Source organism: Janthinobacterium sp. GW460-12-1-14-LB5, from assembly GCF_059423585.1.
The window spans coordinates 1-56338 of record NZ_JBWKYD010000030.1 but is presented as its reverse complement, the minus strand read 5'-3'; the positions used below and the strand labels follow the sequence as shown (position 1 = coordinate 56338).

General features: G+C 63.7%; 52 protein-coding genes and 1 pseudogene (1 of these 53 cut by a window edge). 31 read left to right on the top strand and 22 right to left on the bottom strand.

Features of this window, described 5'->3' with window-relative positions:
• Both AC07X6_RS24890 and AC07X6_RS24885 read left to right on the top strand, forming a co-directional pair.
• Window positions 1–1237: the 3' portion of a cyclic di-GMP phosphodiesterase gene (locus AC07X6_RS24890; RefSeq protein WP_494792721.1), read on the top strand. It extends 47 nt beyond the left edge of the window; 1237 of the gene's 1284 nt are visible here — the last part of the coding sequence; its start codon lies beyond the left edge, outside the window; it ends in the stop codon at window positions 1235–1237.
• Window positions 1238–1382: 145 nt separating this feature from the next.
• Entirely contained in the window at window positions 1383–3023 is a 1641-nt protein-coding gene (locus AC07X6_RS24885; RefSeq protein ID WP_494792720.1) for a methyl-accepting chemotaxis protein, read from the top strand.
• On the opposite strand, the gene AC07X6_RS24880 is transcribed toward AC07X6_RS24885, so the two are convergent.
• The 4 genes and pseudogenes from AC07X6_RS24880 to AC07X6_RS24865 all read right to left on the bottom strand — a co-directional run.
• Entirely contained in the window at window positions 2995–3843 is an 849-nt protein-coding gene (locus tag AC07X6_RS24880; protein ID WP_494792719.1) for a DUF2071 domain-containing protein, read from the bottom strand. The genes AC07X6_RS24885 and AC07X6_RS24880 overlap by 29 nt on opposite strands.
• Before the next feature lie 171 nt (window positions 3844–4014).
• A complete protein-coding gene (locus AC07X6_RS24875; RefSeq protein ID WP_494792718.1) occupies window positions 4015–4797 on the bottom strand; it encodes a 3-hydroxybutyrate dehydrogenase in 783 nt (260 codons plus the stop codon).
• Window positions 4798–4868: 71 nt separating this feature from the next.
• Window positions 4869–5687 carry an AraC family transcriptional regulator gene (locus tag AC07X6_RS24870; protein ID WP_494792717.1) on the bottom strand — a complete coding sequence of 273 codons (819 nt, stop codon included), beginning with the start codon at window positions 5685–5687 and terminating at the stop codon, window positions 4869–4871.
• Window positions 5660–5839 (bottom strand): annotated as a pseudogene (locus AC07X6_RS24865) (AraC family transcriptional regulator ligand-binding domain-containing protein); the annotation flags it as partial. The pseudogene AC07X6_RS24865 and the gene AC07X6_RS24870, both read right to left, overlap by 28 nt.
• On the opposite strand from AC07X6_RS24865, the gene AC07X6_RS24860 reads away from it, so the two are divergent.
• The 5 genes from AC07X6_RS24860 (at window position 5756) to AC07X6_RS24840 (ending at window position 11210) form a co-directional block, all read left to right on the top strand.
• Window positions 5756–5983: a hypothetical protein gene (locus tag AC07X6_RS24860; protein WP_494792716.1), complete on the top strand. Its 228-nt coding sequence runs from the start codon at window positions 5756–5758 to the stop codon at window positions 5981–5983. The pseudogene AC07X6_RS24865 and the gene AC07X6_RS24860 sit on opposite strands and share 84 nt — an antisense overlap.
• 116 nt (window positions 5984–6099) lie before the next feature.
• The gene (locus AC07X6_RS24855) at window positions 6100–7710 is read left to right on the top strand and encodes an FAD-binding oxidoreductase (protein WP_494792715.1); all 1611 of its coding nucleotides are present in this window, start codon (window positions 6100–6102) and stop codon (window positions 7708–7710) included.
• Window positions 7707–9275: a glycerol-3-phosphate dehydrogenase/oxidase gene (locus AC07X6_RS24850; protein WP_494792714.1), complete on the top strand. Its 1569-nt coding sequence runs from the start codon at window positions 7707–7709 to the stop codon at window positions 9273–9275. The genes AC07X6_RS24855 and AC07X6_RS24850 overlap by 4 nt, the downstream gene beginning before the upstream one ends.
• Before the next feature lie 123 nt (window positions 9276–9398).
• Complete coding sequence (locus AC07X6_RS24845) at window positions 9399–9626, top strand: hypothetical protein (RefSeq protein WP_494792713.1); 228 nt, start codon at window positions 9399–9401, stop codon at window positions 9624–9626.
• A gap of 3 nt (window positions 9627–9629) precedes the next feature.
• A complete protein-coding gene (locus AC07X6_RS24840) occupies window positions 9630–11210 on the top strand; it encodes an FGGY-family carbohydrate kinase (protein WP_494792712.1) in 1581 nt (526 codons plus the stop codon).
• Between the two features lie 4 nt (window positions 11211–11214).
• Here the strand turns inward: AC07X6_RS24840 and AC07X6_RS24835 are convergent, their stop codons facing one another.
• The 3 genes from AC07X6_RS24835 to AC07X6_RS24825 form a co-directional block, all read right to left on the bottom strand.
• Window positions 11215–12573 carry a diguanylate cyclase domain-containing protein gene (locus AC07X6_RS24835; protein ID WP_474290453.1) on the bottom strand — a complete coding sequence of 453 codons (1359 nt, stop codon included), beginning with the start codon at window positions 12571–12573 and terminating at the stop codon, window positions 11215–11217.
• Between the two features lie 288 nt (window positions 12574–12861).
• Window positions 12862–14055: an aminotransferase-like domain-containing protein gene (locus AC07X6_RS24830; protein ID WP_494792711.1), complete on the bottom strand. Its 1194-nt coding sequence runs from the start codon at window positions 14053–14055 to the stop codon at window positions 12862–12864.
• Between the two features lie 176 nt (window positions 14056–14231).
• The gene (locus tag AC07X6_RS24825; RefSeq protein ID WP_494792710.1) at window positions 14232–15143 is read right to left on the bottom strand and encodes a DMT family transporter; all 912 of its coding nucleotides are present in this window, start codon (window positions 15141–15143) and stop codon (window positions 14232–14234) included.
• 134 nt (window positions 15144–15277) lie between these two features.
• Here AC07X6_RS24825 and AC07X6_RS24820 point away from each other — a divergent pair, with 134 nt between their 5' ends.
• The 4 genes from AC07X6_RS24820 (at window position 15278) to AC07X6_RS24805 (ending at window position 19619) form a co-directional block, all read left to right on the top strand.
• Window positions 15278–16711, top strand: a complete 1434-nt coding sequence (locus tag AC07X6_RS24820; RefSeq protein ID WP_494792709.1) for an aminotransferase-like domain-containing protein — start codon at window positions 15278–15280, stop codon at window positions 16709–16711.
• A gap of 89 nt (window positions 16712–16800) precedes the next feature.
• The gene (gene htpG, locus AC07X6_RS24815) at window positions 16801–18720 is read left to right on the top strand and encodes a molecular chaperone HtpG (protein WP_494792708.1); all 1920 of its coding nucleotides are present in this window, start codon (window positions 16801–16803) and stop codon (window positions 18718–18720) included.
• Between the two features lie 99 nt (window positions 18721–18819).
• Entirely contained in the window at window positions 18820–19257 is a 438-nt protein-coding gene (locus AC07X6_RS24810) for a hypothetical protein (RefSeq protein ID WP_494792707.1), read from the top strand.
• Window positions 19254–19619: a hypothetical protein gene (locus AC07X6_RS24805; RefSeq protein WP_494792706.1), complete on the top strand. Its 366-nt coding sequence runs from the start codon at window positions 19254–19256 to the stop codon at window positions 19617–19619. The genes AC07X6_RS24810 and AC07X6_RS24805 overlap by 4 nt, the downstream gene beginning before the upstream one ends.
• Here AC07X6_RS24805 and AC07X6_RS24800 read toward each other — a convergent pair.
• Window positions 19596–20327, bottom strand: a complete 732-nt coding sequence (locus AC07X6_RS24800; protein ID WP_494792705.1) for an alpha/beta fold hydrolase — start codon at window positions 20325–20327, stop codon at window positions 19596–19598. The genes AC07X6_RS24805 and AC07X6_RS24800 overlap by 24 nt on opposite strands.
• 142 nt (window positions 20328–20469) lie before the next feature.
• Here AC07X6_RS24800 and AC07X6_RS24795 point away from each other — a divergent pair, with 142 nt between their 5' ends.
• A complete protein-coding gene (locus AC07X6_RS24795; protein ID WP_494792704.1) occupies window positions 20470–21507 on the top strand; it encodes a hypothetical protein in 1038 nt (345 codons plus the stop codon).
• Window positions 21508–21533: 26 nt separating this feature from the next.
• On the opposite strand, the gene AC07X6_RS24790 is transcribed toward AC07X6_RS24795, so the two are convergent.
• The 6 genes from AC07X6_RS24790 to kynU form a co-directional block, all read right to left on the bottom strand.
• A complete protein-coding gene (locus AC07X6_RS24790) occupies window positions 21534–22559 on the bottom strand; it encodes a hypothetical protein (protein WP_494792703.1) in 1026 nt (341 codons plus the stop codon).
• 32 nt (window positions 22560–22591) lie between these two features.
• On the bottom strand, window positions 22592–23611 hold the full coding sequence (locus AC07X6_RS24785; RefSeq protein WP_494792702.1) for a leucine-rich repeat domain-containing protein: 1020 nt from the start codon (window positions 23609–23611) through the stop codon (window positions 22592–22594).
• 2 nt (window positions 23612–23613) lie between these two features.
• Window positions 23614–25719, bottom strand: coding sequence for a toxin-antitoxin system YwqK family antitoxin (locus AC07X6_RS24780; protein WP_494792701.1), 2106 nt, complete (start codon window positions 25717–25719; stop codon window positions 23614–23616).
• Window positions 25720–25783: 64 nt separating this feature from the next.
• On the bottom strand, window positions 25784–26329 hold the full coding sequence (locus tag AC07X6_RS24775) for an RBBP9/YdeN family alpha/beta hydrolase (RefSeq protein WP_494792700.1): 546 nt from the start codon (window positions 26327–26329) through the stop codon (window positions 25784–25786).
• A 15-nt stretch (window positions 26330–26344) separates the two neighbouring features.
• On the bottom strand, window positions 26345–27232 hold the full coding sequence (gene kynA / locus AC07X6_RS24770) for a tryptophan 2,3-dioxygenase (protein ID WP_494792699.1): 888 nt from the start codon (window positions 27230–27232) through the stop codon (window positions 26345–26347).
• Window positions 27233–27240: 8 nt separating this feature from the next.
• Entirely contained in the window at window positions 27241–28491 is a 1251-nt protein-coding gene (gene kynU, locus AC07X6_RS24765; protein WP_494792698.1) for a kynureninase, read from the bottom strand.
• Between the two features lie 605 nt (window positions 28492–29096).
• Between kynU and flhD the strand changes: the two genes are divergently transcribed.
• From flhD to cheY, 14 genes are all read left to right on the top strand, one after another.
• A complete protein-coding gene (gene flhD / locus AC07X6_RS24760; RefSeq protein WP_010396649.1) occupies window positions 29097–29414 on the top strand; it encodes a flagellar transcriptional regulator FlhD in 318 nt (105 codons plus the stop codon).
• A gap of 113 nt (window positions 29415–29527) precedes the next feature.
• Window positions 29528–30091: a flagellar transcriptional regulator FlhC gene (gene flhC, locus AC07X6_RS24755; protein WP_230542228.1), complete on the top strand. Its 564-nt coding sequence runs from the start codon at window positions 29528–29530 to the stop codon at window positions 30089–30091.
• A 109-nt stretch (window positions 30092–30200) separates the two neighbouring features.
• Window positions 30201–30962 carry a class I SAM-dependent methyltransferase gene (locus AC07X6_RS24750; RefSeq protein ID WP_494792697.1) on the top strand — a complete coding sequence of 254 codons (762 nt, stop codon included), beginning with the start codon at window positions 30201–30203 and terminating at the stop codon, window positions 30960–30962.
• Window positions 30963–31181: 219 nt separating this feature from the next.
• Complete coding sequence (motA, locus tag AC07X6_RS24745) at window positions 31182–32042, top strand: flagellar motor stator protein MotA (protein ID WP_034758373.1); 861 nt, start codon at window positions 31182–31184, stop codon at window positions 32040–32042.
• A 58-nt stretch (window positions 32043–32100) separates the two neighbouring features.
• Entirely contained in the window at window positions 32101–33078 is a 978-nt protein-coding gene (motB, locus tag AC07X6_RS24740) for a flagellar motor protein MotB (protein WP_230542226.1), read from the top strand.
• A 46-nt stretch (window positions 33079–33124) separates the two neighbouring features.
• The gene (locus tag AC07X6_RS24735) at window positions 33125–33673 is read left to right on the top strand and encodes a chemotaxis protein (protein WP_077401991.1); all 549 of its coding nucleotides are present in this window, start codon (window positions 33125–33127) and stop codon (window positions 33671–33673) included.
• An 83-nt stretch (window positions 33674–33756) separates the two neighbouring features.
• On the top strand, window positions 33757–34122 hold the full coding sequence (locus AC07X6_RS24730; RefSeq protein ID WP_034758362.1) for a response regulator: 366 nt from the start codon (window positions 33757–33759) through the stop codon (window positions 34120–34122).
• A gap of 43 nt (window positions 34123–34165) precedes the next feature.
• Window positions 34166–36364: a chemotaxis protein CheA gene (cheA, locus tag AC07X6_RS24725; protein WP_494792696.1), complete on the top strand. Its 2199-nt coding sequence runs from the start codon at window positions 34166–34168 to the stop codon at window positions 36362–36364.
• 31 nt (window positions 36365–36395) lie between these two features.
• Window positions 36396–36902 (top strand): chemotaxis protein CheW, encoded by a 507-nt coding sequence (locus AC07X6_RS24720; protein ID WP_034758356.1) that lies wholly within the window; start codon window positions 36396–36398, stop codon window positions 36900–36902.
• A gap of 343 nt (window positions 36903–37245) precedes the next feature.
• Window positions 37246–38964: a methyl-accepting chemotaxis protein gene (locus tag AC07X6_RS24715; protein ID WP_494792695.1), complete on the top strand. Its 1719-nt coding sequence runs from the start codon at window positions 37246–37248 to the stop codon at window positions 38962–38964.
• A 71-nt stretch (window positions 38965–39035) separates the two neighbouring features.
• A complete protein-coding gene (locus AC07X6_RS24710) occupies window positions 39036–39908 on the top strand; it encodes a CheR family methyltransferase (RefSeq protein ID WP_034778025.1) in 873 nt (290 codons plus the stop codon).
• A 9-nt stretch (window positions 39909–39917) separates the two neighbouring features.
• Complete coding sequence (gene cheD, locus AC07X6_RS24705) at window positions 39918–40526, top strand: chemoreceptor glutamine deamidase CheD (protein WP_034758343.1); 609 nt, start codon at window positions 39918–39920, stop codon at window positions 40524–40526.
• A 108-nt stretch (window positions 40527–40634) separates the two neighbouring features.
• Window positions 40635–41705 (top strand): protein-glutamate methylesterase/protein-glutamine glutaminase, encoded by a 1071-nt coding sequence (locus AC07X6_RS24700; RefSeq protein WP_152257160.1) that lies wholly within the window; start codon window positions 40635–40637, stop codon window positions 41703–41705.
• Window positions 41706–41852: 147 nt separating this feature from the next.
• Entirely contained in the window at window positions 41853–42251 is a 399-nt protein-coding gene (gene cheY, locus AC07X6_RS24695; protein ID WP_010396677.1) for a chemotaxis response regulator CheY, read from the top strand.
• 75 nt (window positions 42252–42326) lie between these two features.
• On the opposite strand, the gene AC07X6_RS24690 is transcribed toward cheY, so the two are convergent.
• Window positions 42327–43079: an SDR family oxidoreductase gene (locus AC07X6_RS24690; RefSeq protein WP_494792694.1), complete on the bottom strand. Its 753-nt coding sequence runs from the start codon at window positions 43077–43079 to the stop codon at window positions 42327–42329.
• Between the two features lie 279 nt (window positions 43080–43358).
• Between AC07X6_RS24690 and AC07X6_RS24685 the strand changes: the two genes are divergently transcribed.
• Window positions 43359–43817 (top strand): hypothetical protein, encoded by a 459-nt coding sequence (locus AC07X6_RS24685; protein ID WP_494792693.1) that lies wholly within the window; start codon window positions 43359–43361, stop codon window positions 43815–43817.
• Between the two features lie 39 nt (window positions 43818–43856).
• Here AC07X6_RS24685 and panC read toward each other — a convergent pair whose 3' ends face one another.
• The 5 genes from panC to metG all read right to left on the bottom strand — a co-directional run bounded on the left by panC (window position 43857) and on the right by metG (window position 48682).
• Window positions 43857–44696 (bottom strand): pantoate--beta-alanine ligase, encoded by an 840-nt coding sequence (gene panC, locus AC07X6_RS24680; RefSeq protein WP_230542221.1) that lies wholly within the window; start codon window positions 44694–44696, stop codon window positions 43857–43859.
• A gap of 54 nt (window positions 44697–44750) precedes the next feature.
• Window positions 44751–45683 (bottom strand): segregation and condensation protein A, encoded by a 933-nt coding sequence (locus tag AC07X6_RS24675; protein ID WP_077402012.1) that lies wholly within the window; start codon window positions 45681–45683, stop codon window positions 44751–44753.
• Between the two features lie 17 nt (window positions 45684–45700).
• The gene (locus AC07X6_RS24670; RefSeq protein WP_034778041.1) at window positions 45701–45910 is read right to left on the bottom strand and encodes a DUF3460 family protein; all 210 of its coding nucleotides are present in this window, start codon (window positions 45908–45910) and stop codon (window positions 45701–45703) included.
• A 119-nt stretch (window positions 45911–46029) separates the two neighbouring features.
• Window positions 46030–46509: a GNAT family N-acetyltransferase gene (locus AC07X6_RS24665; protein ID WP_230542264.1), complete on the bottom strand. Its 480-nt coding sequence runs from the start codon at window positions 46507–46509 to the stop codon at window positions 46030–46032.
• A 19-nt stretch (window positions 46510–46528) separates the two neighbouring features.
• On the bottom strand, window positions 46529–48682 hold the full coding sequence (gene metG / locus AC07X6_RS24660) for a methionine--tRNA ligase (RefSeq protein WP_230542218.1): 2154 nt from the start codon (window positions 48680–48682) through the stop codon (window positions 46529–46531).
• 160 nt (window positions 48683–48842) lie between these two features.
• On the opposite strand from metG, the gene apbC reads away from it, so the two are divergent.
• From apbC to AC07X6_RS24645, 3 genes are all read left to right on the top strand, one after another.
• Window positions 48843–49931 (top strand): iron-sulfur cluster carrier protein ApbC, encoded by a 1089-nt coding sequence (gene apbC / locus AC07X6_RS24655; protein WP_070219730.1) that lies wholly within the window; start codon window positions 48843–48845, stop codon window positions 49929–49931.
• A gap of 87 nt (window positions 49932–50018) precedes the next feature.
• On the top strand, window positions 50019–50426 hold the full coding sequence (locus AC07X6_RS24650; protein ID WP_494792692.1) for a DUF4399 domain-containing protein: 408 nt from the start codon (window positions 50019–50021) through the stop codon (window positions 50424–50426).
• 138 nt (window positions 50427–50564) lie between these two features.
• Complete coding sequence (locus AC07X6_RS24645) at window positions 50565–52241, top strand: alkaline phosphatase family protein (RefSeq protein WP_494792691.1); 1677 nt, start codon at window positions 50565–50567, stop codon at window positions 52239–52241.
• Between the two features lie 33 nt (window positions 52242–52274).
• On the opposite strand, the gene AC07X6_RS24640 is transcribed toward AC07X6_RS24645, so the two are convergent.
• Together AC07X6_RS24640 and lysA are read right to left on the bottom strand one after the other, a co-directional pair.
• A complete protein-coding gene (locus AC07X6_RS24640; RefSeq protein ID WP_494792690.1) occupies window positions 52275–53852 on the bottom strand; it encodes a phospholipase D family protein in 1578 nt (525 codons plus the stop codon).
• A 63-nt stretch (window positions 53853–53915) separates the two neighbouring features.
• The gene (lysA, locus tag AC07X6_RS24635) at window positions 53916–55154 is read right to left on the bottom strand and encodes a diaminopimelate decarboxylase (protein ID WP_494792689.1); all 1239 of its coding nucleotides are present in this window, start codon (window positions 55152–55154) and stop codon (window positions 53916–53918) included.
• Window positions 55155–55308: 154 nt separating this feature from the next.
• Here lysA and AC07X6_RS24630 point away from each other — a divergent pair, with 154 nt between their 5' ends.
• Window positions 55309–56220 (top strand): LysR family transcriptional regulator, encoded by a 912-nt coding sequence (locus tag AC07X6_RS24630; RefSeq protein ID WP_494792688.1) that lies wholly within the window; start codon window positions 55309–55311, stop codon window positions 56218–56220.
• Window positions 56221–56338 lie beyond the last annotated feature (118 nt).

Sequence of the window (56338 nt, the reverse complement as noted above, 5' to 3'; positions counted from 1 at the left end):
CGAACGCCTGGGCCGTTCCTGGCTCGATACCCCTTTCTGGACGCGTTCCTTCCTGCTGGAGTCGGCGGCCGACCTTGAGCGTATCCGCAAGGCACGCCCCTGCGAGGTGTGGATCGACACGACGCGCGGGCTGGCGCTGGCGGAACCCGCACCGGCATTCGCATCCTCCTCTGCCGTGGAGCCGCCAGCCGCCGATGCCGTGCCCGCAGCAGTGCCCGCAGCCGCGCCCGCAGCCGCATTCACCAGCCCTACCGGCGCACGCGCCGAAGCCGGGCCGCCCCGCTCGCGCGACGAGGAGATGGCGCACGCCCGGCGCCTGATCGAACGCTCGCGCCAGGCCGTGCAGACGATGTTCGACGAAGTGCGCATGGGCAAGGCCTTGTCTGCGGCGCAGGCTTACGAACTGGTCGATGATATCGCCGCCTCGGTACTGCGCGGCGGCAACGTGCTGCTCGGCCTGGCGCGCCTGAAAACCGCCGACAACTACACGTATATGCATTCGGTGGCCGTGTGCGCGCTGATGACGGCGCTGGCCAAAGAGCTGGGCCTGGCGCCGGAGCAGGTGCGCTCGGCCGGTCTGGCGGGTTTGCTGCACGATATCGGCAAGATGGCCGTGCCGTCGGCCATCCTGAACAAGCCGGGCAGCCTGAGCGACGCGGAATTTTCCTCCGTGCGCGCCCATCCGGCCGCCGGCCACCGCATGTTGCAGGAGGTGGGCGAGATCGATCCGGTGGCGCTCGACGTGTGCCTGCACCACCATGAAAAACTCGACGGCAGCGGCTATCCCGAGGGCTTGCGTGGCGAGCAAATCAGCCTGTTTGCGCGCATGGGCGCCATCTGCGACGTGTACGACGCGATCACCTCGACCCGGCCGTACAAGCAGGGCTGGTGCCCGGCCGATTCGCTGCGCCGCATGGCCTCCTGGCGCGGCGCGCATCTCGACGCACAACTGTTTGCCGCCTTCGTCAAATGCCTGGGCATCTATCCGCTGGGCACCCTGGTGCGGCTGCAGTCGGAACGCCTGGCCGTGGTGGTGGGCCAGACACCGGGCAAGCCGCTGACGCAGCCCAGCGTGCGCGTGTTTTTTTCCATCCGCGCCGGCACCTGCATCGCCCCGACGGTCATCGACCTGGCGGCGCCGGGTTGCCAGGAGCGCATTGTTTCCACGGAAAGCGCAGCCCAATGGCGCTTGCAGGACATCGACCGTTACTGGGCCGGCGAACCTGCCGTGGCGTGACGGCTGGCACGGCCGTAATAAAGTGCATTTTGTTAATAATAAAATATTAAAATAATGGTGCCAGTGCCGTGTCCGCTTTCCTGGCTGGCGACCGTTCCTTGTCCGCATACCCGTCACCGTACGGGCTACCACTAAGGATGTGACCATGCGACTCAATCTTCCCGTCAGCGATACCGAAATCACACTGAGCGATACCGAGACCATCGTCTCGACTACCGACTTGCAAGGCAATATCACCTATGCCAATCCGTATTTCATCGCCGTCAGCGGGTACAGCGCGGAAGAATTGATCGGCGCGCCGCAGAACATCCTCCGCCATCCGGACATGCCGGCCGAAGCGTTTGCCGATTTCTGGGCCACCATCCGCTCGGGGCGCTCGTGGAGCGGCATGGTGAAAAACCGCTGCAAGAGCGGCGATTATTACTGGGTGCTGGCGAATGTGACGCCCGTGGTGGAAGACGGCGTGGCCGTCGGCTACATGTCCGTGCGCACCAAGCCCACGCGCCAGCAAGTGGCGCAGGCGTCCGCCCTGTACGCGCGCATCAAGGCGGGCCAGGCCGACGGCATCGCCCTGAGCCAGGGCGCCGCCGTGCGCACGGGCTGGCTGGCCAGGCTGCTCAGCGTGCGCGACATGGCCATCGGCCGGCGCATTGCCTGGAACCTGGGGGCGCTGGTCGTGCTCTTGCTGCTGCAGCTGGCCTGGGATGCGGGCTTGTTGCCGGATGCGCTACACGGCTGGCTGACGGGCCTGTCCGTGGCGGCCCTGTGCCTGACCCTGTATTTCTGGCATGCCCTGCACAAGGTGGTGCTGCAGCCGCTGCAGCGGGCGCGCCAGGCGTGCGACGTGATGGCGGGCGGCGACCTGACTGGCGAGCTCGACACGACGCGGCGCGACGAAATGGGGCAGCTGCTGCGCTCCTTGCGCCAGCTGCGCGTGAACCTGCATTCCATCGTCGGCGACGTGCGCGGCAATTTCCTGCGCATCAGCATGGCCAGCCAGGAAATTGCCGCCGGCAATATGGACTTGTCGGGCCGCACGGAAGCGCAGGCCTCGGCCCTGGAGCAGACGGCGTCGAGCATGGAGCAGCTGGCCGCCACGGTGCAGCAAAACAGCGGCAATGCCGTGCAAGCGAGCGACATGGCGGGCAAAGTCCACGGCCTTGCCGGGCGCGGCGGCGAGATCGTCGGCCAGATGGTGATGATGATGGCGGACATTAACGCTTCATCGAAGAAGATCGGCGACATTACGGGCATTATCGAGGGCATCGCCTTTCAGACGAATATCTTGGCCCTGAACGCGGCCGTGGAAGCGGCGCGCGCCGGCGACCAGGGGCGCGGTTTTGCCGTGGTGGCGGGCGAAGTGCGCAGCCTGGCGCACCGCAGTGCGGCGGCGGCCACGGAAATCAAGCAATTGATCACGGCCTCGCTGGAACAGGTACAGGCGGGCGCGAAGCTGGCGCAGCAGGCGGGCGCCAGCAGCGCCGAAATGCTGGGCGCCGTGCAGGGCGTGCACGGCATCATGGAAGAGATCGCCTCGGCGTCGCGCGAGCAAAGCCACGGCATCGGGCAAGTCAACATGGCCGTCACGCAGATGGATGAAGTGACGCAGCAGAACGCGGCATTGGTGGAAGAGTCGGCGGCCGCATCCGCGTCGCTGCAAGACCAGGCCTTGCAGCTGGAGCAGGCGATGGCCCTGTTCAAGCTGGAACGGCGGCGCGGCGGCCCGGCCGTGCCCTTGCGCGCGCCAGAGCGCCGCGCTACAGCAGGCGCTCTGACAGCGCCTTGAACGGCACCTTGGGCACGAGGAAGGCGAACGGAGCGGACAAGGGCGGCAACTGTGCCAGCAAGCCGCAGTCGGCGCGCAAGGCCGTCAGCGCTTGTACTTGATCCAGATCAACGGGCAAGTCGATTTCGCCGAAGACCAGCTTGTCATTGCGCGGCACGTGCGCGATGGCCGCATCCTGGCAAGCGAGGAAGGCGACGGCGTCGCGCCAGTTGCCGAACAGTTGCTGCCAATCCGTATCGAGGCCATGCTCCGCCGTGATATCCGCTTGCACGTCCAGTGCCGGGGCGCTGCCGGCGCCGCTGGCGATGCTGCAGCGGGCCTGCGTGGCCGTGACGTCCAGCGTCATGCCGGCCGCCAGGTGCGTCGGCAGGATATCGCTGAACAGCCGCGTGCCCAGCGCATGCGGCAGGCTGTCCATGATGTTTTTCAGAAAGTACACGCAGGGTACGTCCGGCGCGCCCGCTGGCGTGTGGTCCAGGTACAGCCGCCAGTTGCTTTGCAGGGGAGAGGGCAGCAGGCGGCGCAAGGGTCCCAGCAGGGCGGGACCGAAATGGCCGTGGCGGTAGGTCAGCACGGTAAATGGCGTCTTGCCGTCGCGCTGCCACAGGGCAACGCCCGGCGGCAATAATGTCTGCGCGGCAGCGGCATCGACCAGCCAGCTCACGTACACGACGTCGCGCACGTCGCTGTGCAGTTTCAGGAAGGGCAGGCGCGCCATGACGGCCTGGCGCAGATGGGCGAAACGCGCGCAATTGGCGAGCGCGGCAAACAGGCGCCCCGGCCGGCCCGCGCGCGGGTGGCGGTAAGTGTTGTCTTGCAATTGGGAACTTTCGGGAAAGGCGCGGAGGGTTGATACGCTAACGCTGCAACGCCCGTCCACATCATCGCGAGCGGCAGCGATGTGTGGCCGAGACGCGCAGCTGTGCTGGAGCACAGCGAGCATCGCAGGCCGCACAGGGCGCCGCGCAGCCGATGTGGGCGGGCGTCACTATTATTGCATGTGCCAGCCGTGGCTCACGACGATGGATTGTCCGCTCAGGGCGTTCGACGGGAACGCGGCCAGGAACACGGCCGTTTGCGCCACGTCCTGCGTGGTGGTGAATTCGCCGTCAATCGTGTCTTTCAGCATGACTTTCTTGATCACGTCTTCTTCGCTGATGTGCAGCTGGGCCGCCTGCTCGGGGATTTGCTTGTCGACCAGCGGCGTGCGCACGAAGCCGGGGCAGATGACGTTGGCGCGGATGCCATCCTTGGCGCCTTCCTTGGCCACCACCTTGGCCAGGCCCAGCAGACCATGCTTGGCGGCAACGTAGGCGCTCTTGAATGGCGAGCCTTCGTGCGAGTGCACGGAACCCATGTAGATGATGGCGCCGCCGCGGCCCGCCTTGATCATTTCGCGCATGCAGGCGCGCGTGGTGAGGAAGGCGCCGTCCATGTGAATGGCCAGCATCTTTTTCCACTGCTCGAACGGGTAGTCGACGACGGGGCTGATGATCTGGATGCCCGCGTTGCTGATCAGAATGTCGATGCCGCCGAAGTGGGCCGCCGCGTCCGCCACGCCCTTGTCGACCTGCTCTTCGCTGGAGACATCCATGGCGACGGCAAACGCCTGGCCGCCCGATTGCTTGATTTCCTCGGCCGTCTTGCTGGCCGCTTCCAGGGCCAGGTCGGCGATGACGACCTTGGCGCCCTGTTTTGCGTATTCGATGGCCATTTCCTTGCCGATGCCACTGGCGGCGCCGGTAATCAGTGCGACTTTGTCTTTGAGTTGCATATTAATCCTTTGCATTGCGGGTTGGAGTGATCGTGGGAAGTCAGACTTTGCCAGTATAGCCAGAAAACGCGTCAGGCATGGCCCGCGCACGCCTGTAAGCCGGCTTGCTTTTCCTGTAATTGCTGCAGGCGCCAGGCGCCGGGATTGGTGCCGGCCCAGACGCGGAACGCGTGGTTGAAGGCGCTTTGCTCCTGGTAGCCGAGCAGGAAGGCGATGTCGACCAGCGACAGGTCCGGCTCGCGCAGATAGTCGCGCGCCAGGCCATAGCGGGCCTGGTCCAGCACGGCCTGGAAGCTGGTGCCCGCGTCGGCCAGCTTGCGCTGCAGGGTGCGCGGCGTGACGGCCAGTGCGGCGGCAACGGTGGCCAGCCGCGCCGAACCCTGGCGCAAGCCCGCCACGATGGCCGCGTGCACTTGCGCGTCGATGCCGCCGCCCGCGTCCGCTTCGGCCTGGCGCTGTGCCAGCAACTGTTCCGCATGCTGGCACAGCACGGGGTACAGGCTGACGTCGGCGTTCGGCACGGGCCAGTCCAGTAATTGCGCGTCGAAGGTGGCCGTGTTGGAGGGGGCGTTGAAGGCGGGCAGGCTGCCCAGCACGCGCACGTATTCGTCGCGGTGCGCCGCGTGGCGCAGCAAGTCGCCGCCGCCATCGTGGGTGAAGGCCAGGCTGGCCGGCGGCAGCGGCATGCCCGCCAGCCAGTCGCCGCAGACGCGGATGCCGGCAAAGACGCTGTCGACCAGGTGCCGGCTGGCGCCCGGGTAGTTGCTGGCCCAGCGGTAATGCGCGACGGCGCCCCGCCCCCCCCCCGCTGCAGGGTCGAGCGGCCCAGGTCGTGCGCCAGCCGCTCGTAGCGGGCCGTCTGTTCCAGCGCCTGGCCCACGTTCTGGCAACTGAGCAAAATCAAGCCATACGCGCTGTACGTGCCCATGCGCACGCGCTGGCCCACGTGCAAACCGAAATGCGCATCGCCCGCCAGGCTGGCGCCCGCATCGAGCAGGCGCACGTAGTCGCGCGCGGCCAGGCCGGGCGCTGTCGCTTCCAGGCTGTGCGGCGCCACGCCGGCCGCTTGCGCCAGGGCGGCGGCTGCGATGCCGTGCGCGCCGGCCGCTTCCAGCAGCGGCTGCAGATAGGCGCCAGCGACCCGGCCGTCAGTATTTGTCATGATGGAACAAGGCGATTGTCATGAAAAACCAATACCCTTCGTTTGTGGCGGCATATGCTATTGATCTGGCAAGAAAATCAGACAAGGACAGTATAGCAAGCCGCCGTGGCGTGCAACTGGCCACAACACAGGGGATGTCGATGCAACGTTGGAATGGCTGGGGAGACGAGAGCATCACGTATGCGCTGAGTGACGAGGCGCTGGCTTTCCTGGGCGAGCGCCTGGGGCCCGGCAGCGCCATTCCGGATGCCGCCTTCGAGGATGCCTGCGCGCAGGTGCCTGCTTCGCGCCTGGCGCCGCATCCGCTGATCGATACTACGCCAGCTGTGCGCGTGCGCCATGCGCTGGGTCAAAGCCTGCCCGACTGGTTCAAGCTGCGCCATGGCCGCATCGGCGCCGTGCCCGATGGCGTGGCCTTTCCCGACAGCGCGCTGCAGGTGCGCCAGCTGCTCGACTACGCGCGCCAGGCGTGCGTGGCCGTGATACCGCATGGCGGCGGCACCAGCGTGGCGGGCCACCTGACGGTGGCGGCGGGGCCGCGTCCCGTGCTGTCGCTCAGTCTCGTGCGCCTGTGCGCGCTGGGCCACCTGGACCGCGAGGCGCAGCTGGCCACGTTCGGCGCGGGCGTGTACGGCCCCGACCTGGAAGCGCAGCTGCGCGCGCACGGCTACACGCTGGGACACTATCCGCAGTCGTTCGAATATTCCACTTTGGGCGGCTGGATCGCCACGCGCTCGTCGGGCCAGCAATCCTTGCGCTATGGCCGCATCGAGCAGCTGTTCGCCGGCGGCGTGGTGGAAACGCCGTCCGGCACCCTGACGATTCCCACCTTTCCCGCCTCGGCGGCCGGCATCGACCTGCGCGAAATGGTGCTCGGCTCCGAAGGGCGGCTGGGCATCCTGACGCAGGCGACGGTGCGCGTCTCGCCGCTGCCGCCCTACGAAGCGTTCCACGCCGTGTTTTTCGCCGGCTGGGGCCAGGCGCAAGCGGCCGTGCGGGCGTTGGCCCAGTCGCGCCTGCCCCTGTGCATGCTGCGCCTGTCGAACGCGGTCGAAACGCAAACCATGCTGACCCTGGCCGGGCATAAAAAACTGGTGGGATTGCTGGAGCGTTATCTGTCCCTGCGCGGTTGCGCGGAAGGCAAGTGCATGCTGATGCTGGGCGTCAGCGGCGAAGCCGGATCGGCGCGCGCGGCCCTGCGCGGCGCCCTGGCGCTGGCGCGGCGGCACAGGGGCGTGCACGTGGGACGCCACATGGGAGATAAATGGAAGCAGGGGCGCTTTCGCAACGTCTACCTGCGCAACGGCGCCTGGGAGCACGGCTACGTCATCGACACGGTGGAAACGGCCGTCGACTGGCCGCGCGTGACACCCATGATGGCGGCGCTGGAGCAGGCGGGCACCAAAGCGCTGGCCGCGCACGGCGAGCGGGTGCACGTCTACACGCATTTGTCGCACGTGTACGCGCAGGGCGCCAGTGTCTACACCACGTATGTGTACCGGCTGGCGCCCACGTATGAAGACAACATGGCGCGCTGGCGCAGTTTGAAAGACGCGGCCGGCGCCGCCATCGTCGCCAACGGCGGCACCATCAGCCACCAGCATGGCGTGGGCACGGACCACGCGCCCTGGCTGATGGCGGAAAAGGGAGAGCTGGGCATCGCCGCCATGCGCGCGCTGCTGCGCCAGTTCGACCCGCAGGGCATGATGAATCCCGGCAAACTGCTGCCCGACGCCGGCGGCCCGTCATGAACAGGGAAGAGCTGCCCGGCATCCTGGCGCGCGACTGGGATGTGCTGATCGTCGGCGGCGGCATCACGGGCGCCGGCATCCTGCTGGAAGCGGCGCGGCGCGGCTTGACGGCGCTGCTGGTGGAGCAGCGCGATTTCGCCTGGGGCACGTCGAGCCGCTCCTCGAAGCTGGTGCATGGCGGCTTGCGCTACCTCAAGCAGGGACAGTTCGCGCTGACGCGCGAATCGGTGCACGAGCGGGTAGCCTTGCTGGCGGATGCGGCCGGGCTGGTCGAGCCGCAGGGCTTTGCCTTCGGCGACTACGCGGGCAGGAAGCCGGGGCGGCGCCAGTTCATGCTGGGCCTGGCCATCTATGACGTGATGGCGGGCCGGCGCGCGCGCCGCTATCTGGCCGCAGACGATTTTGCCATGCTGGCGCCGCACGTCCGGCGCGACGGCCTGCAGGGCGGCATGCTGTACCAGGACGCCAAGACGGACGATGCGCGCCTGGTGCTGCGCGTGCTGCAGGAAGCGCGCCGCCATGGCGGCGTGGCCGTCAATTACCTGGGCGTGGCATCGCTGCTGCGAGACGATGGCAAGGTCGCGGGCGCCACCTTGAACGATGCGCTCGATGGCACGGCATTCACCGTGCGCGCGCGCCTGGTGATCAGCGCCACGGGCGCCTGGGCCGACGGCTTGCGCTGCCAGGTGGGAGAACAGCCGAAACTGCGGCCCTTGCGCGGCAGCCATCTGCTGCTGCCCGCCTGGCGCTTGCCGCTGGCGCAAGCCGTCAGCCTGATGCACCCGCACGATGGCCGCCCCGTGTTCGCCTATCCGTGGGAGGGCGTGACCCTGGTGGGCACCACCGATGTCGACCACGGCGCCAGCCTGGACCTGGAACCGGCCATCACGCGCGGCGAACTCAAATATCTGCTGGCCGCGCTGCGTTGGCAGTTCCCGCAGCTGGCGCTGGGCGAAGACGACGTGCTGGCCACCTTTGCCGGCGTGCGCCCCGTGATCGACAGCGGTCAGCTTGACCCGTCGAAGGAAGCGCGCGAACATGCGCTATGGCTGGAAAATGGATTGCTGACGGTGGCGGGCGGCAAGCTGACGACGTTCCGCGTGATCGCCCTCGATGCCTTGCGCCGCGCCGCGCCGCTGCTGCCGGGCTGGCAGGCGGATTTGCGCCCCTTGCCGATTTTCGATGCCACGCCGCCCCTGTCGGGCAAGGCCCTGGCGCTCGACGGCGACCAGCGCGAGCGCCTGCTGGGCCGTCATGGCGCGGGGGCGCAGGCGCTGTGCGATGCGGCGCACGAGGGCGAACTGGCGCCGGTGCCCGGCACGCAGACTTTATGGGCGCAGCTGCGCTGGGGCGCGCGCAACGAGGACGTGCAGCACCTGGACGACTTGCTGCTGCGGCGCACGCGCCTCGGTTTGCAGCTGGCCGGCGGCGCGCTTGCTATCATGCCGCGCCTGCGCGCCATCTGCCAGCATGAACTGGGGTGGAGCGATGCGCGCTGGGAGGAAGAACAGCAGCGCTACCTGGCCCTGTGGCGCCGCCATTACAGCGTGCCGCAGGGCGATTGAAAAAACATAAAAAATAAACAAGAGGAGAGCATCATCGACACTACCCTGTTTGGCCAGTCCCTGGCGCTGGGCGACGCCCGCATCACCTACGACAGCCTGTCGCCGCTGGACTTGCGCCAGCCCGTGGCCGCCCTTGTCGACGACCTGGGAGAAGACCTGTTGCAAATCACCTGCGCGAATGGTTGCATCGTCGACGTGGGCTGGTATCCGGCCTGGAACGAAGAGGGGAGATTACGCGTGGTGGCCGTGCGCGGCCAGGATTGGGAAGCGCCCGTGTTCAGCGCCCGGCCTGACAAGAATCCGCAGGCGCTGCTGCAGGCGCTGCGCGCCGCGCTGGCCAGCGTGGCATAAGCCATGGCGAACGTAGCGGGCGATGGCCCGTATATCCTCGCCATCGACAATGGCACGCAAAGCGTGCGCGCGCTGTTGTTCGACCGGGACGGCAAGCTGGCGGCCAAGGCGCAAGTGTTCCTCGAAGCGTATTACTCGGAGCACCCCGGCTGGGCCGAGCACGATGCGGAAGGCTACTGGCAAGCCGTGTGCGAAGCGTGCCAGCAGCTGTGGCGCAGCACGGACATCAATCGATCCTCGGTGGCCGGCGTGGCCGTCACGACGCAGCGCGGCACGGTGGTCAACGTGGATGAACACGGCGCCCCTCTGCGCCCCGCCATTACCTGGCTGGATCAGCGCAGCACGCGCGAGATTCCGCAACTGGCGCCATGGTGGCGCGCCGCCTTCCGCGCCACGCGTCTCGACGGCACGATCGCGTACTTCCGCCGCGAGGCCGAGATCAACTGGATCAGCGCGCACCAGCCCGACATCTGGCGCCGCACGCACAAATTCCTGCTGCTGTCGGGCTTTTTGAATCACCGCCTCTGCGGAAAATATATCGATTCGACCGGCTCGCAAGTGGCGTACATTCCGTTCGACTACAAGCGCCACGCCTGGGCCGGGCGCTTCGACTGGAAGTGGCAGGCGCTGGCGATTCAACGCTCGATGCTGCCCGAGCTGGTGACGCCGGGCACGCGCATGGGCGCCATCACGGCGTCGGCCGCCGCGGCGACGGGCATCCCGGAGGGCACGCCCCTGCTGGCGGCGGCGGCCGACAAGGCCTGCGAGGTGCTGGGCGCCGGCTGCGTCGAGCCGCACGTGGCGTGCCTGAGCTACGGCACCACGGCCACCATCAACACGACCAACCGCAAGTACGTGGAAGTGACGCGTTTCATTCCGCCGTACCCGGCCGCCATGCCGGGCGCCTACAGCACGGAAGTGCAGATCTTCCGCGGCTACTGGATGGTCAACTGGTTCAAGGAGCAGTTCGGCGACCGCGAACGGGCGGCGGCTGCCGAGGATGGCATGGGCTTGTCTGCCGAAGCGCTGTTCGACCGCCTGGTCGATGCCGTGCCGCCGGGATCCATGGGCCTGATGCTGCAGCCGTACTGGAGTCCCGGCATCAAGGTGCCTGGGCCGGAAGCGAAGGGTGCCATGATCGGCTTTGGCGACGTGCATACGCGCGCGCACATCTACCGCGCCATCCTCGAGGGCCTCGCGTATGCGCTGCGTGAAGGCAAGGAGCGCATCGAGCAGCGCAGCGGCATTGCCATCACGGAGCTGCGCATCGCTGGCGGCGGTTCGCAAAGCGACGCGGCCATGCAGCTGACGGCCGACATCTTCGGCTTGCCCGCCGCGCGCGCCCACGTGTATGAAAGTTCGGGCCTGGGCGCGGCCATCGCCGCCGCCGTGGGCCTGGGCTGGCATGCGGACTTTCCCGCCGCCGTGCAAGCGATGACGCGCAGGGGAAAGGTGTTCCAGCCGCATCCGGGGCACAGCAAGGTCTATGAACAACTGTACCGGCGCGTGTACCAGAAAATGTATGCGCGGCTGCAGCCGCTGTACCGCGAAATCGCCGACATTACCGGCTATCCTGAAAAGTGACTGGCTAGCGCAGGACGAGCGCCTTCACCGTCTCCCAGGCCGTGCTGCCCGACTGCGTGACGCGCACCTGGTTGCGCCCCCCTTCCTTGGCCACGTACAGGGCGCGGTCGGCGGCGACGAACAGCACCTTGCGGTCGTCCAGCTGGTGCGGGTGGATGGTCGCCACGCCGATGCTGACGGTGATCCACGGCGAGGTGCTTGACCGCGGGTGCGGCAGTTGCAGTGCCTCGATGTGCGCGCGGATGGCTTCGGCCAGGTGCAGGGCGCCTTCGGCATCCGTGTCGGCGAACAGCAGGACGAATTCCTCGCCGCCGTAGCGGGCCGCCAGGTCGCCCGGGCGGGCGGCATGCGAGGCGATGGCTTGCGCCACCTGCTGCAGGCAGCTGTCGCCGGCCGGGTGGCCCAGGCTGTCGTTGTACAGCTTGAAGTGGTCGACGTCGAGCACCACCAGCGACAGGGCGCCGCCGCCGCGCACGGCGCGCTGCCATTCCTTTTCCAGGAAACTGTCGAAATGCCGGCGGTTGGCAATTTTTGTCAGCGGGTCGAGATAGGCGGCGCGCTGCAGCGCGTCTTCCGACTGCTTGTGGTGCGTGATGTCGTGCAGCAGGCCGATATACAGGGGCTGGCGCAGGTACATGGGCGTCAGGGTCAGGTCCATGCTCAGCGTCTCGCCGTTGCGGTGGCGGATCGCCACTTCGCGCGTGCCGTGATTGTGCGCCTTCTCCGGATTGGCCGCGTACATGGCGAAGTAGTCGAGGTATTCCTGCGTCACCAGGGGGCTGAGCAGCTCGCCGATGAAGCGCCCGGCCAGTTCGTTTTCGCGGTAGCCCAGGTACTGGTCGCAGGCCGGATTGGTGTACTGGATGCGGCCATCGGCTTCGATGATCAGCAAGCCCTCGGCCATGTTGTTGACGATGGTGCGCAGGCGTTCGGCCTGTTCCTGCTGGGTTTCATTGTTGCTGCGGATTTGCAGCTGGGCGCGCACGCGCGCGCATACCTCGGCCATGCGCAGCGGCTTGGCGATGTAGTCGACGGCGCCGCAGTCGAAGCCGGCCACCACGTCGTCCGTCTCCGTCCTGGCGCTCATGAAGATGACGGGGATGCCCTGCGTCAGCGGGTGCTGCTTGAGGCGGCGGCACGTTTCGATGCCGTCCATGTCCGGCATCATCACGTCGAGCAGGATCAGGTCGGGATGGGCGCGCTGGGCGATGGCCAGCGCCCGTTCGCCGGACGTGGCGACATAGGTCTGATAGCCCTGTTCGCTCATCAGCTTGCGCAGCAGCTCAAGGTTGGCCGGCGCATCGTCGACAATCAAAATGGCGGCGTCGTGCCGCTGGGGATACCCTGCACTGCCTGGACTCATTGCTTCCGGCCTTCTCGATGTACTCTGCGATGCCAGCGTTTGCCGCACTGTCGGCGCTGTTGACCGGGTTCAAATCGGCTGCGGCGCTCAAATCATACCGCCTCGCCAATTTTTTGGGTAGAAAATCGATGCTGCGAGAGGTGGTAAACTATTATTTTTATGATATTTTTAAAAATAGATGCACGCAGTTGCTGTCGCGAAGGCGGTTTTTAGGCGGAAAAGATGCGTGCCCCTTGGCGCCAGGGGCAGCAGCGACACGCCCCGTAAGAGCGGGGCGCGAAGGGGAAATTACATTTTTGCGGCGATCAGCTTGCCCAGGATGGCGATGCCTTCGCGGATGCGTTCCGGCGGCACCGTCACGAACGACAGGCGCAGGGTGTGCGTGTCCGGCGTGTTCGCGTAGAACGGCGCGCCCGGCACGAAGGCCACTTTATTGGCGATGGCTTCATCGAGCAGCTTCATCGCATCGATGTGTTTCGGCAGGGTGACCCAGATGAACATGCCGCCTTCCGGCTTCGTCCAGGTGATGCCGGCCGGGAAGTGCTCTTCCAGCGCGGACAGCATGGCCTGGCACTGGTTGCCGTACAGGCTGCGGATGCTGGGGATATGGCGCTCCAGGAAGCCATCCTTGATCACCTCATGCACGACCATCTGCGTCAGCTGCGAGGTGTGCAGGTCGGCCGCCTGCTTGGCCAGTTCCAGGCGGCGCACCAGCGGCATCGGCGCCACCACGTAGCCGAGGCGGATGCCGGGCGTGAGCACTTTAGAGAACGAGCCCATGTAGATGACGCCGTCCGGATTCATGTTGATCATCTTCGGATACGGCTCGCCGCTGTAGCTCAGGGCGCCGTACGGATCATCCTCGATCAGCGGCAGGCCGTGGCGGGCGCAGGTTTCCACCAGTTCCACGCGGCGCGCCACGGACAGGCTGCGGCCCGTCGGGTTCTGGAAGTTCGGCAGCGCGTACAACAGGCGCGCGCCATCGGCGACGGGGTTGATGGACGACGGCACCAGGCCTTCGTCATCGGTGTCGACGGAAACGAATTCGGGACGGTAGACGGAAAACGCCTGCAGGGCGCCCAGGTAGCTGGGGGTTTCCACCAATACCTTGCTGCCTTCGTCGATCAGAACCTTGCCCAGCAAGTCCAGCGCCTGCTGCGAGCCGGACGTCATCAGCACTTGCTCGGGCATGATGGTGCTGCCATTGCTGGAGAGCGAGTCGGCGATCCACTGGCGCAGCGGCAGGTAGCCGTCGGTGGGGCCGTATTGCAGGGCCACCTTGCCATTGTTCGACAGGACCTTGTCGAAGGCGGTCTTCATTTCTTCCACGGGGAAGGTGGCGGGCGAGGGCAGGCCGCCGGCAAACGAGATGATCTCGGGACGCTGCGTGATCTTCAGGATTTCGCGGATGAACGAGCTTTGCAGCTGTTCCGCGCGTTCGGCAAAGCGCCATTGGATCGGATTCGGATTTTCAATTTTCATACGAGTCTCACAGAAGATGCCGAGCTGCGCCGGCTGGATTTGTTGGCCCGCTTGTGGCGGTGCGTGCGCAAGCGGCGCCGGATAGGCGTCGCCATGGTGCTGCGGTATTGTACGGCTTGCACGCCGCTCTGCCCATCCGCACGCGCAACGGCGTTGCAAATGGGCGTCAGGGAGCCTTACTTCAGCTTGCGTCCGATGGCCACCACGGCGATCACGGCGCCGGCAAACAGCAGGCTTTCGCCCGTCAAGGGCTCGTGCAGCAGCACGGCCGCGCCCAGCAAGGTGAGGAACGGTTGCAGCAGCTGCGTCTGTCCCACGCGGGCCACGCCGCCCAGCGCCATGCCTCTGTACCAGAAAAAGAAGGCGATAAACATGGAAAACACGGAGATATACGCAAAGCCCAGCCAGGCGGCGCCGCTGGCCTGCGCCATCAGCGCGCGCTGCGGCCAGGCGCTCCACAGCACCGCGGGCAAGACAAACGGCACGGCCAGCAGCAGGGCCCAGGAAATCACGTGCTGGCCCGGCATGGCTTGCGCCAGGCGCCCGCCTTCCGCATAGCCGAGGGCGCCCAGCAGCACGGCGGCGAACATCAGCCAGTCGGCCAGGTGGAAGCTGCCGCCGCCCTGGCGCAGCGCGAAGGCCACCACCAGCGCCGTGCCGAGCAGGGCCATCAGCCAGAAGCCGGGGGAAGGGCGTTCCTTGCCGCGCATGACGGCAAACACGGCGGTCGCCAGCGGCAGGATGCCGACCAGCACGGCGCCGTGCGAGGCGGGCAGGCTGCGCATGGCGATCGACGTCAGCCAGGGGAAGCCCAGCACGCAGCCCAGCGACACGAGCGCCAGCGGCAGCCATTGTTCGCGGCGTGGCAACGGCGCCCGCTGCTGCCATAGCCACAGGCCGGCCAGGCCGGCGGCCACCAGGGCGCGGCCCAGGGCGACAAAGGTGGGATCGAGTTCGGCCACCGCCAGGCGCGTAAAGGGCAGGGTCAGGCTGAAGAGGACGACGGCGATGAGGCCCAGCAGCAGGCCTTTGCGGTCGTCGGCGAGGCGCAGGGGGTGACTGGGGGAAGTGGTGGCGTGCGATGGCATGGCTGTCCTGGTGCGGGTGGCATGGGTAAATAAGATGGGGTGGAACAATCCGCCCCGTACTGCTATCCTAGAGCCGAATAGCAATACAGTACAAATACACTTTCACGCATAATTTCACATACTGTGAGGGTCATATGAGCAATACACCCGCCTTGCCGTCCCTGCCCTTGCTGTCGCGCGCCTCGGGCGAAACCCTGATCGACCAGATCGCGCGCTCGCTGGCGGCGCGCATCGACGACAAACTGCTGCGCGGCGGCGCGCGCATGCCCTCGATCCGCCAGTGCGCCGCCAGCCTGGAGGTGTCGTGCGCCACGGTGGTGGCCAGCTACGACAAGCTGGTGGCGCGCGGCTACCTGGAATCGCGGCGCGGGGCCGGCTTTTTCGTGCGCGAGCGCTCGCCGCTGAACACGCCGGCGCCGCTCGCCGGCGCGCAGGACGCGGCGGCGCAGCCGATGGACGTCGTCTGGCTGATCCGTAACATGTTCCGCCAGACGCCGGCCATCCCCGCGCCCGGCACCGGCATGCTGCCCGCCGAGTGGCTCGATGGCGAACTGGTGGCGCGCGCGCTGCGCGACGTCAGCCGCCAGCCTGGCAGCCTGCTGCTCGGTTATGGATCGCCGCAGGGCTTCCTGCCGCTGCGCCAGCAGTTGCAGCTGAAACTGGCGGGGCTGGAAATCGCCTGTCCGCCCGAGCAGATCGTCACGACGGTGGGCGTGATGCAGGCGCTGGACCTGGTGGCGCGCGAGTTTACCCGCCCCGGCGACACCATTTTCGTCGACGATCCTGCGTATTGGCTGATGTTCGGCGCCTTTGCCGCCATGGGCATGAACGTCATCGGCATCCCGCGCTTGAACGACGGCCCCGATATCGCCGTGCTGGCCGAGCTGGCGGCTCTGCACCGTCCCAAGCTGTACGTGATCAACTCGGTGCTGCACAACCCCAGTTCCACGTCGCTGTCGGCGGCCAAGGCCTTCCAGGTGCTGCGCCTGGCCGAACAGCACGATTTTCTCGTCGTCGAAGACGATATCTATTGCGACATGCACCCGGGCGGCGACGTGCAGGCGGCCACCCGCTTGGCCGCGCTGGACCAGCTGCGCCGCGTGATTTACCTGGGCGGCTTTTCCAAGAGCCTGTCGGCCAACCTGCGCGTGGGCTTCATCGCCACGTCACAGGAATGGGCGCAGCGGCTGGCCGACCGCAAGATGCTGGCCACGCTCACCACCAGCGACATCGGCGAGCGCGTGGTGTATAAAATCCTCTCGCAAGGACTGTACCGCAAGCATGCGGAGCGCCTGCGCGCGCGGCTCGACAAGGTGCGCGAGGGCACGTACCGCCGCGCCGAGCGGGCCGGCCTGCGCTTCGATCCCGCGCCGGCCGGCATGTTCATCTGGGCCGATGCGGGCTGCGACACGAATGTGCTGGCCGAGAAGGCGCTGGCCGACGGCCTGGTGCTGGGGCCGGGCAGCCTGTTTTCCCCGCGCCAGTTGCCGTCGACCCGCATGCGCCTGAACCTGGCCACCGTGCAGGACGGGCGGGTATGGGACTTTTTCGACCGCGCGCTGGGATAAGGCACGGCGTGAAACGGGAGCCCTTGAAATCGCTTATATAATCCCCAACTTCATCAAATCCGTCCCATCCACAAGACTATGAGGTAAAAATGGCTGTCTCCGAAAAGCAAACCCTGGGTTTTCAGACCGAAGTGAAGCAAATGCTGCACCTGATGATCCATTCCCTGTACTCGAACAAGGAAATCTTCCTGCGCGAACTGATCTCGAACGCGTCCGACGCGGCCGACAAATTGCGCTTCGAAGCGATCGATAACGACGCCCTGTACGGCAACGATCACGAATTGAAGATCAAGGTCAGCTTCGACAAGGATGCGCGCACCATCACCATTTCCGATAACGGCATCGGCATGACCCGCGACGAGGCGATCTCGCACCTGGGCACCATCGCCAAGTCGGGCACCAAGGAATTCTTCGGCAAGCTGTCGGGCGACCAGCAGCAGGACGCGGCCCTGATCGGCCAGTTCGGCGTGGGCTTCTATTCGGGCTTCATCGTCGCCGACAAGATCACCGTCGAAACGCGCCGCGCCGGCGTGGACGCCTCGGAAGGCGTACGCTGGGAATCGGCCGGCGAAGGCGACTACAGCATCGAATCGATCGACAAGCCGTCGCGCGGCACGGACATCATCCTGCACCTGCGCGAAGGCGAGGACGAATTGCTGTCGAGCTGGAAGATCAAGTCCATCATCCGCAAATATTCGGACCATATCTCGCTGCCGATCGTGATGCAGAAGGAAGAGTGGGACGATGAGAAAAAAGAAACCGTTCTGAAGGACGAATTCGAAACCGTCAACCAGGCCAGCGCCCTGTGGGCCCGCAACAAGGCCGACATCACGCCGGAACAGTACGACGAATTCTACAAGCACGTGTCGCACGACTTCCAGCCGCCGCTGACGCACACGCACAACCGCGTGGAAGGCCGCAGCGAGTACACGCAGCTGCTGTACATCCCGGCCAAGGCGCCGTTCGACATGTGGGACCGCAACAAGCGCGGCGGCATCAAGCTGTACGTCAAGCGCGTCTTCATCATGGACGATGCCGAGCAGCTGATGCCGACCTATCTGCGCTTCGTGCGCGGGGTGATCGACTCTGCCGACCTGCCGCTGAACGTATCGCGTGAAATCCTGCAGGAATCGCGCGACGTCAAGGTCATCCGCGAAGGCTCGACCAAGCGCGTGCTGGGCATGCTGGAAGAACTGGCGAACGCGGACGAGCAAGATAAAAAAGACAAGTACGCCGTCTTCTGGAAGGAATTTGGCCAGGTGCTGAAGGAAGGCATCGGCGAGGACGCGGCCAACAAGGAACGCCTGGCCAAGCTGCTGCGCTTTGCCTCGACGGCCAACGACAGCGACGAGCAAATCACCTCGTTCGCCGACTACGTGGCGCGTATGAAGGAAGGCCAGGACAAGATTTATTACGTCACGGCCGACAATTACGCTGCCGCCAAGAACAGCCCGCACCTGGAAATCTTCCGCAAGAAGGGCGTCGAAGTGCTGCTGCTGACGGACCGCGTCGATGAATGGATGCTGTCCTTCCTGCAGGATTTCGAAGGCAAGGAGCTGGTCTCCGTCGCCAAGGGCGGCCTGGACCTGGGCGCGCTGGAAGACGAAGCGGAAAAGAAAGAGCACGAAGAAACGGAAACCTCGTACGCCGACCTGGTGGGCAAGATGAAGACCGTGCTGTCCGACAAGGCCAAGGACGTGCGCGTTACGTTCCGCCTGACCGATTCGCCAGCCTGCCTGGTGGCCGATGAAAACGAATTGTCGGGCAACCTGCTGCGCATGCTGAAGGCGGCGGGCCAGAGCGCGCCGGAATCGAAGCCGATTTTGGAAATCAACCCGAACCACCCGCTGGTGACGCGTTTGAAGTATGAAGATGCGGAAGGCGGCAAGTTCGGCGACTGGGCCAACATCCTGTTCGACCAGGCCATGCTGGCCGAAGGCGGATCGCTGGCCGATCCAGCCAGCTTCGTCAAGCGCCTGAACGAATTGCTGCTCAACTCGGCGAAGTAATCACCTGACTGCAAACGTCAGCGAGCCGGCCCTTTCCTCGTGAAAGGGCCGGCTTTTTTATGCTACAGTGCGCGATTATTTTATTTTATGGAAATAGCAATGGCGCATTGCCCGGCATGTGACAGTTCCAACATTCAACGTCTCTCCATGGTGCATGCCTCCGGCATTTCCGGCACCTCTACCCATATCTCGGGCAGGATCGATGGTGATTTCATCCACGGTCATGCGCATACGCGCAGCCAGACCTTGTTGTCACGCCAGGCCGCCGGGCCGACGATGCAGACCCACCAGAAGGTGGGGCTGATCGTGTTGGGCGTGATCATTTTTGTCATCGCCGCCGTCGTCTTTTACCAGGCTGGCGCAAATGGCCTGTTCTGGATCTTCGTGGCAGGGGGTGTCGCCTCCATCGCCTTGTCGCAAACGTCCTTCGTCGCCAATTGGGACAAGGAGGCCGCCGCCTTGCAGGACAAGTATGCGCGTACCTTCATGTGCCATGCCTGCGGCCACCGCTTCATTCCTGTACTCAAGCAACCGTGAAAATTCGCCTGATGGCGGGCCTGGGCGCGCATGCGCTGGGCTGCCTGCTGTTTATCGCATTGAGCTGGCTGGGTTTTTACCTGTACACGCAGCTGTTTGGCAGCCTGGGCTCGCGCGGCGTGGCGGGCGGCCTGGCCCTGCTGCTCGTGTTTTACGTGTATGCGGGCACGAATCTGCTGCTGGCGCTGCTGCCGCCCGGCAGGTGGAAGCCTGCGCTGTGCGGCTTGCTGGGCGTGGCCGTGCTCGCGTATCTGCTGCCGCAGCATCCGCTGCGGGCCATCTACTTCAGCGTGCTGTCGGGCGGCTTGAGCTGGCTGGCCGTGCTGGCCAGCGCGCGTTTAAGCGGGTATTTGCGGGGCTGACAGGCTTGTAATAAAAGCGGCGACGGCGTCGGCGGCCGCTTCCGGCGCCGCCTGCAGCAGCATGTGCGGCGCGGCGATGTCGGCCAGTTGCGCGCCCGGTGCCAGGCGCAGTATCTGCACGGCGTTCGCCGGTGGCACCAGGCGGTCGTAGCGGCCACGCAGATACAGCACGGGCAGGCTGCCGCGCGCAAACGCCCGCGTGGCGTCGGCATCGATCACGGCGCGCAGGCGCTGGCGCAGCACGGCAGGCGGTACTTGCGCCAGTGCCGCCGCCAGTTCCGCTTGCAGTTCCGGCGTGGCGCAGGGCGCCAGTAGCGCCTGGCGCAGGGCGAAGCCGGGCAGGGCGCCGAAGGGCACACAGCCCAGCAGGTGGCGCAGCGGCGCCAGCATCGGGCGCGGATTGCGCACGAACGAACAGCACAGGACCAGGGCGCGCATGCCGGGCGGCGGATCGGCGCGCAAAGCTGTCCCCAGCGGCCCCGAAAACGATTCGGCCAGCACGACGAAGGGACGGTCCTGCGGCAGGCGTTCGCGCACGAACGCTTCGAGTGCCGCGTAGTCGAGCGGTGCGGCGGGATAAGCGATGGCCTGGGTGGCGATGGCGCTCTGCGCGCGCAAGGCGGCGTCAAAGCGGTGGAAGAGCCGGGCCGTGCCATCCATGCCGGGCAGGAGGACAAGCAGTGGCGAGGCGGGGTGAGAGATCGTCATTGCGGCCATCATACCAGCCCGCCGATGCGCGCGCCGTCCGCCTGCCGCACCGCATGGGGGCTGGCGCCATGCTAGAATCGGCGGCGCGTCATGCGTGGCCAGCGGCCACTGGTGGCGGCCAAATCCCCCGACAGACAGAATCATGCATATCATCTTTTCGAATTACCGCACCCTGGGCGGCGCCTTGCTGGCAGCGGCCTGCGTCCTTTCCCAGCCCGCCCGCGCCACGGCGGCACCTTCGGCGCCGGCCGGGAAAAGCCTGTCCTCCCTGCTGGCTGGCGGTCCCTTGCCGCGTCTGAGCGAAGACCCGCAAGTGCGCACCGCGCTGTTCGATTTCTTCGGCTACGCGCGCGGCAGCTACACGGAAGACGATGAATTGCTGCTGGCGCAGGCGCTCGAGGCGATCAGCGAAAAGCGCGACGCCACGCGCACCGTGCTGGCCGATGGCCGCCAGTTGCTGGCGTCGATGAATGACCGCAAGCAGGGGCGCGAACGGGGCGCCATGCTGCTCGACAAGCGCGGCGTCATCATCGCCTTTGGCCTGGTCAACGGACATTGCCGCCTGGAGGGCCAGCCGCTGGCGAAAGTCTGCAATCCCGATCCGAATGCCGTGCTGACGGTGTTCCACCGCAAGGGCATGCTGGTCGGAGATGCGGCGCCCTTGCTGGCCTGGGCCAGGCAATTGCCGCCCATGCTGGCGCTGATCGCGGGCGACAAGGAAGCGGGCGCCGACGGACAGAAGATCGCCAGCGTCGAATACGTGCTGGCGCAGCCGGCCCTGCCGGGCTGGAACCGTGCCCAGCTGCCGCCCGCCTACCCGCCGGCGCTGCTGCCGCTGCTGCTCGATAAATCGACGGTGCTGACGTCGGCCGGCGCCGGCGTGTTTGCCTATCCGCTCACGCTCAAGGGCAAGAAACAGACCAATGTGCTGGACCATGCCGAAGGCCGCCCGCCGCGCGACCTGGAAGTGGCGCTGCGCAGCTATGCCAGTTTCGACACGGTGGTCGAGCGCTACCGCCAACTGGCCAAGGGCGCCAGGCTGCAGCGCAACGAGCGCACGGCTTACCTTGATGGCGACATGGGACAGGGCAGCTACCGCGTCTACATCCGCAACACGGGCGCGGACGGCGTGATGATCGACGTGGCGCTATGGCAGCGCAAGCTGGCGGCCAGCCGCTGATTTCAGCGTTGCTGTCAGAGCTGTTGTCAATAGTAGGGCGCCATGGCGTAACCGAGTTGCGTCAATTGCGCGCGGATTGCGTCGTCGCGTTTTTTTGCTCCCGTCGAAAAACTCAGCTGCTTTAATGCGGCCGGCATGCTCGCGGCCAGCAGCGCATCGATATCGAGCCGCGTCATGTGCACGGCCAGCGCCTGTAGCGCAGGCAAGCCCGGGAGGCCGCTCAGGTGCTCGATGGCCTTGCAATTGCGCAGAACCAGCCATGCCAGCGCCGGGTTGGCGCCCAGCCGTACTTCCTTCACCTGACTCTGGTCTTCCACCGACAGCCGCTCCAGGTGCGGAAAGCGGCCGATGTCGCCCAGGTCTTCCAGTCCGCGCACGCGCGCCACTTCAAGCTCCCGCAGCCGCGGCGCCGTGACGTGGGCGATCGATGTCCGCCCTCCCAGGATAAAGCACAGCCGCTCCAGCGCCGGCATGGCGCCGATGAAGTCCACGTCATCCTTGCTTTTGATCTGCGCCAGCGTCAACTTTGCCAGCGTTGGCACGGCGGTGATTGCCTCGATGTTTTTCGCGTGGCCGGCAGTATGCAGCTGCTTCAGCCGCTTCCAGTGCCGCAGCGGCGCCAGGTCGATATGCGCCCTGGCCGTTGGCTCCAGGCTCAGGGACTCCAGGCCGCGCAGGTTGTCCAGCGCCAGGATGTCGCCTTCGGCCAGGTGATGCACGCCCAGGCACAGGCGCTTCAAGTGGCTCAGGCCGCCCAGCTGCTCCAGGTGGATGGCGCGCATGTGGCAGTCGAGCGACAGGTTGACGGCATGCGGCAGCGCGCGCAGCACGCGGGCGTCGAAAGGCCGGGTACTGGCGCCGAAGAAGCGGATCTCCAGCGCCGTTCCGCAAGTGGAGGCCAGTGCATCGAGGCTGGCCAGCAGCGGCGCCGGCAGGCGGTCCTGCGTGAATTGAATGACCACCTGTTCGCCCTGGTCTATGCACGCGCGGACGGCGGCGGCATCGATGTGGACCGGTTGATGGATGCGTTCCTGCACTGGTGGCTGGTACATGGGCGGGTTCCGGGAGGTGAATGGAATGCTGCTTACTGGCGTGGCGTGGCGTAGCCGCGCTCCGCCAGTTGCGCCGCGATGGCGTCGTCGCGTGTTTTTTTGCCCGTGCGCAGACGCACGTGCGTCAGCGACGCGGGCAGATCCTGCAGCAGTGCGTCCACGTCGAGCAGGGTTTCCGATGCCGACAGCTGGCGCAGGGCAGGCAGGGTGGCCAGGCCGGGCAGGCTGTCGAGCGTCTTGCAGGTGTGCAGGTTCAGGCGTTCGAGCACGGAATTGGGCCCCAGCGCGATCTGCCGCAGCTTGATCTGGTCTTCCACCCATAGCGCCTGCAACAGCGGGAAACGGCCGATATCGCCCAGCGTTTCCAGGCCGCGCACGCGTATCACTTCCAGTTTCCTCAGCAGCGGCGCCTCGATGTGCGCCAGCGATTCGCGGCCGCCCAGCTGCAACAGCAGCTTGTCCAGGCGGCTCATCGCCGAGATGAAATCGAGCGCCACCTTGTTCTTGATGCGGTACAGCGACAGCTCGTGCAGCGCCGGCAGGCCGGCCAGGGTCTCGATGTGCTGGCTGTGGCCCTCGATGACCAGGCTGGCCAGGTGCGCGTAGTGGCGCAGTGGCGCCAGGTCGATATTGTTCCTGGCCGACTCGCCCAGGTTCAGGTATTCGAGGCCGCGCAAATTCTCCAGCTGCAGGATGTCGCCTTGCGCCAGCTCGTACACGCCCAGGCTCAGGCGCTTCAGGTGCCGCAGCTCGCCCAGCGCTTCCAGATGGATGGCTTGCCGGTGGCAATCGATGGACAGGCTGGCCACATGCGGCAGCGCGCGCAGGATGCGGGCATCGAACACTCTCGGGTCATAGCCGTAGATGCGGATGGTCAGCGCCGTGCCGCAGGTTGCGGCCAGGGCGTCGAGGTCGGCCAGCAGCGGCGCCGGCTCGGCCAGGGTATTGAACTGCACCAGCACCTCTTGACCGCCCGCGATGGCGGCGCGGATCGCCCCGGCATCGATGCGCTCGGGATTCTGGATGCGCTGCGGCTGTCTTGTTTGCGTCATCGTCACAGTCCTATCGGGTAGTCGACTTTCCTGGGGGGCGGGCAGCCCTCCGGGCCGGGAAACGTCTGCTTGCCCGTGTCATCGTAGCGCTTGCCGCATTCGACGAGCACGCGCTTGCGGAAGGTGTAAATGCTGGCCACCTTGCCGTTCGGGTGGTAGCAGATATTGTCGCCATCGCGGTCGGCCGAAGCGTAGCTGATCATGGTTTCGCCGTTGACCGTGCGCGTGCTGTGGCCGCTGCGCGGCTCCGTGCATTTGAGCTGGCCGCTTTCGTAATACGCGTTGACGACGGAGGTGTCGGCGGCGCGGTCGACCAGCAGTTCATCCTTGCGCTTGCCGTTCGGGTAGTTCGAATAGCCTTCCTGGCGCTGGCCGTACTGGAAGGCATAGTAGTACTGGGGCTTGCCGTCCGGGTAGTACATGTGGTGGTACTCGCATACGTCGTCGCGCGTGCTGCCGTACTCCTTGAAGGTGCAGCGGTGGATGTCGTTGAGCAGCTGGCCGTCCTCATAGTATTCGCGCAGGTGCGTGAGCAGGCGGCCCTGGTCGATGACGGCCAGGCGTTCCGGCTTGCCGTTGGGGTAGTAGCGCGCATCGAGGCCCTGCTTCTTGCCGTTGTCCCACAAGGTGTCGAGGCGCAGGATCTTGCCGCTGTCGTCGAACGCCTGTTCGCGTCCATCGAGCTGGCCGTTGCGGTAGGTGGCCGTGTAGACCACGTATTCCTTGCCGGCCGGGCCCAGGTAGCGCGTGCGGCTGCCATCGAGCACGCCCGCTTGGTAATGGTCGCGCTGGCGCAGCGCGCCCTGCGCATCCGTGTCCAGGGCCTCGCCCTGTTTTTTGCCTTTCACAAAAGCGACGCTTTGCGTGCCCTTGTCCTTGAGCTTGAGCTTCCACGGGCCGTCGCGCAAGCCGTCGATGAAGCTGCCGTCGCCGTCTTCCGTGATCCACGCGCCATGGCGCGAACCGTTGACGTAGTTGCCGCGCGTTTGCAGCTTGCCGCCTATGCGGCGTTCGTGCGGGCCGTTCAGCTGGCCGCCCGCGTAGGTGTCGAAGCCCGTCACTTCCTCTTCATCGGCATAGTTGACGACCGTCCAGCGGCCTTCGCGCTTGCCGGCCCGGTACATGCCGCTCTCGCTCTGCTTGGGATAGTTGAAGGACCACAGGCCTTCTTGCAGGCCGTCGACGAAATGGCCTTTTTCGCTGCCTTCGTGCATGCCCTCGCGCACCCACAGGCCCTGGCGCTTGCCTTTCGCGTACTGGCCCCGGTCGACCACCGAACCGTCGTCCCAGGCCAGGCTGTAGATGACGGACGGGCCGTCTTCGCTGCCCGTGAACTGTTTCGGCGCCGTTTCCCACGTCACTTGCCACAGGCGGTAATTGGGCAGGATGCCGGCGCCCGCATCGCTGTACAGCGTGTAGCTGGCCGTGAGAAAACGCTCGCCCTTTTTCTGGAAGGTTTTCTTGTAGGTGATGGCGTCCTTGCTGTCGGACGCCACAGGCTTGCCTTCGTCGCTGTAGTAGCCGACGATGCTGCCTTGCGTATGGTCGATGGCGTCGAAGTCTGTATTGCCGCTTTTGCCGCGCGCGACGCTGTAGTCCATCGGCGCCAGTTTCGCCAGCGCCGCCTTGACCTGGCCCGCATTGGGCAAGGTGGTTTGCGCGGCGATGCGGTTTAGTGCCGGCTGCAAGCCGTCGAGGCGCCGGTACTTGCCGGAACTGCGGTGGTAGCGGTAGGCGCGCAGGCCGTTCCTGTCGCCCTGGCGGAACAGCACCAGCATGGTTTGCACGTTGCTGTCCGATTCCTTGTCCAGTGACGCGTAGAAGACGGAGCGGATGACGGCGTTGCCGAACTGGTCGAGCAGGAAGGTTTTCGAAGCGCTGTTCGTGCACTCGCAGTAATAGCCGTTGACGCCGTCTTTTTCCTTGAGAAAGGCGACGTCAAGCCCGCTGTCCTGCGAGGCGCTGATGGCGGGATGGGCGAGACTCTTGCCTTCATAGAAGGACGCGCCGTGGGCTAGCGCGGAACAGAGGAGCAAGGGCAAGAGAACTGGCAAGAGCGGACGTTTCATCGTGGGGCTGGCGCCGCGGCGCCGCAATGGAAAGGCCACGATTCTGCCTGTGTTCTCTGCTGCGGGCAAATGGGCGCACGCGTATCGTGTGTGCGCCTGCGATTCAGGGCTGGTGCGCGGCGCAGAAGTCCAGCAGCAGCTGTTCGCCGTCCGGCCACGGGCCGTAGCCGGCATCGCCGTTGATATGGCCGGCGTCGCCGATCATGGTGAAATCGCTGCCCCAGGCGGCGGCGAACGCGCGCGCCCGCGCGAAGCTGACGTAGGGATCATCGCCGCTGGCCACCACCAGGGTCGGAAAGGGCAAGGCTTGCAGCGGCATCGGTGCAAAGCCCGTCGTGCCGGCGGGGTAGGAGGGCGCCTCCACATCGCTGGGGGCGACGAGGAAAGCGCCGGCGATCCTGTGCGGCGAACCGCTGGCCGCCCAGTGGGCCACCAGCGTGCAGGCGAGGCTGTGCGCCGCCAGCACGGGCGGGCGCTCGCAGGCGGCGATGGCGCGGTCGAGCTCCGCCACCCATTCGTCCTTGTCCGGCGTCTGCCATTCCCCGTGCGGCACGCGCGACCATTGCGGGTGGCGCGCTTCCCAATGGGTTTGCCAGTGCTGCGGCCCGGAATTCCACAGGCCGGCCAGGGTCAGTACGAGAGGCGACATCGATGCTCCTTGAGGTTACAACTCCGTGCGCAGGGCAAATAATTCAGGGAACAATACCACGTCGAGCATCTTGCGCAAATAGCTCACGCCCGCCGTGCCGCCCGTGCCCGTCTTGAAGCCGATGATGCGCTCCACCGTCGTCACATGGCGGAAGCGCCAGAAGCGGAAGGCCGTTTCCAGGTCGACCAGCTTTTCGGCCAGCTCGTACAGGGCCCAGTGTTTCGACGGGTCGCGGTAGACTTCCAGCCAGGCCGCCTTGACGGAGGCGTCGGCGGCGGTCGGCAGGGTCCAGTCGGCGTCCAGGCGCTCGGGGGCGATGGGCAGACCGCTGCGCGCCAGCAGCTTGATGGCTTCGTCGTAGACGGACGGCGCGCGCAGGGCGGCGTCGAGCACTTTGTAGGTGTCGGGGGCCGTGGTATGCACGTTGAGCAGGGCGGCGTTCTTGTTCCCCAGGATGAATTCGATTTCGCGGTACTGGTAGGACTGGAAGCCGGACGAGGCGCCCAGGTAGGGGCGGATGGCCGTGTATTCGGGCGGCGTCATGGTGGCCAGCACGTCCCAGGCATGCACCAATTGATCCATGATGCGCGCCACGCGGGCCAGCATTTTAAACGCGGGCGCCAGGTCGCCGCTTTGCAGGTTGGCGCGCACGGCGTGCATTTCGTGCAGCATCAGCTTCATCCACAATTCGCTCGTCTGGTGCTGCACGATGAACAGCATCTCGTTGTGGTTGGGGGAGAGCGGATGCTGGGCCGTCAGGATGCGGTCCAGCGCCAGGTAGTTACCGTAGCTCATCGATTCGCTGAAATCCATCTGCGCGCCATGCCACTGCGCATCCTGGGCGCCCGCATGCATGGGGCAGCCGCTGGTGTTTTCCTTGTTCATATTCTTGTCGTCGCTCATGGGATGGTTCAGGTGACGGCATCGCGCCTGGCGGCGATGTCGTAGGCTTGGGTGTCGAGAATGTCGCGCAGGATGTCCACGGCATCCCACACGTCGGCAAAGCTCGTGTACAGGGGCGTGAAGCCGAAGCGCATGATGGCCGGCTCGCGGTAGTCGCCGATCACGCCGCGCGCGATCAGCGCCTGCATCACGGCATAGCCGTGCGGGTGCGTGAAGCTGACCTGGCTGCCGCGCCGCGCATGCTCGCGCGGCGTGACCAGGCCCAGCGGATGGCTGGCGCAGCGCTGTTCCACCAGCGCGATGAACAAATCCGTCAGGGCCAGCGACTTGCGGCGAATGGCTTCCATGCTCGTTTGCGCAAAGATATCGAGGCCGCATTCGACCAGGGCCAGCGAGAGAATCGGCTGCGTGCCGCACAGGGCGCGGGCGATGCCGTCGGCGGGCGCGAAACCCGGGTCCATGGCGAACGGCGTGGCGTGGCCCCACCAGCCGGACAGCGGCTGGAGGAAGCGCGCCTGGTGTCTTGCCGGCACCCAGATGAAGGCGGGCGAGCCGGGGCCGCCGTTCAGGTATTTATAGGTGCAGCCGACGGCCAGGTCGGCGCCGGCGCCGTTCAGGTCCAGCGGCACGGCGCCGGCCGAATGGGCCAGGTCCCACAGCGCCAGCGCGCCCTGCGCGTGGCAATGGCTGCTGATGGCGGCCATGTCGTGCTGGTAGCCGGTGCGGTAGTTCACGTGCGTGAGCATGGCGACGGCGCAATCGGCATCGATCGCTTGCGCCAGTTCTTCGGGACTGTCGACCAGGCGCAGCTGGTAGCCGCGGTCCAGCCAGGCGGCCAGGCCTTGCGCCATGTACAGGTCGGTGGGGAAGTTGCTGCGTTCGCTGACGATGACGCGCCGCGCGGCCTGCGCGGGATCGCTGGCCTGCATCTGCAGGGCGGCGGCCAGCGCCTTGAACAGGTTGATGGAGGTGGTGTCGGTGATCACCACTTCGCCCGTGCCGGCGCCCAGCAGCGGTGCCAGGCGGTCGCCCAGGCGCTTGGGCAGGTCGAACCAGCCCGCCGTATTCCAGCTGCGGATCAGGTCCGTGCCCCATTCGGCCGTGATGACGTGCTGGGCGCGGGCCAGGGCCGCCTTCGGCCGCGCGCCCAGGGAATTGCCGTCGAGGTAAATCACGCCTTGCGGCAAGTCGAATTGCTGGCGCAGGGGCGCCAGGGGATCATCGAGGTCGCGCGCACTGCAGTCATGTCGAGAAATCATGGTGGCTTTCATGTTGATACTTGTCTGGATGGCATGATATTGCTTGAGGCTTAAAGTATCATGCGGAAGTGGCAGTGTAGCAAATCCCTGCCGCAAAGCGCGATTCCCGGCATGGAAAAGCGGCGAAAAAATACCCGCTTGCGGGGCGTCAACGAAAAAAATCACGATTTTAAAAAATATTTTCAAGAACCCCTAAAGTTCTGCGATATGGCGCCGTCAACAAATACATGAACGGCGGTAATCGGTCAGGCAGGCGTCCTAAATTTTTTAAATATTTTTAAAAATAAGCCTAAAGTTCTCGTCGAAGCTGCCGTTACCTCAGTTAGATGGCTTGATTAAGGTCAAGTTGTTGTAAAAAAGTGATTTCATTGCAAGCGGAAAGTCAGGCAAATCTGGCTCCTTGCGCATCTCAAGAATCCGCGCCGTTGCTGGCGTGCGACCATGGTCGAGCGGTGTTTGTCAGACAAACACCTACGGCCCCATCCGCTATTCCCCGACCAAAAATACAGCGCTACGCCTCTGTTGCGTTTGATGTTGCTCCTGCAGAATGTATCTCACTGGCAACACACAACGCCAGCTGAATTCAACGGATTGAGGAGATGGAAATGACTGCTAACGACATGATGGCTGAGATTCGCGACGCTAACCTGAGCTACCTGATGCTGGCCCAGCAAATGATTCGTGCGGACAAGGTAACGGCCATCTTCCGTTTGGGCATTGCCGCCGACATCGCCGAGCTCATCGAAGGCATGAGCAATGCGCAGATCCTGAAACTGGCTGGCGGCAACATGATGCTGGCCCGCTTCCGCTTCGACGACAGCGCCATCCTGGGCATGCTGACGAACTACAATAAAGACCGCTCGCTGGCCCAGTCGCACGCTGCCATCCTCATGGCCGGCCAGGGCGTCGAAGAAATCGCTTAAGCTTCCCATTAAAACGTCCATGGCGGCGTTGCATTGCCCTGAACATTTTTCTGGCAACCTTTTAGTTAGTATCAGTCAGTCATTCAGTATCAGTCAGTTGCGGAGCGCACAGCATGGCCAAGAAAAGTGTCGTATCGGAAGCGCAGGAAATCCAGCTGGCCATCGAACTGATACAGCTGGGCGCACGCCTGCAACTGCTGGAGACGGAAGTGTCGCTGTCGCGCGAACGCCTGCTGAACCTGTACAAGGAATTGAAGGGCGTCTCGCCGCCCAAGGGCATGCTGCCGTTTTCCACCGACTGGTTCCTTACCTGGCAACCGAATATCCATTCCTCGCTGTTCATCAATATCCACAAATTCCTCGTTGACCACGCGGGCGCCACCGGCATCGAAGCGGTGATGAAGGCCTATAAGCTGTATCTGGAACAGATGCCGCCCGAAGCGGGCGAAGAGCCGCTGCTGTCGCTGACGCGGGCCTGGACCCTGGTGCGCTTTTTCAGCAGCAAGATGCTGGACATGGCGCCCTGCGGCAAATGCGGCGGCAAGTTTGTCGTCAACTGCCTCGACCTGAACGCCGATTATGTGTGCGGCCTGTGCCACATGCCTTCGCGCGCCGGCAAGACCAAGAAGGCGCGCGATGAAGCGGCCGCCGTCGCGCCGCCGGGCATCGTCGCCTGATCCTGCCCCGATAAGTATCTCAGTGAAAGCCGGAGCGGTCGCCAGACCGGACTCCGGCTTTTTGCCGCTGCTTTCGCTTACACTGGCGTTTTCCTCCTTCGATCATCCCATGCTGCAACAAATCCTGCGTGCGCCCGCGCTCAAGGCCATCCTGATCCAGATGCTGGCTTTTCCCTTGATGTTGCTATTGGTATATGCTCTGGCGCGCGCCGGCGCGGCCATGTCGCTGTCGGCCGTGGCCGTTCTGCAGGGCGGGCTGGCAGCACTCATCACGTGGCGCGCGGGTCTGGCGCGCTGGTGGTGCGCCATCGGCTTGCTGTTTGCGCCCGCCTTGCTGGGCGCCAGCCTGCTCGATTTGCCCCCGGCCGTGTTCCTGGCCGCCTTTGTTTTCCTGCTCAGCCTGTACTGGTCCACGTTCCGCACGCAAGTGCCGTTTTACCCGTCGGGGCCGAAGGTGTGGCAGGCGGTGGCCGGGCTGATCGCGGACAGGCCCGGCGTGCGGCTGGTCGATATCGGCAGCGGCCTGGGCGGCCTGGTGCTGGAACTGGCGCGGCGCCGGCCCGATGGACAGTTTTCCGGCATCGAGCTGGCGCCGTTGCCGTGGCTGGTCAGCCGCTTGCGCGCGCGGCTGGCGGGAAGCCGCGCGCGCTTCCTGCGCGGCGACTACGCGGCACTCGATTTCGGCCGCTATGATGCCGTGTTTGCCTACCTGTCGCCGGCGGCGATGGCGGCCCTGTGGAGCAAGGCGGAAAAGGAAATGTTGCCCGGTAGCATGCTTCTTAGTTACGAATTCCAGATTGCGGCACGCCAGCCCGATAAGACCATCGCCGCCACAGAGGGTGGCCCTTTACTTTACATATGGTGCTTTTAAGCAATTGTCTGCGTTATTTGCTTGCCCGTAGGGCAATCTCACGTTATTGTAGTTCCACACGGCATTTTCTCGGAATTGCATTGAAAAGCAACGCATTTCAATTAACTTCCGGTTGTTTTTTTTGCCGCTGTCTTTGCCGGCGGCGCAGCCGCCAAAAGACAGAAACAGGTTTGAACATGCCGGGCACACAGCCCCGGCCATTATTGGGAGTCAGGGCACTTGTTAGTCATAATCGGATACATCATCGTCTGTGCCTCGGTCTTTGGCGGCTTCGCAATGGCCGGCGGCCATCTGGCGGCGCTGTTCCAGCCGCTGGAGTTGCTGATGATCGGCGGCGCCGCCCTGGGCGCCTTCCTTGTTGGTAACAATAACAAGGCCATCAAGGCGACGATCGCCGCCTTGCCGAGCCTGTTCAAGGGTTCGCGTTATACCAAAGAGCTGTACATGGAACTGATGTCGCTGTTGTTCGAAGTGCTCAGCAAGGTGCGCAAGGAAGGCTTGATGTCGATCGAAGGCGATATCGACAAGCCGGAAGAGAGTCCGCTGTTTTCCAAGTATCCGGCCGTGCTGGCCGACCACCATATCGTCGAATTCATGACCGATTACCTGCGCCTGATGGTGTCGGGCAATATGGATGCCTTCCAGATCGAAAACCTGATGGATAATGAGATCGAGACGCACCATCACGAAGGCGCCGTGCCTGCCCACGTGATCGCCAAGGTGGGCGACGGCTTGCCCGCCTTCGGTATTGTCGCCGCCGTCATGGGCGTGGTGCACACGATGGAGTCGGTGGGCATCCCGCCGGCTGAGCTGGGCATGCTGATCGCACACGCGCTGGTCGGCACCTTCCTCGGCATTTTGCTGGCGTATGGCTTCGTCGGCCCGCTGGCCAGCCTGCTGGAGCAGAAGCTGGAAGAGTCGAGCAAGATGTTCCAGTGCGTGAAAGTGACGCTGCTGGCCAGCCTGAACGGCTATGCGCCGGCGCTGGCCGTGGAGTTCGGCCGCAAGGTGCTGTTCTCGACCGAGCGCCCGACGTTCAATGAGCTGGAAGACCACATCAAGAAATCGAAAACGAAGTAAGCAGTGAATATACGCCTGGACACCATGAGTCATTTGCAGCACACGGAAGGGGGACGCCATGGCCGATGAAGGCATGCGCCCGATTATCGTCAAGCGTATCAAGAAGACGGCTGGCGGACACCATGGCGGGGCGTGGAAAATCGCCTACGCCGACTTTGTCACGGCCATGATGGCCTTCTTCCTGCTGATGTGGCTGCTTGGTTCCACCTCGAAGGGCGACTTGAACGGCATTTCCGAATTCTTCAAGACGCCGTTGAAAGTGGCCATGGCGGGCGGCTCCGGCAGCGGCGAGAGCAATTCCGTGATCCAGGGCGGCGGCCAGGATCTGTCGCGCCAGGATGGGCAGGTGCGCAAGGCGCAGGAAGAGCAGCAGCGCAAGTCCTTCGACCTCAATTCCGCCAAGGCCGCGCTCGAACGCGAGGAGGGCAAGCGCCTGCAAGCGCTCAAGGCGCGCATCGAGGCAACCATCGATGCCAATCCCCTGCTGAAAAAGTACAAGAACCAGCTGCTGCTCGATATCACCAGCGAAGGCTTGCGCATCCAGATCGTTGACGAGCAGAACCGTCCGATGTTTGCGCTCGCCAATGCGAATCTGCAGCCGTACACCAAGGAAATCCTGCACGCCATCGGCTTCGTGCTCAATGAAGTGCCGAACCGCATCGGCCTGTCCGGCCATACGGATTCGACGCCCTATATGAGCGATGCCGGCTACAGCAACTGGGAATTATCGGCCGACCGCGCGAATGCGTCGCGGCGCGAACTGGTGATCGGCGGCATGAAGGAAGAAAAAGTCTTGCGCGTGGTGGGGCTGGGCTCGGCCGCCCACCTGGACAAGCTCGACCCCTTCAATCCGATCAACCGGCGCATCAGCATCATCGTCATGAACAAGCGCACGGAAGAAAATGTCTTGCGCGATGGGGCGGCGATCGAACTGCCGGTGACCGATGCCGCTTCCGCCGCCGTGGCGTCGGGGCTGGCGGCCGGTGCGCCGCCCGCGGCGGCGCCAGCCACCGGCCCGGCAGCGGCGAAAAAGTAACACGCAAGGCTGTCAACGCGTGGTGTATTGAAACAATGAGACCTTTATGACAAGAAAGAAAATACTTGGCTCGCATGTAAAGCGCCTGCTGTCTGGCGTGTCGGACCATGGCCGCAAGCACTTGACGGAGGTGGAAACCGACCTGGTGCAGACCGGCATCTTGCTGGAAGAGGCGATCGAGAAGCTGTCCTTCAATTTCATGGCGATACACGCAGCCGTCGCAGCGCAGCAAGATACCATCGCCCTGCTGCTCGACGGCGGTATTCCGGCCGAACAGCAGCGGGAAAAACTGCTGGCGTTGCAGGATGAAGTGGGCGGCTACGTGAATGCGGCCATCACCAGCCTGCAGTTCCAGGATATGACCAGCCAGCTGATCGAGCGCACCCTGAAGCGCGTGACGGGCTTGCGCGAGTTCCTCGGCACCCTGGGTTCGCATGGCGCGGAGATGTTGCCGGAGAGCGACAATGAAGAAATTGTCGCCCTGCTGGGGCGGGTCAGCATGGCGCTGGCGATTCAAAGCCTGGAGTTGCGCAGCGTGCTGCGCAAGGCTGTCAGTCAACAGCATTTGGAAAGTGGCGACATCGAGCTGTTCTAGCATGCCAGTGCGGAATGCTTGTGGTTGCATGGATTGATTAATCAAATACTCGGGCAGGATGCCCGGAATAAGTGGGAGCAAAGATGGCCAAAACGATACTTGCAGTGGACGATTCCAGCTCATTGCGCCAGATGGTGGCGTTCAGTCTGAAAGCCGCCGGTTACCAGGTGGTGGAGGCCGTCGACGGCCAGGACGGACTGGAAAAAGCCAAACTGCAAACCGTGGACCTGGTCCTGACGGACCAGAACATGCCGCGCATGGATGGCCTGGAGCTGATCAAGCTGCTGCGCGAACTGCCGACCTACCAGAAGGTGCCCATCCTGATGCTGACGACGGAGTCGTCGGACGAGATGAAGTCGAAAGGACGTGCCGCCGGCGCCAATGGCTGGCTGGTCAAGCCGTTCGACCCGCAACGCCTGATCGAAGTGGTCAAGAAGGTGATCGGCTGATGCCAGCCGCGCAGCGCAACGATGCAAATGACGGAGTCACCCTATGACCATCGATATTAGCCAGTTTTTTCAGGTCTTTTTCGATGAGGCCGAAGAACTGCTGGCTGAAAAAGAACGGCTGCTGCTGGCCGTCGATATTGCGGCGCCCGACGCCGAAGACCTGAATGCCATTTTCCGCACTGCCCATTCGATCAAGGGCGGCGCATCGACGTTCGGCCTCTCCGACATGAGCGAGGTGACGCACATCCTCGAGTCGCTGCTCGACCGCATTCGCCAGGGCCAGATGGCCCTGACGGCGGAACACGTCGACGCCTTTTTGGCGGCCAAGGATATCCTCAAGATGCAGCTCGACGGCCATCGCCTGGGCAGCGCCGTCGACCAGGATGCCGTGGCCAATGTGCGCATGATGCTGCAGTCGTTCTCGCAGGACGTGCCCGTGGCGGCGCTCACGCCCGTCGCGCCAGCCTTCCATACGGCGGAAAAGGCCGCCGTCAGCCATGCCGGCGGACATCGCATCCGCCTGGAACTGCCGAAGATGGAAGAGCGCGAAGTCGATGCGCTGGCGGCCGAACTGGGCTTGCTGGGCGACGTCGCCGTATCGAGCTTGCCCGACGCGCGCAAGGTGCTGGAAGTGACGACGCATGAAAGCCTGGACGATATCCTGGCCATCTGCTCGTTCGTGCTCAATCCCGACGACATGGTAATCACGCAGGCGCCGCCACTGGCGCCGGGCGAAGCCGATGCGGCCCGCGCGGCGCAGGAAAAGGCCCAGGGTTACGGCTTCTTCGACCCGCTGCCAGGCGCGCCTGCCGCACAGGGCGCGGCCGATCCCGGCTATGGCTTCTTCCAGCCGATCGAGGACATCCGCGCCGCCGCCGGCGTGCAGAGCGAGGCCGAACAGGGCTACGGTTTCTTCCAGCCGCTCGAACAGATTCGCGCCGACGCGGCCAAGGCGGGCAACGCCAGCGCCGCCGCGCCGGCCGTGGCGAGTGCCGTGGCCGAAACGGAGCAGGAAAAGAAACCGGCCAAGAAAGAGGGCGACAAGGCCGGCGCCGAATCGTCGTCGATCCGCGTCTCGATCGAAAAAGTCGACCAGCTGATCAATCTGGTGGGCGAACTGGTGATCACGCAGGCGATGATCGAGCAGCGCGCCAGCGCGCTCGACCCGATGCTGCATGAAAAACTGCTCGACAGCGTCAGCCACCTGACGCGCAATACGCGCGACTTGCAGGAAGCGGTGATGTCGATCCGCATGATGCCGATGGATTTCGTTTTCTCGCGCTTCCCGCGCATGGTGCGCGACCTGGCCACCAAGTTGGGCAAGAAGGTCGATTTCATCACGAATGGCGCCGCCACAGAACTGGACAAGGGCCTCATCGAGCGCATCGTCGATCCGCTGACGCACCTGGTGCGCAACAGCATCGACCATGGCGTGGAAATGCCGGCCGCCCGCGTGGCCGCCGGCAAGACCGAGGCGGGCCGTTTGTTCCTCTCGGCCAGCCACCAGGGCGGCAACATCATCATCGAAGTGTCCGACGACGGCGCGGGCCTGAACCGCGAGCGCATCCTGGCCAAGGCCGCGCAGCAGGGCCTGGACGTGTCCGAGTCGATGAGCGATGCCGACGTGTGGCAGCTGATTTTCGCGCCAGGCTTTTCCACGGCAGAAGCGGTCACCGACGTGTCGGGCCGCGGCGTGGGCATGGATGTCGTCAAGCGCAATATCAGCGCCATGGGCGGCGTGGTCGACATCCGTTCGGCCAAGGGTTTCGGCACGACGATTTCGATCTCGCTGCCGCTGACCCTGGCCATCCTGGACGGCATGTCGATCCGCGTCGGCGACGAAGTGTATATTTTACCGCTGGGCTTTGTCATCGAATCCCTGCAGCCAGCCGTTGAGGATGTCAAGGACATCAGCGGGAAGGGGCAAGTGGTGAAAGTGCGCGGCGAATACCTGCCGTTGATTCCGCTGTACCAGATGTTCGACATTGCGCCGCGTTTTACCAGTCCCTCGGAAGGCATCTGCGTGATCCTCGAGACGGAAGGGCGCAAGGCGGCCCTGTTTGTCGACGACCTGGTGGGGCAGCAGCAGGTCGTGGTGAAAAACCTCGAATCGAACTACCGCAAGGTGGTGGGCATTTCCGGCGCCACCATCCTGGGCGATGGCGGCGTGTCGCTGATTCTCGATGTCGCCGCCCTGATCCGTTCCTCTCGCCAGCTGGCCGACGAGTCCATTTTTTCGTAATACCGATAGATAAAAGATAGGAAAACGCACCATGTCAGATACTCAACAAACATCCGGAAGCAATGCGGGCGACGGCAAGGACATCGCCGGCCGTGAATTCCTGGCCTTCACCCTGGGCTCCGAAGAGTACGGCATCGATATCCTGAAGGTCCAGGAGATCCGTGGTTACGAAGCGGTTACCCGCATCGCCAATGCGCCTGAATTCATCAAGGGCGTGATCAACCTGCGCGGCATCATCATTCCCGTGGTCGACATGCGCATCAAGTTCAACCTGGGCACGCCCGTATACGACCAGTTCACGGTTGTGATCATCCTGAACATCGGCGGCCGCATCGTCGGCATGGTGGTCGACAGCGTTTCCGACGTCACCACCCTGACGCCGGAGCAGGTGAAGCCGGCGCCAGAAATGGGCACCGCCTTCTCGACCGACTACATGATCGGCCTGGGCACCATCGACGAGCGCATGCTGATCCTGGTCGACATCGACAAGCTGATGTCAAGCAGCGAGATGGGCCTGATCGACAAGCTGGCGGCGTAAGCGGCAGCAAGGCGGCGCCCGGTGCGCCGCCGCTTTACCACGCAAAGAATCACTACAGATATGCATGTACCGGCGCGGGAAAGTAATCCTCGGGAAATTATTGTGAATTTATGACGAACAGAACCGGATGCTGTGCAAGGCGCCCGCAGCGACGCAGTGCGAGCACTGCTAGCTGCGGGCAACACCGCACAGCGCCGGTTATGGAAGTCAGAAATCATAATAATTTATTGGGGGTTACTTGCCAGAGGCGCGCCGGCAGGCTGCAAGGTCCGTCAGAGACCCGGCCACAACACGGCGCCGTCCGGTTGAACGGGCGCCGTTCACATAAATATTGGAGACTGTAATGAGTTTGCGCGATATCAAGATAGGCACCCGGCTGGGGATAGGTTTCGGCAGCATCCTCGCCATCCTGGTGGTGGTGATCGTTTCGGCGAATGCGCTGAATTACCGTAACAAGGCCCAGTTGCTCACGGGTCTGGCAGTGGCCAGCGAAAAGAATACGCAGGCGTCGCTGATGAAAAGCGCGATGCTGGAAACCGGTATCGCCATGCGCAATATCGGCTTGCAGGGCGATGTGGGCCTGATGCAGGTGGAAGAGGGCAAGGTGCGCGAGCAGCGCAAGCTGTATGACGGTGCGCGCGGCAAGCTGGCCACCTTGGGCCTGTCCGAGGGCGAGAAGGCGCTGCTGGCCAATATCGCCAAGGCCGACGGCGAAGTCGATGCCGCCTTCAAGGAAGCGATGGGGCAGGTGCTGGCGTTTAACAGCGAGGGCGCGGCGAAGGTGATTGCCACCCGCATCGATCCCTTGAACAAGACGACCCTGGCCGATATCAACAAGCTGCTCGACTTGCAGCACGTGGCGCAGCAAAGCTTCATGGACGATTCGCTGGCGGCCGATGCGCGCCTGATGACGGTATTGTTCATCCTGGGCGGCGCGGCGGTGGCGATCGGCGCCTGGTGCGCCATCTTCATCACGCGTTCGATCACGGTGCCGCTGTCCGGTGCCCTGGCAGTGGCGCAGAAGGTGGCTGCCGGCGAACTGACGGCGCGCGTGGTGGTTGAAGGCAAGGATGAAACGAGCGCCTTGCAGCAGGCACTCAAGGACATGAACGAGAGCCTGGTGCAGACGGTCAGCGACGTGCGCAATGGGACGGACACCATCACCGTGGCGTCGCGCGAGATCGCCAGCGGCAATGCGGACCTGTCGGCGCGCACGGAAACGCAGGCCAGTTCGCTCGAAGAGACGGCATCGTCGATGGAAGAGCTGACGTCGACCGTGAAGCAGAATGCGGACAACGCGCGCCAGGCCAACCAGCTGGCCGTGTCGGCATCGTCGGTGGCGGAGCAGGGCGGCAAGGTGGTGGCGCAAGTGGTCGACACCATGGGTTCCATCAAGGACAGCTCGCGCAAGATCGTCGATATCATCGGCGTCATAGACGGCATTGCGTTCCAGACGAATATCCTGGCGCTGAATGCGGCCGTCGAGGCGGCGCGCGCAGGCGAGCAGGGGCGCGGTTTTGCGGTGGTGGCGTCGGAAGTGCGCAATCTGGCCCAACGATCCGCCGGCGCGGCGAAAGAGATCAAGGGCCTGATCGGCGACTCGGTCGACAAGGTCGATGCCGGCAGCCGCCTGGTGGACGAGGCGGGGCAGACCATGGGCCTGATCGTCACGTCGATCCGGCAGGTGGCCGACATCATGGGCGAGATCACGGCGGCAACGCAGGAACAGAGCCATGGCATCGAGGAAGTGAACCAGGCCATCGCGCAAATGGACCAGATGACGCAGCAAAATGCGGCGCTGGTCGAGGAAGCGGCGGCGGCGGCCGAGAGCATGCAGGACCAGGCGCAGAAACTGGCCGACGCCGTCAGCATCTTCAAGCTGGGTGGCGAGAGCGTTGCGCCAACGGCCACACCCGCCCCCGTGCCGGTAAAGGCGGCGGCACGGCCGGCGCCTGCAGTGGCGGCAACTACACGGCGGTTGGCAAAGACGGCGCAAGCCGGCACGCCACCGCCCGCGAAAAAGCTGGCGGCGGCCGGCGGCGACGATTGGGAAGAGTTCTGACGCCAACCCGGTCCCGCTAGTTATACTTGCAAAGGCATTGGTCAGAGTAGTCATAGAGAGGTAAAAACAAAATGCCGCAAACTAAAACGGATTCGGTCAAGGAATTTGATTTCACTGGCAAGGACTTCGAACGGGTCCGCGCCATGATTTACAAGCGGGCCGGCATCGCGCTGGCCGACAGCAAGCAGGAGATGGTCTACAGCCGCCTGGCGCGGCGCCTGCGCGCGACCGGCATCTCCTCGTTCGTCCGCTACCTGGACGACCTGGAAGCGGGCCGCATGGGCGACGAGTGGGAAGCGTTCACGAATGCGCTGACGACCAACCTGACGTCGTTCTTCCGCGAGGCGCATCACTTCCCGCTGCTGGCCGAGCATGTGAAAAAACTGAGCGGGCCGATCACCATCTGGTGTTCGGCCAGCTCCACCGGCGAAGAGCCGTATTCGATCGCCATGACGGTGTGCGAGGCGTTCAATACGCTCACGCCGCCGGTCACCATCATCGCCACGGACATCGACACGAATGTGCTGGCCACGGCCGCCAATGGCGTCTACAACCTGGACCGGCTCGACAAGATGCCGGCCGACCGTGCGCGGCGCTTTTTCTTGCGCGGCAAGGGCGACCGCGAAGGGCAGGTGCGGGTGCGCCCGGAACTGCGCCAGATGATCACCTTCAAGCCGCTCAACCTGCTGGCCGACAGCTGGCCATTGACGGGGCAGTTCGACGTCATCTTTTGCCGTAACGTGATGATTTATTTTGACAAGGCGACGCAGCGCAAGATCCTGTCGCGCTTTGTGCCATTGATGAAGCCCGATGCCCTGCTGTTTGCGGGCCATTCGGAGAATTTTCTGTACGTGTCGGATTCATTGAAGCTGCGCGGTAAAACAGTCTATGAGCTCGATCAGCCTCGGGGCGCCGCGCCCAAGGCATCGTCGCATCGTACATGAGAGTGAAATATGAGCCTGGAATCCAAAGAGCAATTCGCCACTAACGTCTATTACGACAGGACGTTCAATTGTGACGCCGCCAAGATCTTGCCTGGTGAGTATTACTTTACCAACAAGGACATGCTGATCGTCACCGTGCTCGGCTCCTGCGTCTCGGCCTGCATCCGCGATCGCGTCACGGGCCTGGGCGGCATGAACCATTTCATGCTGCCCGACGGCGGCAGCGATCCGAACAGCCCGATTTCCGCATCGATGCGCTATGGCACCTACGCCATGGAGATATTGATCAACGACTTGCTGAAGGCTGGCGCGCGGCGCGAGAACATGGAAGCGAAGGTATTCGGCGGCGGCGCCGTGCTGCGCGGCTTCACGGCGATCAACGTGGGCGAGCGCAATGCGGCCTTCGTCATCAATTACCTGAAGGCGGAAAAGATGCGCGTGGTGGCGGAAGATCTCAACGACATCCACCCGCGCAAGGTGTATTTTTTCCCCCGCAGCGGCAAGGTGCTGGTGAAAAAGCTGATGCAGACGCATAACGACACCCTGGTGCGCCGCGAACTCGATTACGCCAGCCGCCTCAAGGTCGCGCCGGTGGGTGGCGAGGTCGAACTGTTCTAGTGACAGCGGACCAAACTTGCTGCGCGTCACCTTGTGCGGCGTGCGGCGGTGTGGTCCGGGGTACTAATTTAATAAGATACAAGGGCCGCAAGGCCTGGAAGGATATTTATGAAGATCAAAGTATTGATCGTGGATGATTCGGCGCTGATTCGCAGCGTCATGACCGAAATCGTGAACAGCCAGCCCGACATGGAAGTGGTGGGGGCGGCGCCCGATCCGCTGGTGGCGCGCGAGATGATCAAGCAGACCAACCCCGACGTGCTGACCCTCGACGTCGAGATGCCGAAGATGGATGGCCTGGACTTCCTGGAAAAGCTGATGCGCTTGCGCCCGATGCCGGTGCTGATGGTGTCGTCCCTGACCGAGCGCGGTTCGGAAATCACCATGCGCGCGCTGGAACTGGGCGCCGTCGATTTCGTCACCAAGCCGAAAATTTCCATCCAGAGCGGCATGCGCGAGTACACCGACATGATCGCCGACAAGATCCGCGCCGCCTCGAAGGCACGCATCCGCGCGCGTACCCTGCCGTCTGCCGGCGACAAGGTGGCCGCGCCGCTGCCTGCGCTGCGCAGCCCCTTGACGTCGAGCGAAAAGCTGATCATCGTGGGCGCCTCCACGGGAGGCACGGAAGCGATCCGCGAATTCCTCATGCAGATGCCGTCCGATTGCCCCGGCATCCTGATCACGCAGCACATGCCGGAAGGCTTTACGCGCTCGTTTGCGCGCCGTCTCGATTCGCTGTGCAAGATATCGGTGCAGGAAGCGGCAGGCGGCGAACGCGTGCTGCCCGGCCATGCCTACATCGCGCCCGGCCATTCGCACCTGACCCTGACGCGCAGCGGCGCCAACTACATGACCAAAATCGACCAGGGCGAGCCGGTCAACCGTCACCGCCCCTCGGTCGACGTGCTGTTCCGTTCGGCAGCGCAATCGGCCGGTAAAAATGCCGTCGGCGTGATCCTTACCGGCATGGGCAAGGATGGCGCACAAGGCATGTTGGAGATGAAGGCTGCAGGAGCGTATAATTTTGCGCAGGATGAAGCCAGTTGCGTGGTGTTCGGCATGCCGCGCGAGGCGATCGCCATCGGTGCTACGCATGAGGTCGGCGCTCTGACGGCGCTGCCTGGCATGGTGCTGGGACACTTGGCTGCGCACGGCATGCGTGCTTTGCGCGTGTAAGCCACGTTTTATATGATCTGAGGCAAGTTTGTTCGCCTAAAAGCAACGAAAATGCTATCCTACAACTTGCTGCCGTAGTGTCGACCATAATGTCGGCATTCATGTCGATATTATTAACAAACCGCTACAGAAACAACGGAGTTATTCATGGCTGATCCAAAGATGAAATTTTTAGTCGTTGACGATTTTTCGACGATGCGCCGCATTGTCCGGAATCTGTTGAAGGAACTGGGTTATGCCAACGTCGATGAGGCGGAAGACGGCGTGATGGGCCTGGCCAAGCTGCGGGCGGAATCGTATGATTTCGTCGTCTCGGACTGGAACATGCCAAACATGGATGGCCTGACGATGTTGCAGCATATCCGCGCTGATCCCGCACTGGCCAAGCTGCCCGTGCTGATGGTCACCGCCGAAGCGAAAAAAGAAAACATCATCGCCGCCGCCCAGGCTGGCGCCAGCGGTTATGTCGTCAAGCCGTTCACGGCCGCGACACTCGATGAAAAGCTGAACAAGATTTTCGAGAAGCTGGAAAAAGCCGGCGCCTGATCACGGTTTGATACCGATCAAGAAAAACGCTGCCTGTGCAAACAGGCAGCGTTTTTTTTCGTCGGCTGAACTCGCTTATACCAGGCCGCCATTCGCGCGCAGGGTCTGGCCGTTGATCCAGCGGCCATCGGGGCCGCACAGGAAGGCGACTGCGGCGGCGATGTCTTCCGGCGTGCCCAGGCGCTCCAGCGGCGCCATCTTGCCCATGCGTTCTATCGTTTCTTCCGTTTTGCCGTTCAAGAACAGGGCCGTGGCCGTGGGGCCGGGGGCGACGGCGTTGACGGTGATGTTCTTGCCGCGTAATTCCTTGGCGAAGATAGCCGTCATCGTCTCGATGGCCGCCTTGGTGGCACCGTAGACGGCATAGCCGGGCAGGGCCAGGCCGATCACGCTGCTCGAGAAGTTGACCACGCTGCCGCCGTGGCGCAAGCGCGTCGCCGCCTGGCGCATGGTGTTGAAGCTGCCCTTGACGTTGATGGCGAACAGGCTGTCGAAGGTGGCGTCGTCCGTGTCGGCCAGGGCTGGCAGCGCGGGCGGCATGATGCCGGCGTTGTTGACCAGCACGTCAACGCCGCCGAAGGCCGCCTCGGCCGCATCGAACAGCGCTTGCACCTCGCCCGCATCGGCCACGTTGGCCTTGACGGCGATGGCGGCACCGCCGCTGGCCGCGATGGCCGCCACCAGCGCGTCTGCCGACTCCTTGCCGCTGGAGTAATTGACGACGACCTGCATGCCGTCACGCGCCAGGCGGCGGGCGATGGCCGCGCCGATGCCGCGCGAGGCGCCCGTGACGATGGCAACTTTGGCTGGGGTGGATGCGGTATTCATGGTGTTCTCCTGTCGTGGTGGCGGCCTGCATGGGCCAGTGCAGCCATTGTGATCTTTATTAATCCATGGATAAAGATAGGGATCTTGATTTCAATGTGCAAATTGGATTAACAATGATTGCCGGTCTGGCTGGTATGGACAGGCGTGGTGCCGCTGACCGCAAGTCATTGCGCAAGGGAATGAAATATTTCCCAAAGTTAACTTTACACGTCAAATAATTTGGCCCATGATCGCTGCACTATTCCCTTTGTCCCCGACCCCGACAAGAAGGAGCGCAACATGCGCCGAGCACCCGTATTATTTTTTGCCCTGAGCACGGCCTTGCTGGCAGCTTGCGGCGTGAGCCTTGAACAAACCAGCGTCGCACCTGTCGCGGCTACCGTCGTCGAGATGCAGGAGCCGGCCGCGCAGTTGCCTGCCGAAGCTGATGGCCGGCATGCTTATCTGCACCGCCTGGGAGGCCGCGACTATGTCAGCCTGAGTCAGTATGGCCCCGAGGGCGGCTTGCCGATACTCACGGGGACGCAGCGCCATGCGCACGCCATCCGCCTGCTGGCAGCCGATCCGGCCCAGGTGCGGGCCATCCTGCGCAGCCTGAGGCTGCCTGCGAACCAGCGCAAGCTGTGGGCGGGCGAGGAAATCGTGCTCGATGCGGCCAGCTATGACATGTTGCAAGCGGCACGCGGCAGCAACAAGCCGCTGTTTGCCGAGCTCAAGCTGGTAGGGATGGAGAAGTAATAAAAGAAACGGGGCCGAACGGCCCCGCTCTGACTGCGTTTAAATTTCCAGGTTGTCGATGAGTCGAGTCTGCCCCAGCTTGGCGGCGGCCAGCACCACCAGCGGTTCGCCGGCGGCCAGTTCGGCGGCGCTTGGCGCTTGCAGGTTGGCGCGCTTGCGTACGGCGATGTAGTCCGACTTCCAGCCGCGGCTGTTCAACAACTGCATGCTGGCCTGTTCCAGTTCGCCCACGGCCAAGTTGCCCTTGCGCACTTCCTCGGCCACGAAATTGAGGCCCTTGAACAGTTCCGGCGCTTCCGCGCGTTCGCTTTCCGACAGGTACATATTGCGCGAAGACAAGGCCAGGCCATCTTCTGCACGGTAGGTTTCGGCGGCGATGATTTCCGTCGGCAGTGCGAACTGGCGCGCCATGTTGCGGATGATCATCAGTTGCTGGTAATCCTTCTTGCCGAACACGGCCACGCGGGGACCCACGCACGAGAACAGCTTGGTGACGACCGTGCACACGCCTTCGAAGAAGCCGGGGCGGAATTCGCCTTCCAGGGTATTGCCCAGGTCATCGGGCGGGCGCACGCGGTATTCCTGCGGCTCCGGATACAGTTCCTTTTCCGTCGGCGCGAACAGCACGTACACGCCTTCCTTTTCCAGCTTGGCGATGTCGGCCGCCATGGTGCGCGGATATTTCTCGAAATCCTCGTTCGGGCCGAATTGCAGGCGGTTCACGAAGATTGAGGCGACGACGGGGTCGCCATGCTTGCGCGCCAGGCGCATCAGCGACAGATGGCCTTCGTGCAGGTTGCCCATGGTGGGGACGAACGCCGTGCGCAGCTGTCCGCTGAGCTGGTCGCGCAATTCTTCAATGTCGGAAATAATTTTCATGGATTGCTTTCGCTAAAACCCCGTTGTACGGTGGTCAGTGACAAAGGGAAGGGATCAGGCGGGCGAATACGCCAGCCGGACGTAGATGGGGGCAAACGGTTCTGCCTGCGTGATTTCGATCAGGGTTTCCTTGGCCAGTTCCAGCAAGGCCACGAAGTTGACCACCACCACGGGCACGCCGCCGGCAATGTCGAACAGCTCGCTGAACTCGACGAAGCGCGACGACTGCAAGTGGCGCAAAATGCTCGACATGTGCTCGCGCACGGACAGTTCCTGGCGGCTGATGCGGTGATGCTGGGTCAGCTTGGCGCGTTTCAGCACGTCGAGCCACGCCTGCTGCAAGTCCACCGGTTCCACGTCGGGCCAGGTGGGCGTCAGGCTTTGCTCGATGAAAATCTGCGTGCGCACGAAATCGCGCTCGAACTGGGGAATGGCGTTCAGGTCGTAGGCGGCCAGCTTGATCTGTTCGTACTCGAGCAGGCGGCGCACCAGTTCGGCACGGGGGTCGCCGCCATCTTCCTCGACGTCGCTCTTGCGCGATGGCAAAAGCATGCGCGACTTGATCTCGATCAACATGGCAGCCATCAACAAATACTCGGCGGCCAGTTCCAGGTTGCGCACGCGGATCTGGTCGACATATTTCAGATATTGCAGGGTCACCTGCGCCATCGGGATATCGAGAATGTTGAAGTTTTGCTTGCGGATCAGGTAGAGCAGCAAGTCGAGCGGGCCTTCGAAGGCTTCGAGGAAGATTTCCAGCGCGTCCGGCGGAATGTACAAATCCGTCGGCATGCGCATCATCGGCTCGCCGTACAGGCGGGCGATGCCCAGCGGGTCGGCGGCGGGCGCCGCGTCCGTTACTGCCGTGGCGGATGCTGCGGGGTCGCCGCTGCCGTCGCCGCCAGCGGCGGGTTCGGGCGACTCGATGACTGCGCCGGCGCCGGAAGCGTCGGCTTCCGGCGTGACTGCAGACTCTTCAGGCAACATCGTGCCGGTTCCAGATCTTAGTTCTTGTTCTGGTAAACGTAAGCCTGTTGCTTGACGGCCGACGCCAGCTGGCGCTCCTGCTCATCGATGCTGACGGCCGGTTTATCCCACAGCAGGGCGCGGCCCGCTTGCTGGCCCGCTTCCATGCCAGGGTTCTTGGCCTTCAGTTCGGCGATGAACAAGGTGTGGTCGGATACGTAGTTGTTGTGTTTTGCAGGCAGTTTCATATTCTCTTCTGAGTGTCTTATGGGTAAGGTCAGCCGGCCGTATTCTACCGCGCCGTACCGCTTGGCGGGTTGTCGTATCGGCAAGTCCGGGGCGAAATTGCTAAAAATCAATAACGCAATCAATAACGTAACAAGCGCCGCATCACCATCGGCGCCGGTTCGGCGGGGTTGGCGTGCGAATATTCCAGTTCTTCGGCCAGGTCGAATTCGAAGGCCGCATAAAAATCGATCAGCTTGCGCTGGTCGCGCCGCACGGCCAGACGCAATTCCTCGGCCTGGCACGACAGGCCATGATGAATGATGGCTTCCAGCAAATGTTGCGAGACGTGGCTGCCCCGGTAGGCGGGCAGCACGCCCATGCGCGAAATCTTCCAGATGGCGGGATCGCTGTCGAGCGGCATCCAGCGCAGCGAACCGGCTGGAATGTCGTCGATCAGCAACAGAAAGCCGCCGCCGTGGCGCAGTTGCGCTTCCACCTGCTGCGCCGTCTCGTGGTGTCCACTGGACGAGGCCGCCACCTTGCCGGCCCACGCGGCGCGGGTCAGCTCGGCGATCAGTTGTGCATCGGCATTCGTTGCTTCGCGCACCACGATATTCATCATCGGTCCTTGTGGTGGCTTAACGGATGCGCATGCCAGGTTCGGCGCCCGGCCATGGGTTCAGGATGTAGATGCCCGGATTGGCCTTCTCGTCGGCGGCGGAGGCGGCCATGACCATGCCTTCCGAAATGCCGAACTTCATCTTGCGCGGCGCCAAATTGGCCACCAGCACCGTCAGCTTGCCGATCAGTTCTTCCGGCTGGTACGCCGAACGGATGCCGGAGAAGACATTGCGCAAGCGGCCTTCGCCCGCGTCCAGGGTCAGGCGCAGCAGCTTGTCGGAACCGTCGACCAGTTCGCAGTTGACGATTTTGGCGATGCGCAGGTCGACCTTGAGGAAGTCGTCGATCTTGATTTCGGGCGCCAGTTCCTCGATGGCTGCAGCGGCTGGGGCTGCTGCGGCGTCGTTGGCGGCGTCGCCGGCCGGTGCCGCGATGGCGGGGGCCGCTTGCGGCGCGTCAAACAGCGCTTCGATCATCTTCGCATCCATGCGCGTCATCAAGTGGCTGTAGGCGCCGATGGTGCGGCCCAGCATGCTGTTCGAGACGGCGTCGCCGAACACTTGCGTATCCGCCCAAGTGAACTCGGCGTCGTTGAGGAACGATGCCACGTTCTTGGCCACGCCCGGCAGCACCGGCGACAGCAAAATCGTCAGCTGGCGGAACAGGATCAGGGCCGTCGTGCACACGTCGTGCAGTTCGGCCGTCTTTTCGACGTCCTTGGCGAGGATCCACGGTTTGTTTTCATCGACATACTGGTTGGTGATATCGGCGATTTCCATGATTTCGCGCAAGGCCTTGCCGAATTCGCGGTTTTCAAAATGCGCGGCGATGCTGGCCTGGCGCTCGACGATGACGCCGTTGACGTCCACCGTCAGCGCGCGGTTGATCCAGCTTTGCGCGCCTTCCGACAGCGTCGATGCCAGCTTGCCGTCGAAACGCTTGGCGATGAAGCCGGCGCAGCGGCTGGCGATGTTCACGTATTTGCCGATCAGGTCGCTGTTCACGCGGGCCACGAAATCTTCGCCGTTGAAGTCCAGGTCTTCCACTTTCGAGTTCAGCTTGAACGCGATGTAGTAGCGCAGCCATTCCGGGTTCATGCCCAGGTCCAGGTAGCGCAGCGGCGAGATGCCCGTGCCGCGCGACTTCGACATCTTTTCGTTATTGACCGTCAGGAAGCCGTGTACATTGACTTTCAGTTTGTCGATCACCGGGTGATTGGCAAATTTCAGCATGGCAGGCCAGAACAGCAGGTGGAACGAGACGATGTCCTTGCCGATGAAATGGATCTGTTCCGTCGTCGGGTCGTTCAGGAAGGCGTCGAAATCGATGCCTTTCTTGTCGCAATAGTTTTTCAGGCTGGCCAGGTAACCGACGGGCGCGTCCATCCACACATAGAAGAACTTGCCCGGCGCATCGGGAATCGGGATGCCGAAATAGGGCGCATCGCGCGAGATATCCCAGTCAGCCAGCTTTTCGCCCGCTTCGCCCAGCCATTCGCTGACCTTGTTGACCATTTCCGGCTGCAGGCGGCCTGGCGTATTCAGCCAATCCTTGAGGAATTCGAAGCAGCGCGGGTCGGACAGCTTGAAGAAATACTGTTCCGACGGCTTCATCACGGGCGTCGCGTTGGTAAACACGGAGAACGGGTTGACCAGGTCGGTCGGCTGGTAAGCGGCGCCGCACACTTCGCAATTGTCGCCGTACTGATTCTTGGCGCCGCATTTCGGGCATTCGCCTTTGATGTTGCGGTCGGCCAGGAACATGCCTTTGACCGGGTCGAAGAAGCGGTCGACGGTTTTCGTGACGATCAGGCCCGTATCGCGCAGCTTGCGGTAGATCGATTGCGACAGATCAACGTTTTCCGGCGAATCGGTCGAATACCAGTTATCGAAGGCGATGTGGAAGCCATCGAGGTACTGGGCGCGGCCGGCGGCGATGTTGGCGACGAATTGCTGCGGCGTGATGCCTTCCTTTTCGGCGGCGATCATGATGGGCGTGCCATGCGTATCGTCGGCGCCCACAAAGTGCACTTCACGGCCGGCTGCGCCATCGCGTTGCATTCGCTGGAACCGGACCCAGATATCAGCCTGGATGTATTCCATGATGTGGCCAATGTGAAAAGCGGCGTTTGCGTAAGGCAGGGCAGTGGTGACGAACAGCTTGCGAGTCATGATTGATGCACTTTTGGGATGGATAATAGGACATTTTAACAGCGGAAAGGCAATATGAGCAGATGCAGCGCCGGCAAGTGATGCTTTTGCCGCCATCGCACCATGCAAATTTGCGCTAGACTGCGCGTATTGCACATATGTAGTACACACGGAGATTTACATGAGCATCACAGTAGAAGACGTCAAGGCCGCGCTGGCCCAGGTTATTGATCCAAATACACATAAAGATTTCGTTTCCAGCAAAACCGTCAAGAATCTGAAGGTCGATGGCAGCGACATTTCGCTCGACATCGAGCTGGGCTACCCCGCCAAGAGCCAGATTGACCTGATCCGCAAGTCCGTGCTGGCCGCCCTGCGCGTGCTGCCGGGCGTGGGCAACGTCAGCGTGGGCGTGTCGTCGAAGATCATTTCGCACACGGTGCAGCGCGGCTTGAAGCCGATGAGCAACGTGAAAAACATCATTGCCGTCGCTTCCGGCAAGGGCGGCGTTGGCAAATCGACCACGGCCGTCAACCTGGCCCTGGCCCTGGCCGCCGAAGGCGCCACCGTCGGCATGCTGGACGCCGATATCTATGGCCCGTCGCAGCCGATGATGCTGGGCATCAGCGGCCAGCCGAAGACGCTGGACGGCAAGAGCATGGAGCCGATGGAAAACCACGGCCTGCAAGTGTCGTCGATCGGCTTCATGATCGATCCGGACGAGCCGATGGTGTGGCGCGGCCCGATGGTCACGCAAGCCTTGCAGCAACTGCTGGACCAGACCAACTGGCGCGACCTCGATTATCTGATCGTCGACATGCCGCCAGGCACGGGCGATATCCAGCTGACCCTGTCGCAGAAAGTGCCCGTCACGGGCGCCGTGATCGTCACGACGCCGCAGGACATCGCGCTGCTGGACGCGCGCAAGGGCTTGAAAATGTTCGAGAAAGTCGGCATTCCGATCCTCGGCGTGGTGGAAAACATGAGCACGCATATCTGCTCGAACTGCGGCCATGCGGAAGAAATCTTCGGCGCCGGCGGCGGCGCGAAGATGTGTGCGGACTTTGGCGTGGAATTCCTCGGCGCCTTGCCGCTGACCATGGCGATTCGCCAGCAGACGGACTCGGGCACGCCGACCGTCGTGGCCGAGCCGGAAGGCCCCGTCGCCGTGATCTACAAGCAGATCGCCCGCACCATCGCCATCAAGGTGGCGGAAAAGGCGAAGGATATGACAAGTAAATTCCCGTCGATCGTCATCAAGAACGACTAGCGGCTGGACTTGGCGCTCCTATGCGCCACTGCCGGCAGGAATATGGTTTCATGCAGTCCGTGTTGTTATTAAACAAGAGGAGACATCATGCAATTGACCACCGTATTCCTGCGCCAGGCCGCAGTCCTGCTTGCCGGCAGCCTGCTGGCCGCCAGCGCCTTCGCCCAATCCGTCTCGTTCGTCGAGCCAGTCGATGGCGCGACGGTGACGAGTCCGTTCAAAGTGAAATTTGCCGTCAGCGGCATGGACGTCAAGCCGGCCGGCGATATGACGGCCAAGACGGGCCACCATCATTTGCTCATCAATATGGGGCCGATGAAGGCGGGCGAGATGATACCCATGGACGAAAAGCATTTACATTTCGGCAAAGGTCAAACGGAAACGGATGTCACCTTGCCGCCGGGCCAGTACACCCTGACGATGCAGTTCGCCAACGGCGCGCACCAGTCGTATGGGCCGGAGTTGAGCAAAAGCATCAAGGTGACGGTCAAGTAAGTCAGATATATTGTCTATTGTGGCAAAGGCCGGGTTCCAGCGATGGAGCCTGGCCTTTTTCATATTGTTGCCTCTTGTCATTATTGTGTCATATAGTCGGCGTATGCTGGCCGGTGGCCTAACTTTTGATGAGCGGATATGACGAAACATTTCTCCCTTTCCCGGCAACTGGCGCATGCGCTGCTGCTGGTGACTAGCGTGGCGGCTTGCCAGGCATATGCGGCCAAGGCCGTACCCCCGGCTGCGGCGCAGCCGAAGCTGGTCGTGGTGCTGGTGGTCGACGGCTTGCCGCAAGAGCAGGTAACACGCTACCGCGACCAGTTCGGCCAGGGCGGCTTCCGCCGCCTGCTGGAGCAGGGCGCATGGTTCAGCGATGCGCACCAGGCGCATGGCATCACGGTGACCGCCATCGGCCACTCGGCCGTGCTGTCGGGCGCCTATCCTTATCAGCATGGCGTGATCGGCAATAACTGGATCGATCCCGTCACGAAAAAATCCGTGTACTGCACCGAGGACGGCAATTTCCATTACATCGGCGAAGCAACGCAGCCCGACGACGGCACGGCGCCGACCAAGCTGCGCGTGAGCACCCTGGGCGACGAGTTGCGCTATGCCACGGGCGACCAGGCCAAGGTCGTCACCGTGTCGGGCAAGGACCGGGGCGCCATTTTGCTGGCCGGGAAAACGGGCACGGCGTACATGTACATGGAAAAGACGGGCAATTTCGCCAGCAGCACCTATTACATGCAGCAGCATCCGCAATGGGTGCAGCGCTACCAGGCGGCCAAACCGCAGGACCGTTATTATGGCAAGAGCTGGACGCCGCTGCTGGCCGATTCAGCCTATGCGCGCGACGCCCGTGATGATCTGGTGGCGGCCAAGCCGGGCACGCGCAACACCTTCCCGTTCGCCTATTACAGCGACAGCGGCAAGCTCGATGGCGAGTACTACAGCCGGTTGAAGTCCGGTCCCTTCCTCGACGAGCTGACCCTGGAATTCGCCCGCGCCGCCATCGATGGCGAAAACCTGGGCCGCAACCCGGCCGGCGTGCCCGACATCCTCGGCGTGAGCCTGTCCGCGCACGACTATGTGAACCATGCCTACGGCCCGGAAAGCAAGATGTCGCACGACCACCTGCAGCGCCTGGACCGCATGCTGGCCGGCTTCTTTGCCGACCTCGATAAAAAAGTCGGCATGGACAACGTGCTGGTGGTGCTGACGGCCGACCATGGTTTTGCCAACGTGCCGGAATTCGCCGAAACGCGGGGCTTCTCGGCCAGGCGCATCGATGGCGCCAAGCTGGTCGATGCCTTGAACCAGCACCTGGCAACCAGCCTGGGCATCGATAAACTGGTGACGACGTCGTCGCTGCCGAACATCTACCTCGATTACGCGCTGGCGGAAAAGAGCGGCGTCCATCGCGCGGCCCTGGAAGACGCGGCGGCCCGCTTCCTGCTGCAGCAGGACGGCCTGGCGCAAGTCTACACGCGCACGCAGATGGAAACAGGGGCAGTGGCCACGCGCATGGATACCTTGATGCGCCGCGCCTGGAACCGTCAGCTGTCGGGCGACCTGATGGTCGTCACAAAGCCGGCCTGGTACTTCGGCAAGGGCAGCGGCGGCACCTCGCACGGCACGCCGTACACGTACGACACCAACGTGCCGCTGATGGTCTTCGGCCCCCGCTGGATCAAGCCGGGCGCCTATGGCCAGTACGCGGAAGTGGTCGATATCGCCCCTACGCTGGCCCATTTGCTGCGCATACGCCAGCCGTCCGCGTCTGAAGGGCGCATCTTGACAGAGGCGGTTAAGTAAATCCTAGCGCAAACCCTGGGGGCAGGCGTTGACTTATAACAGCCAATCAATAGGCAACACCGACAGAATCGCCACCCCCATGCGCTTCCACACGCTGGCGCCAGGTTCCGTGTCGTAGCGCGTGGTGGCGCCGCTGGCGTCGCGGGCGAGCCAGTACAGCGCACCGTCGTCGCCAAGCAGCACCTGGTAGGCGCGTTGCGGGATGCTGGTGCGCATGGCTTGCCCCAGCTGGCTGGCCAGCACGGGGCTATCGATGACGAGGCCCATTTCCGTGTTCAGGTCGATGGAGCGCGGATCGAAATTGAAGGAGCCGACGAAGATGCGCCGGTCGTCGACGGCAAAGGTCTTCGCGTGCAGGCTCGATGCGGAACTGCCGAAGCGGCCCGTTTGCTCGCGCGCGTCGCCGGCTTCCCACGAGCGGCGCGACTCGTACAGCAGCACGCCCGCTTCCAGCAGCGGTTTCCTCCACTTTGCATAGCCCGCATGCACGGCCGCCACGTCGGTCGCTTCCAGCGCATTCGTCAGGATGCGCACGCCCACGCCCTTGCTGGCCAGGTCGGCAAAGGCTTGCGTGCCGGCCTTGCCGGGCACGAAATACGGCGACACCAGATCCACTTCCTTTTCCGGCACACCGAGCAGGTTTTGCAGGTTTTCCGCCACGCCCGTGCCTGGTCTGGCCTGGTCCAGCACCTTGGCAGGGTCGTCGCTGACCATGCGCGTGCGCGCCCATTCGAAGGGCAGGGTGCGTTCCATCATCTGCTTGACGAAGGGCGAGGTGCGCAGCGCCTGCACGTATTCCTCGGCGGCCCTGGTGTCGTCGATGCGGTCCGCCTCTGCGGCGATGGTGGCCGCGTCGCCGTCGACTGGGCGGGTCAGCAGCAGGCTGGCCGGGTAAGCCGAAGCGCTGTTCCAGTAACGGTCGAAATCGTGCGACACCTCGCCGACGACGGGGCCGACGGCCAGCACGTCCAGGTCGGCAAACAGCACGTCGCCGGCCGCGCCAAAATATTCATCGCCCACATTGCGCCCACCGACGATGGTGGCCTGGTTATCGGCCGTGAACGATTTGTTGTGCATGCGCCGGTTGAGGCGCGAAAAATCGGTGGCGAAGGCCAGCGCGCGCGGCGCGCGGGGCACGAAGGGATTGAACAGGCGGATTTCCAGGTTCCGCTGCTTGCCCAGCATGGACAGGGTCTGGTCCAGGCCCGCCGTGTTGTTATCGTCGAGCAGCAGGCGCACGCGCACGCCACGTTCGGCCGCCTGGCGCAGGGCGTCGAACAGCAAGGTGCCCGTGATGTCCTTGTGCCAGATGTAGTACTGCACGTCCAGGCTGCGCTGGGCGGCGGCGGCCAGCAGGGCGCGCGCGGCAAAGGCGTCGCGCCCGTCGACCAGCGGGTAGATGCCGGACACGCCGGGATGCTGCGCCGCCATGGGCGCAATGGCCATGGCCAGCCGGGTATCGGCCGTATCGGTGAGGACGGTGGAGGGGACGCGGCTGTCCAGCGATGGCAGGGTAGCGCAGCCGGCGAGGACGGCGGACAGCAGCAGGGGCAGCAGCAGGGACAGCAGCAGCCGGGTGGCGCTGCGGAAGGGAAGTGCTTGGGCGGGCATGGCGGGCTTTCATCGAGTTGCCCCGATGTTAGCAGATGCGCATGCCCGCACGCGGGCGAGGATTTACAGTTGTTCCAGCGCAATCAGCTCGGCCACCGTCTGGCGGCGGCGGATCAAACGGGATTGCGCCCCATCGACCAGGTATTCGGCCGCATGGGGGCGGCTGTTGTAGTTCGACGACATCGACGCGCCATACGCGCCCGCGCCTTCGAAGACGACGTAGTCGCCCACCTGCGCTGCAGGTAGCAGGCGGGTTTCCACCACGCCGCCGTCGCGCTGGGTGAAGACGTCGCCCGATTCGCACAGGGGACCGCCGACCACGGTGGCACGCTGGGCGTCGAGGGCGCGGCCGTCGTGCGCGATCACCGACATTTCATGGTAGCTGCCGTACATGGCGGGGCGCATCAGTTCATTGAAACCCGTATCGAGCAAGGTGAAGTGGTTGCCGCCCATTTGCTTGGTGGCGCGCACTTCGGCCACCAGCAGGCCCGCGTCGGCCACGAGGAAGCGGCCCGGTTCGATTTCCAGGTGCACGGGATGGCCCAGGTGCGCCTCGATCTGCTTGCGCGCCGCATCCCACAGCTGGAAGTAATGGTCCGTATCGACGGGTTGCTCGCCTTCGCGGTAGGGCACGGACAGGCCGCCGCCCGTGGAAATGGCTTCCAGGTCGTGGCCCATGTTCTTGACCAGGTCGACCATGGTGCCGCAGACGGTTTCCAGGTGGCTGTAGTCGACGCCGGAGCCGATGTGCATGTGCAGGCCCACCAGATGCAGGCCATGCGCGCGGATGACGGCCAGCGCCTCTGGCAGCTCTTCGTGCCAGATGCCATGCTTGCTGTTTTCGCCGCCCGTATTCGTCTTGTTGCTGTGGCCATGGCCATAACCGGGATTGATGCGCAGCCAGACGCGGTGGCCGGGCGACACGGGGCCCAGCTGGCGCAGCATGTCGACGGAGCCGCAATTGACTTCGATCTTCGCCGCCACCACGCGGGCCAGGGTGGCGCGGTCGAACAGGTCGCAGGTAAACACCACGCCGGCGGCGCCGTTCGTTTGCGCGGGCGTAAAGCCTGCCTGCAGCGCGCGTTCGATCTCGCCCAGCGAGACGGCGTCCACGTGCACGCCCGCTTCGCGCATCACGGTGAGCAGATGGATGTTCGAATTGGCCTTTTGCGCGAAGCGCACCGTGTCGAACTGCGCCAGCTGCGCGATGCGCGCGCGGATGGTGGCCGCGTCATACACCCACAGGGGCGTGCCGTGTTCCTGGGCGAGTTGGGCGAGGGTGGCGTCTGGCACTGGTTTCATGGCGGTGGTCTTTATTATGTGATGGTGGCGTCGGAGGTGGTGTCGGATTGCGCGGGCTTTGCCCGCTAATCCTACGATGCTGTCCATGATGCGGGTTTTCTTTGTAAACATAAAATATCTATTTGAGGCTACCTTATTCATTTATGATATGGGCATGACTATCTCCCTGCGCCATATCGAAGTCTTCCGCGCCATCATGACGACGGGCAGCGTGACGGCCGCCGCCGCCATGCTGCACACCTCGCAGCCCACCGTCAGCCGCGAGCTGGCGCGCCTCGAGCACTTGACGGGATTGACCCTGTTCGAGCGCGAACGGGGGCGGCTGCGCCCCACGGCCCAGGCGCTGCAGCTGTTCGAGGAAGTGCAGCGCGCGTACTTTGGCCTGGAACGCATCGTCAGCACGGCGGCGGCCCTGCGCCAGTTCGACCAGGGGCAGCTGTCGATCGCCTGCCTGCCCGTGTTTTCCCAGTCCTTGCTGCCGCAGGCGTGCAAGCGCTTCGTCGCCGATTTTCCCAAGGTGAGCATCAGCATCACCCCGCAGGAGTCGCCGCTGCTGGAAGAGTGGCTGTCGGCGCAGCGCCACGATATCGGCCTGACGGAAGTGGACAATGCGCCGCCGGGCACCGCGCTGGCCACCTTGATGTCCGTCGATGAAGTGTGCGTGCTGCCCGACGGCCATGTGCTGGCTGGCAAGGCCGTGCTGCAGCCGGCGGACTTTGCGGGCCAGCCTTTCATCAGCCTGGCCGCCGTCGACCCCTACCGCCAGCAGATCGACGCCATTTTCGCGCAGGCGGGGGTGGAGCGGCGCATGGCGCTCGACACGCACAGCGCCGCCTCCGTGTGCGCCATGGTGCGCGAAGGCGTGGGGCTGGCCATCGTCAATCCGCTCACGGCGCTCGATTATGCGGGGCAGGGCTTGCAGATCCGCCGCTTTGCCGTGTCCCTGCCGTTCACGGTGAATCTCGTGAAGCCCTTGCACCGGCCCCTGTCGCAACTGGTCGCCCTGTTCGAGCGGGCGCTGCATGCGCAGGCGGAACAAATTACGAAATATTTGTTGCAACTGTGAGAGCATATGTCAAGTTCGCTTGGCTATAAACATGATAATGAATAAATTTTGCTTCTTATGGTTTGTCATTCTTTGTTTGAGAGCATGATTTAATGCCGTAATATCGATTATTTTTACT

Excerpts from the sequence above, each read along its gene's own strand:
- AC07X6_RS24790 (WP_494792703.1), bottom strand. The coding sequence starts at position 22,559 with ATGTACCAGCCACCAGTGCAGGAACGCATCCATCAACCGGTCCACATC.
- AC07X6_RS24700 (WP_152257160.1), top strand. The coding sequence starts at position 40,635 with ATGAAGATCAAAGTATTGATCGTGGATGATTCGGCGCTGATTCGCAGC.
- AC07X6_RS24885 (WP_494792720.1), top strand. The coding sequence starts at position 1,383 with ATGCGACTCAATCTTCCCGTCAGCGATACCGAAATCACACTGAGCGAT.
- apbC (WP_070219730.1), top strand. The coding sequence starts at position 48,843 with ATGAGCATCACAGTAGAAGACGTCAAGGCCGCGCTGGCCCAGGTTATT.
- AC07X6_RS24810 (WP_494792707.1), top strand. The coding sequence starts at position 18,820 with ATGGCGCATTGCCCGGCATGTGACAGTTCCAACATTCAACGTCTCTCC.
- AC07X6_RS24630 (WP_494792688.1), top strand. The coding sequence starts at position 55,309 with ATGACTATCTCCCTGCGCCATATCGAAGTCTTCCGCGCCATCATGACG.
- AC07X6_RS24645 (WP_494792691.1), top strand. The coding sequence starts at position 50,565 with ATGACGAAACATTTCTCCCTTTCCCGGCAACTGGCGCATGCGCTGCTG.
- AC07X6_RS24875 (WP_494792718.1), bottom strand. The coding sequence starts at position 4,797 with ATGCAACTCAAAGACAAAGTCGCACTGATTACCGGCGCCGCCAGTGGC.
- AC07X6_RS24685 (WP_494792693.1), top strand. The coding sequence starts at position 43,359 with ATGCGCCGAGCACCCGTATTATTTTTTGCCCTGAGCACGGCCTTGCTG.
- AC07X6_RS24820 (WP_494792709.1), top strand. The coding sequence starts at position 15,278 with ATGAGCAATACACCCGCCTTGCCGTCCCTGCCCTTGCTGTCGCGCGCC.
- AC07X6_RS24800 (WP_494792705.1), bottom strand. The coding sequence starts at position 20,327 with ATGACGATCTCTCACCCCGCCTCGCCACTGCTTGTCCTCCTGCCCGGC.
- AC07X6_RS24650 (WP_494792692.1), top strand. The coding sequence starts at position 50,019 with ATGCAATTGACCACCGTATTCCTGCGCCAGGCCGCAGTCCTGCTTGCC.
- AC07X6_RS24675 (WP_077402012.1), bottom strand. The coding sequence starts at position 45,683 with ATGTTGCCTGAAGAGTCTGCAGTCACGCCGGAAGCCGACGCTTCCGGC.
- cheD (WP_034758343.1), top strand. The coding sequence starts at position 39,918 with ATGAGCCTGGAATCCAAAGAGCAATTCGCCACTAACGTCTATTACGAC.
- flhC (WP_230542228.1), top strand. The coding sequence starts at position 29,528 with ATGGCCAAGAAAAGTGTCGTATCGGAAGCGCAGGAAATCCAGCTGGCC.
- AC07X6_RS24750 (WP_494792697.1), top strand. The coding sequence starts at position 30,201 with ATGCTGCAACAAATCCTGCGTGCGCCCGCGCTCAAGGCCATCCTGATC.
- AC07X6_RS24795 (WP_494792704.1), top strand. The coding sequence starts at position 20,470 with ATGCATATCATCTTTTCGAATTACCGCACCCTGGGCGGCGCCTTGCTG.
- AC07X6_RS24640 (WP_494792690.1), bottom strand. The coding sequence starts at position 53,852 with ATGCCCGCCCAAGCACTTCCCTTCCGCAGCGCCACCCGGCTGCTGCTG.
- lysA (WP_494792689.1), bottom strand. The coding sequence starts at position 55,154 with ATGAAACCAGTGCCAGACGCCACCCTCGCCCAACTCGCCCAGGAACAC.
- AC07X6_RS24785 (WP_494792702.1), bottom strand. The coding sequence starts at position 23,611 with ATGACGCAAACAAGACAGCCGCAGCGCATCCAGAATCCCGAGCGCATC.
- AC07X6_RS24835 (WP_474290453.1), bottom strand. The coding sequence starts at position 12,573 with ATGAGTCCAGGCAGTGCAGGGTATCCCCAGCGGCACGACGCCGCCATT.
- AC07X6_RS24710 (WP_034778025.1), top strand. The coding sequence starts at position 39,036 with ATGCCGCAAACTAAAACGGATTCGGTCAAGGAATTTGATTTCACTGGC.
- AC07X6_RS24715 (WP_494792695.1), top strand. The coding sequence starts at position 37,246 with ATGAGTTTGCGCGATATCAAGATAGGCACCCGGCTGGGGATAGGTTTC.
- AC07X6_RS24850 (WP_494792714.1), top strand. The coding sequence starts at position 7,707 with ATGAACAGGGAAGAGCTGCCCGGCATCCTGGCGCGCGACTGGGATGTG.
- AC07X6_RS24730 (WP_034758362.1), top strand. The coding sequence starts at position 33,757 with ATGGCCAAAACGATACTTGCAGTGGACGATTCCAGCTCATTGCGCCAG.
- AC07X6_RS24825 (WP_494792710.1), bottom strand. The coding sequence starts at position 15,143 with ATGCCATCGCACGCCACCACTTCCCCCAGTCACCCCCTGCGCCTCGCC.
- flhD (WP_010396649.1), top strand. The coding sequence starts at position 29,097 with ATGACTGCTAACGACATGATGGCTGAGATTCGCGACGCTAACCTGAGC.
- AC07X6_RS24775 (WP_494792700.1), bottom strand. The coding sequence starts at position 26,329 with ATGTCGCCTCTCGTACTGACCCTGGCCGGCCTGTGGAATTCCGGGCCG.
- cheY (WP_010396677.1), top strand. The coding sequence starts at position 41,853 with ATGGCTGATCCAAAGATGAAATTTTTAGTCGTTGACGATTTTTCGACG.
- AC07X6_RS24735 (WP_077401991.1), top strand. The coding sequence starts at position 33,125 with ATGACAAGAAAGAAAATACTTGGCTCGCATGTAAAGCGCCTGCTGTCT.
- AC07X6_RS24860 (WP_494792716.1), top strand. The coding sequence starts at position 5,756 with ATGCGCATCGCCCGCCAGGCTGGCGCCCGCATCGAGCAGGCGCACGTA.
- AC07X6_RS24720 (WP_034758356.1), top strand. The coding sequence starts at position 36,396 with ATGTCAGATACTCAACAAACATCCGGAAGCAATGCGGGCGACGGCAAG.
- motB (WP_230542226.1), top strand. The coding sequence starts at position 32,101 with ATGGCCGATGAAGGCATGCGCCCGATTATCGTCAAGCGTATCAAGAAG.
- AC07X6_RS24840 (WP_494792712.1), top strand. The coding sequence starts at position 9,630 with ATGGCGAACGTAGCGGGCGATGGCCCGTATATCCTCGCCATCGACAAT.
- AC07X6_RS24855 (WP_494792715.1), top strand. The coding sequence starts at position 6,100 with ATGCAACGTTGGAATGGCTGGGGAGACGAGAGCATCACGTATGCGCTG.
- metG (WP_230542218.1), bottom strand. The coding sequence starts at position 48,682 with ATGACTCGCAAGCTGTTCGTCACCACTGCCCTGCCTTACGCAAACGCC.
- cheA (WP_494792696.1), top strand. The coding sequence starts at position 34,166 with ATGACCATCGATATTAGCCAGTTTTTTCAGGTCTTTTTCGATGAGGCC.
- kynA (WP_494792699.1), bottom strand. The coding sequence starts at position 27,232 with ATGAGCGACGACAAGAATATGAACAAGGAAAACACCAGCGGCTGCCCC.
- panC (WP_230542221.1), bottom strand. The coding sequence starts at position 44,696 with ATGAAAATTATTTCCGACATTGAAGAATTGCGCGACCAGCTCAGCGGA.
- AC07X6_RS24665 (WP_230542264.1), bottom strand. The coding sequence starts at position 46,509 with ATGAATATCGTGGTGCGCGAAGCAACGAATGCCGATGCACAACTGATC.
- AC07X6_RS24690 (WP_494792694.1), bottom strand. The coding sequence starts at position 43,079 with ATGAATACCGCATCCACCCCAGCCAAAGTTGCCATCGTCACGGGCGCC.
- htpG (WP_494792708.1), top strand. The coding sequence starts at position 16,801 with ATGGCTGTCTCCGAAAAGCAAACCCTGGGTTTTCAGACCGAAGTGAAG.
- AC07X6_RS24830 (WP_494792711.1), bottom strand. The coding sequence starts at position 14,055 with ATGAAAATTGAAAATCCGAATCCGATCCAATGGCGCTTTGCCGAACGC.
- kynU (WP_494792698.1), bottom strand. The coding sequence starts at position 28,491 with ATGATTTCTCGACATGACTGCAGTGCGCGCGACCTCGATGATCCCCTG.
- AC07X6_RS24670 (WP_034778041.1), bottom strand. The coding sequence starts at position 45,910 with ATGAAACTGCCTGCAAAACACAACAACTACGTATCCGACCACACCTTG.